This window comes from Komagataeibacter ossonobensis, assembly GCF_057359305.1.
On record NZ_JBXAYQ010000024.1, the window covers coordinates 1 to 49,332 of the forward strand.

A 49,332-nucleotide genomic window follows, 5' to 3' on the forward strand; every position below is an offset into this window, starting at 1 on the left:
AACCCGAGGTGGAATCGACAAACCTGACACCCAGACCGATCACGCAATCAGCATTCCTTACATAATCCGCAACACCTGGGGCAGATGCGTGGCCCCCATACGGACCCAGCCACAACGCCCCGGATTCCGGCAGCAGCGTGCGCGCGGTGGACAGGGCTGCATAGGGAATGCCGCGCTGCGTACACAGACGCAGCACAAGGTCGTGCAATCCGTACTGGCGCACCATGGCGTCCACCAGCACCACGGGCTGACGTGCCTGCGCAATGCGCTGCACCACCCACCCGACCGCCTGCGCCAGCAGGGCAGGATCCGATTTTACAACCGTCGGTGACGGCGGCGGCACGTCAACATCCACATAACAGATGTCGGAGGGGAACTGGATATAGACCGGGCGCTTGTGCGTCTGCACGGCGTGCAGCACGCGATCGGTTTCCGTCACGGCGGTTGCAGGCAGCAGGCGGGCGCTGGCAACCGTAAACTGCCGGTAGCAGGCCATGACGTTATCGTAATCGCCATCGGCCAGGGTGTGATGCACCAGGGCGCGCGACTGGATGGCATGCATGGGCGGCATGCCCGAAATCACCACCACCGGCACGCCTTCGGCGCACGCACCCGCCACGGCGGACAGCGCGGACAGGTCACCCACGCCATAGGTTACCAGCACGGCCCCGATACCCGCCATCCGCGCGTCGCCATCAGCCGCATAGGCGGCATTGAGTTCATTGCAGGTGCCAATGAACTCAATGCCGGGCGTGCGTTCGACCAGTTCAAGGAATTCGAGGTTATAATCCCCCGGGACGCCATAAATGCGCGAAACACCGATATGCCGGAGCCGGTCCAGCAGCATACTTCCGATTGATCCGCGCATGCCGTCACTTCCCTAACCTGTTGCCACCCGGCCTGAATTGGCCGGGCGGGATTCAATAGATATCAAAATCATTGTTTCCCGTGGATGAAAAGGCCATGCGCCGTTCGGTCAGGTTCAGAATCCATGAAGACATGTCCGACCGGGTCCGGGGGAACGGCAGGCGATGCACCATGGAGCGCATGCTGTAGAATTTGCGATACATGGTCTGGATGCGCTGTTCCATCTGGCCCGGCGTGCAGTTCTTGGGCCAGATATGGCAGACCTGCCCGGGCCAGCGGTCGATGTCCTCGGGGTCGATGATGCGGCCGGCCTTTTTCATGCGTTCGAACAGGGCCGTCCCCTTGGTGGGGGTCAGGATGTTGAAATAGGCCGCAGGCACCTTGTGCGCCTCAAGGAAGGACAGGGTCGCGTTATAGACATCGGGATGTTCATCATCATAACCGAAGATGAAGTTGAGCGAGTAGCTGATGTCACGCTTGCGCAGGTTGTCAAACATCTCGCCATAACGGCTGGCCTTGTTCCAGCCCTTCTTCATGCCCTGCAGCATTTCTTCATCAATGCTTTCGATGCCGATATTCACGTGCATCACGCCGCTGCGCTGGGCCAGGTCAAGGAAAGCGGTATCAAGGCACAGATTGGATGACCACAGCGTGGACCAGCGGATCTTCAGCGGTACCAGGCCCTCCATCAGTTCCATCGCGCGGCTTTTCTTGCCGCCAAAATTACTTTCCCCGAAAAAGAAGTGGCTGCCCTTGTCCTTGATCCGCTCCAGTTCGGCCACCATCTGGTCCACCGGCCGCCAGCGGTAGCGCCCGCCCAGATAGAAGCGTTCCGAACAGAAATCACACACGAACGGACACCCGCGTGAGGACTGCACCGCGAACGTGCGGAAAGGCCCGAATTTCTTCAGGTCCAGCAGTTCATAACGCGGCGACGGCAGGTCGTTGAGTTCCTTCAGGGGCGCTGCGCGATAGATCTTCTGCAGCCGGTCGGCGGCCGCGTCCTCCAGCATGGTTTTCCAGATCGGTTCGGCTTCCCCCACACCCACGGCGTCGCAGTGTTCGGCGGCTTCGTCGGCATAGAAGAAGGCGTGCGGGCCACCCATGATGACCTTGACCCCACGGCGGCGGAATTCAGCCGCGATGTCATAGGCGCGTGGAGAATGCAGCGTCCACGCCGACAGGGCGACCACATCCACCGGCACATCGAAGTCGATATCCTCAAGCTGTTCATCCAGCAGGGTGACCGTCCATTCCCGCGGGGTCAGGGCAGCAAGGTACGGCAGGGCGAGTGGCACCATCTGCCGTCGCTTGGTCTTGAAAATGGTCCGGTCGGTCTTGGACCGGTAATGCGATGGCTGGATAATCAGCAGCTTGAGATCTGTCTTGGACATGCTTCAGCTCTATGGACCCGGATGTGGTAAGGAATATCCTGATAAATAACTCTTTCTCATATCGTACGTTTTTTGTCCCACATGTCCACTGCACGAAATAAACAGCACATAATCATTCATCTTTGTATAGAATACACATATTTCACCTATCAAAAAATTGCATGATTATTTATTTTATAATTACTATTATTACTTTTTTATTATTTACATAATTTTTGATTATTATTTAAATCGTTATCTAAACTCTAATATTACACATATCTGGTTAAAGCCTGCTGCATATCTGCATTTCAGCCAAAAGAATGCCTGCAGCCTGCAATGTCTCGCGGTCCCACGTCATGGGAGCACAAGAAAACATCACAAGGCCGCACCCGCCACGTCCGTTCACGGCGCAGGCGACACGACATGCCCACGGGATGCTGCGGGCAATCCATCATTTCTGGCGGAAATACTGGCGGACCATGCGACATGGTCCAGTTGGTACGGCCTGCCGTGCCATGTTCCATGGCATCCGGCAGGCTGTACTGCAGTCTCATGCCACGCGGAATGGCATGTTCACCCAAAGACGCGCGGGCTTACGGTCCGGGCCAGTCCAGATCAGGTGAGGTCCCGGTCACGCCATCATGCTCCAGCATGTCGATAATGGCTGCGGCCGTTTCCTCTACCGAGCGATGGGTCACGTTTATGACCGGCCATTTATGTCGTGTGCACAGACGCCGCGCCCATTGCAGTTCTTCCTGCACGCTCTGCGGGTCGATATATGGCCTGACCGAGGTTGCGGACATGCCGGGGGTTGCAATCGAACGGCCGGGCAGCATCATCCCCACGCGTGAACGCCGGATTTCCAGCAAGGTATAAGGGTCAATCGTCAGCCCCACCACCAGGCCGGGAAAATCCTGCAATGCGGCCGGCAGCGGCGCATTTGGCACCAGCGGGATATTGGCCGCCCGTATCCCACGGTTGGCAAGGTAGAAGCAGGTCGGTGTCTTGGACGTGCGCGATACGCCCACCAGAACCACATCCGCCTTGGTCAGGTCCGTCGTTTTCTGTCCGTCATCATGGGAAATGACGTACTGCATCGCGTCGATACGCCGCCGGTATGTATCATCCATCACATACTGGCCGCCTGGGTGGCGTTCGGCCACGATCCCGGTCTGCTGTTCCAGGAAATGGATGGTGCCATCAAGGATGTTCTTGACCTGCACCCCCATGCGCGCACACCCCATGCGCAGCATGTTCTGCAGGTCCGGTGAGGTCAGCGAGGACAGCACCGGTCCCGGTTCATCCCCGATCCCGGCCAGCACGCGCGCAACCTGCACGCGCGTGCGGATCAGGTTCCAGTTACGTGGTGAAAACGCCGCCCCCTGAAACTGGGCACTGCAGGCGCGCATGACCGCCTCCAGCGCCTGCCCTGTCGCTTCGGAGACAAGATGCAGGATAACTTCGCCCATGGCCCTGCCTGACAGGACGCCCCACGCCGGGTGGGGCGTCCCTGATGGTTATGTTGCGTGCGAACGGCCTGCCTCAGGCAGCCTGCCCGGCTTTCTGCCGTGTGGCCAGCGCCGCCTGTGCCGCGGCAAGACGGGCCACCGGCACGCGGAAGGGCGAGCATGAGACGTAATCCAGCCCGACTTCATCAAAGAAGGCGATGGAATCCGGATCACCGCCATGTTCACCACAGATGCCCAGCTTCAGGTCCGGGCAGGTCTGCCGCCCGCGTTCCACACCCAGGCGGACCAGCGCGCCCACGCCATCACGGTCAATGGACACGAACGGGTCGCGCGGCAGCAGGCCGTTATCAACATAGTACGGCAGGAACGAACCCGCATCATCGCGCGACAGGCCGAATGTCGTCTGCGTCAGGTCATTCGTCCCGAACGAGAAGAAATCGGCATATTCCGCGATCTTGTCCGCCTGCAGCGCCGCGCGGGGCAATTCGATCATGGTGCCGATGTAGTAGTTGAGGTTCGTGCCCTCTTCCTTCAGCACGCGTGCGATCTCGTCTTCCGCGGCACGGCGGGTGGTGGCCAGTTCGGCCTGCGTCGCCACCAGCGGGATCATGATTTCAGGACGGATGGGCTTGCCCAGTTCCTTTTCCACCATAACCGCCGCCTGGATCAGCGCGCGCACCTGCATGGCATAGATTTCCGGGCTGGTCAGACCAAGGCGGCAGCCACGGTGGCCCAGCATCGGATTGGTTTCAGCCAGTGCGGCACAGCGCGCGCGCACATCATCCACGCTCTTGCCCAGTGCGTTCGCCACTTCGGCCATTTCAGCTTCGGCATGCGGCAGGAATTCATGCAGTGGCGGATCCAGCAGGCGCACCGTCACCGGCAGACCCGCCATGATACGGAACAGGCTGGCGAAATCATCACGCTGGAACGGCAGCAGGGCGGCAATCGCCTTCTGCCGCACGGCTTCATCATCAGCAATGATCATCTGGCGTACGAAACCGATCCGATCAGGACCGAAGAACATGTGTTCCGTACGGGCCAGGCCAATCCCCTCCGCCCCGAAGCGACGTGCGGTCCGCGCATCGTCCGGTGTTTCGGCATTGGCCCGCACGCCAAGACGGCGCACCGTGTCCGCCCAGCCCATGAGCGTATTGAAATCATCCGACAGCGTGGGTTCAATGGTCGGCACACGGCCAAGATAGACCGCCCCCGTCCCGCCATCGAGCGTGATCCATTCCCCCTGCGCCACGGTGTGCGACCCGACGGTCATGGTTCCTGCCGCGTAATCGACATGAATACTGCCCGCACCCGCCACGCACACGCGGCCCATGCCACGTGCGACAACGGCGGCGTGCGACGTCATGCCGCCACGGGTGGTCAGCACGCCACGGGCGGCGTGCATGCCATGCACGTCCTCGGGCGAGGTCTCGATCCGGACGAGGATCACGTCCTCCCCCTTTGCCGCGCGGGCTTCGCATTCCTCCGCCGTGAACACGACGGCACCGGCGGCGGCGCCAGGCGAGGCCGGAAGCCCACGGGTCAGCTGCACGCGTTCGGCCTTGGGGTCCAGCGTGGGATGCAGCAGCTGGTCAAGGGATGCGGCGGGAACGCGCTGGATGGCTTCTTCCTGCGTAATCAGCCCCTCGCGCGCCATGTCGATGGCAATCTTGAGTGCCGCCGCGGCCGTGCGCTTGCCGTTACGGGTCTGGAGAATGTACAGGACATTGCGCTGGACGGTGAATTCGATGTCCTGCATGTCCTTGTAATGGGTTTCCAGCACGGAACGCACACGCAGCAGCTCGGCATAGGCTTCGGGCAGCGTGGTTTCCATCGGGTGCTGACCGGCCTCGGCACGGGCGCAGGCCATGGGCTGCGGGGTACGGATGCCCGCCACCACGTCCTCGCCCTGCGCGTTGATCAGGTATTCACCATAGAAAATGTTTTCACCCGTCGACGGGTCGCGCGTGAAGCATACGCCGGTGGCGCAGTCATCGCCCATGTTGCCAAACACCATGGACTGCACATTGACCGCAGTCCCCCACGAGGCCGGGATTTCATGCAGCTTGCGGTACGTATTGGCGCGCGGGTTCATCCATGAGCCGAATACCGCGCCAATGGCGCCCCAAAGCTGGTCATGCGGGTTGGTGGGGAATTCGGTCCCGGCATGGGTGCTGATGATATGGCGGTAGTCCACCACGATGGCGCGCCACTGGTCAGCCGTGACGGCCGTATCGTCTTCCACGCGATTTGCGCGCTTGAACTGTTCAAGCACGTCCTCGAAATGATGATGCGGCACGCCCATCACGACCGAGCCGTACATCTGGATGAAACGGCGGTAGCTGTCCCATGCGAACCGCGCGTCACCGGAGGAGCGGGCAAGCCCTTCCACCGTTTCGTCATTCAGGCCCAGGTTCAGCACGGTATCCATCATGCCCGGCATGGACACGCGCGCGCCGGAACGGACCGAGACCAGCAGCGGCGCGTTAGCATCGCCAAAACGCAGGCCCATCGACTGCTCGACCCGGTTCAGGGCGGCGGCGACCTGCGCCTCCAGCGCGGCGGGATACTTCCGGCCATTTTCATAAAAGGCCGAACAGACTTCCGTTGTAATGGTAAAGCCCGGCGGTACGGGCAGGCCATTTGCAGCCATTTCCGCCAGGTTGGCACCCTTGCCGCCCAGAAGGTTGCGCATATCCGCGCGCCCCTCGTTCAGGCCATCTCCGAAGCTGTATACCCATTTGGTCATGTCTGTTCGTTCCTACGCGCGTCCGTCTGTCAGAAATGACGCCTGATCCGGAACAGGGTAAAAAAACAGGCGACCGCGCTATTAGTATTGTTTGTTGTTGGCAGGTCCGGGCATTGAAAATAACCGCCACGGGCAAGCGCGGGCAATCACTATTTTAGCGCACCGTATGATTGATGCCGACTGCCCCCGACATGGCGACAGGCATGACCAACAGGAAAAATTTTTCATAAATCTTTATTTTACAATGCATTATATGAAATTTTTTATCCCTGACGGGCGCAGAAGGGCATGACGAAGCGCCTTAAATATTATATTTAATGATATTAGTTATTATTTTTTTAAATTAATTTTTAGTCAATTCCATTCTGCCAAAGCATGTCCAGCAGTTGTGCAATGCAACAAAAGAATTGCGCAGCGCACAATAATAAAAACGTAATTACAAAAAATATGCTTAAAAATTTCAAAATTACTTTGAAACCATCTCAATTATGTTGACACCTGCGCCCTGTTTCCAGAAACATCCCCTGCGGCCACACAAAAAAACAAGAAGTCACGGTCAAAATGAAAAAAACCATATTCCTCCTCCTGCCCTTTGCGGGTCTCCTGTGGGTTCCGTTGTACAACCGGCATGACCCGGTGCTGTTCGGCTTCCCGTTTTTCTACTGGTACCAGTTTGCGTGGGTTCCGGTCACATCCGTCCTGATCTGGATGGCATGGAAAACGGACCGTCAGTCATGAACACAGCAATCCTGCCTGACAATGCCGCCATCAGCGTATTCGTCGTCTGTTTCGTTGCCACCATCATGCTGGGCAGCACGGTGCGGCTATGGCGACCACTGCTGAACCGCCGCAAGCGCACAGACAGTCATAGCGAAGGGGAAGAATGGGGACTGGGCGGGCGTGAATTCGGCGCCTGGGTCACATGGTTTCTGGTGGGCGGGGATTTCTACACCGCCTATACGGTCATTGCCGTACCGGCGCTGGTCTATTCCACCGGGGGGTTCGGTTTCTTCGCGCTGCCTTACACCATTATCGTCTATCCCTTCATTTTTGCCGTCATGCCCCGGCTGTGGACCATCGCGCGTGACGGTGGCCATGCCACGGCGGCGGATATCGTACGCGCGCGCTTTGGCAGCCGGACGCTGGAACTGATGGTGGCGGTCAGCGGGCTTGTCGCCGTGCTGCCCTATATCGCGCTGCAGCTGATCGGCATCCGCACGGTGATCGAGGCGCTTGGCTTCACCGGCACGCTGCCGCTGCTGATCGCATTTGTCTCCCTTGCCGCCTATACGTGGCTGGGTGGGCTGCATGCCCCCGCGCTGACCGCCTTCATCAAGGACGTGATGATCTATATCGCGGTGCTGGCGGCGGTCATCATCGTGCCGATCCACCTTGGCGGGTACGGGGCGATGTTCCATTCGACAGCCAGCCACCTGCCCGGCGTGCCGGACGGCCATATCGTGGCGCAGGGGCAGGTGGTGCCCTATGCAACACTTGCCCTGTCCTCGGCCTTTGCCGCCTTTCTGTATCCCCATACGCTGACCGGGATCCTGGCGGCGAAATCGGCCGATACGATCCGGCAGAATGCGGTTTTCCTGCCTGCCTATACCATTGTGCTGGGACTGATCGCGCTGCTGGGGCTTATGGCGCATGCGGCGGGGATCGTGACGACATCTTCATCCCAGGTGGTGCCGCAACTTTTCCTTGCGATTTTCCCGTCATGGTTCGCGGGGTTCTGTTTTGCCGCAATCGCCGTGGGAGCGCTGGTACCCGCATCCGTCATGGCGATCGGGGCGGCTAACCTGATCATGCATAACATCCTGCCCCACCGCAGCGACTCGGTAACCGGTTCGCGCGTGGCCGGATTCGCGGTCAAGGTTGGCGCGCTGGGCTGCGTAATCTTCCTGAACGCCAAATTCGCCATCGACCTGCAGCTGCTGGGCGGGGTCATCATCCTGCAGACCTTTCCCGCACTGATCATGGGGCTGCTGCCGCTGCGCCTGCCCGCCCCTGCGCTGGTTGCGGGGTGGGTAATCGGGTCGGTTACCGGGCTGGGGCTGTGCTGGATTGATGGGTTGAAGCCGGTGCATCCGGTCGCGTTTGCCGGTTTTTCGGCGTCCGTTTCAACCGGACTGCTGGCGCTGGGCATCAATATTGCCGTGACCCTGCTGCTGGGGGCCATGATCCGGCTGGCGCTGGGGGCTTCCCCATCCACCCTGCGCCCGGGCAGCATCCGGCGCTGAACCCTGCCCGACGTTCATGTGGTGTGGAACCGTCACATGAACGCATCCCTGGCATTTTCACAAAATTACGGCCCCTGTCATATGACCGGGGCCGTTTTCTGTATTGGCGGGCTGGATGCGCATGTCAGGCCATGCGTACCGGAAAGAATCCGGCGGGCCGAGACTGTTTGAAAGCAGCCCCGGAAATAAAGCCTTTCGGGCGTTGCCTTTTCCCATAAAAGGCAACGAATCCTGAAGCTTTTTGAAAAAAGCTTCATCAAAAACTTTTAAGATTGCATGGGTTTGCAGAGATGACTGTCCACATAGTCCTCTACATTGCCTGTGACACGATTTCAGCATGCCTGTTCATGGTATCCGCAATGTTCGCGCGGCCCTGACGGGCAATCTGCCGCAACAGGCACACCACGCCTGGTACACAGTTGCCGCACTGGGCACGACATCCCTTGGATTCATAAACTTCCTTAGGCCGGACAGCCCCATTACGCGCGGCTGTTTCCACATCTGTATCGGTCAGCATATTGCAGGAGCAGACAAACATTTATCTATCCCAATCGATGATGTGGACACACCATAATCACGAATGAGAACAAATCGCAATACACTTATTTCACGCTCTCTGAAGCAGCGAGCGCTTGCCGGTCTCCCACGCCGGATTCATATTCACATGTTACCATTATCATTACGTGCGATAATTTTGTAAGGGTTTGGACAAACCGGGCATCCTGTCCTGTCGCCTCCTTCCTGCGTGGCCGCAATATCGTGACAACAATGACTGCGAGACCGGAACCTGCAATCCGCCCTTCCCCTTGCAGGGAAACAAAGGGGGCAGCCATGGCCACGTCGTTGCACATGGCAGATGAAATCGACAGAATAAGCAGCAATATCAATCACCGGCATTGGCGTAGTCATTGCCAGATATCCATACCGGTACGGGGCGGTGGGCATGAAAATATATTCCGATCAGGAAACGCGCGACTTCCTGCCGTTTCCCCCCCTGGTCAACGCGCTGGCGCTCGCCATGCAGGAACTGGAACGGGGCCAGATCCAGTGTCCGGAACGGACAACCGTGCGCACCCATGACCATGCAGGCGCGCTGATGACCATGCCATCGGTTGGCCGCGATATCATGGTCACAAAACTGCTGACCCTGTTTGGCGGCAATCCCGCCCTTGGCCTGCCAACCATACAGGGCCAGGTCATCTGCGCCGAAGCCTGCACCGGGCGTTTCCTGTTCACACTTGACGGGCCAACCGTCACCATGCGTCGCACCGCCGCGGTCAGCATGCTGGGTATCCGTACGCTGGCGCGCGGCCCGGTCCGGCGCGTGCTGGTCATTGGCACCGGCACGCAGGCACTGGCCCACCTGCAGGCATTATGCGCCCTGTATCCCGGCATTACCGTTGCCATTCGCGGGCGCACGCTGCAACGGGCACGGGATTTCTGCCTGGAACACCAGACACCCGCCCTTACCCTGCGCCCTGAAAAAGCGCAGGAGGAACCGTTTGATGTCATAATCACCGTCACGGCCAGCACGTCGGTCATTTATAATGAACCCGCCCGCGCGGACTGTCTGGTCATTGGTGTAGGCGCCTACCGGACCGACATGGTTGAAATCGGACCGGAAACCATAGCAGGCAGCGCGCTGTACGTGGATGACGCCATCGGCGCACCGGTCGAGGCAGGCGACCTGTATCAGGCCGGTGTGGACTGGAACAATGTCCATCCCCTGTCCCGCGCACTGGATGACGGGCCGCCTGCTGATGGCAGACCCGTTTTTTTCAAATCCGTCGGATGTTCCGCATGGGATCTGGCAGCCTGCCGGGTGGCGCGCCTGCATGGGGCGGAATAACCCTGTACCGAGATCCGTTTCCCACCCTGCAGGAGGATAATGGCCATGAACCAGATAAACAGCCCTGCGCAGACAATCTATGTCGCGCATGAATATTACGATATCCGCGCGGAACTGGAAAAACGCCCTGGCAGTCCCCCCTGTGTGCAGGTACAGACATTCACGCAGCTGGAACAGATCATACCACAGGCAGAAATACTGGTAGTGTCCATGTTATGGCGCGACACCCTGCTGGAACGCGCGCCAAGGCTGAAACTGATACAGTCCATCAGTTCGGGGGTGGAGCAGTTTGATCTGGAACAGATCAGGGCACGCAACATCCATCTGTGCAATGCGCGCGGGGCGAATGCCGCCGCGGTTGCCGAACATGCACTTGCCCTGATGCTCAACCTGTCACGCCGGTTGTATGAGGCACGCGATAACCAGCACCGCACCCACTGGTCGGGCACCGGCATGGATGGCCGCCCCCGCCTGCAGGAACTGACCGGCAAAACGGTGCTGATCGTGGGCATGGGCACCATTGGCGACCGGCTGGCGCGGATCTGTCTGGCGCTGGGCATGCGCGTCTGTGGCATGCGCCACAGCACGCGGCCGCTGGATGTGCCCGGCGTTACACAGGTTATGGCCGATGACCTGCATGCCGCCATGGGTCAGGCCGATCATATCGTGCTGACCTGCCCCCTGACCCCACAGACCGAAGGGTTGATGAACCAGCGCGCCTTTGCCGCCATGAAGCGCGATGCCTGCCTTATCAACGTGGCGCGTGGGCGGGTCGTGGATGAAACCGCCCTAATCGCCGCCCTGCGCACGAACGCCATCGCGGGTGCTGCCCTCGACACCTATGCGGATGAACCGCTCCCCCCCACTTCCCCGCTGTGGCAATTGCCCAATCTGGTCATGACCAGCCATGTCGCGGGGGAAACGCAGTTCTATGAACACAATGTCGTGGATATTTTACTGGATAATATCAGGGCGCTGGAAACCGGCGGTCCGTTGCGTAACCAGATTGTATGAAAATATGAATCATTAAAGAAAATTGTGGTGAAGCTTTCTCAAGCTTCAAGGAATGCCGCCTTTTGGGAAAAGGCGGCACGCATAAATTTTTATTATTGTTCAGATACTTTCCCCGGCATGCTTTTTCAGCATGATCAGCGCAAGCAGATAGACAATCAGCCCCCCCACTGAAAACAACGCCCCACCCCAGCCCAGCGCGCCGTAACCGAACTGTCGTGCCAGCAGAAAACTGCCCCCCGCCGCCCCCACGGCATTGGCGATATTGAACGCGGAATGATTGAGGGAGGCCGCAAGCGTCTGCGCATCCCCGGCAAAATCCATCAGGCGTGTCTGCAACGCAGGCCCAAGCGCATTGACAAAGGTTGGCACCAGGAACACGTCAGCCATCAGCGCGATCTGGCTGTGCAGGATATAGGGAAATACCAGCATGGCCACGGCACTGCCTGCCAGCGCGATCAGTGCGGCAAGGTCAAGGTTGCGGTCCACCAGCCATGCGCCCGCATTGGCACCCGCCAGCATGCCCGCGCCCCATACCACCATATACACCATGGATTCCCATTCGGGCACGTGGGTCACATTCTGCAGCACACTGGTCAGGTAGGTATAGATCGTAAACATGCCGCCAAAGCCGATGGCCGCGGTCAGCAATGTCAGCAGCACCTGCGCATTGCCCATGGCGCTGACTTCCCGGAAGGGAGAATTCTGCCGGTTTGGCTGATCGGCGGGAATATAGCGCCACACCCCCAGGAACGTGACGAAACCAAGAATGGCGATCGTAAGATACGCCATACGCCAGCCCAGGTGATTGGCGGCGAATGTTGAAAACGGCGCACCGATCAGGGTCGCAATGGCAATACCCGACAGCACCCGCCCCACGGCCCAGCCCCGTCGCGCGCGTTCCACCATGGATGCGCCAACCAGTGCGGAAATCCCGAATAGTGCCCCATGCGGCAGGCCGGTAATGAAACGCGCGACCTCCACCAGTCCGGGCGTCGGCATGACAATGCTCAGGATATTCCCGAAACAGAACAGCAGCAGCAGCACCAGCAGCAGTTCACGCCGCGAAAGCCGCGCGCCCAGAATGGTGATGAGCGGCGCACCGATCACCACACCCAGCGCATAGGCGGTAATGACATAACCGGCATCAGCCACGGACAATCTGAGGGACCCGGCGAATTCCGGCAGCATGCCCATGATGGCGAATTCCCCCGTCCCCACGACAAATGTGCCAAATGTGAGGATGAAGAAAGCAGCGGTTTTCCCATGCGGGGGCGCGACCTGCGTGATCGCGCCCTTGGGCTGCGTGTTATCTGACATGACGTACCATCCAAAAAGGGCAATCAGGCGGCAGGCTGCGTGGCAGCACGGGCAATGGCAATGTCATCTTCCGTACTGGCGCCCGACACGCCGATCGCGCCCAGCACGACGCCATCCGCCCCCTTCAGCACGACACCGCCACCGAAGCTGGTCAGGCCACCATTGGTGTTTTCCAGGCTGTAGGCCGCACCATCGGGATGCGCGATCGTGCCGAATACGGCGCTGTCCATCTGGAACAGGACGGCCGTGCGGGCCTTCTTCTGGCTGACCTCGATCGCGCCAAGCGGACAGCCATCCATACGGATGAAGGCCATGGGCCACGCTGCCGCATCCACGATGGAAATACTGACGCTGACACCCAGATGTTCCGCCTCGGACCGGGCGGCGTCAAGTAGGGACATGGCACGGGAAAGCTGCACGGTAAAAACCCTCTGTCTTGCGAAGAATAAAGACAGGTTAGACACACGCCTGCGGAATGAAACATGCAAAGACGTGACCGCGCCATTTCTTCAACATTGTTGAACTGATACCTGTTCCACATACCGCATCATCATCCACCCCAGTTGCGCAAGACAGGTGCGGGACAGACGGGACGCCGGGCCGGTCAGGCCGATGCTGGCGCGGACTTCCCCCCGTTCACGCCATGGAATGGCGACACAGTTCCAGCCGGGGCGGCAGGCCCCGATATCAATCGCGTAGCCTTTTACCCTGACCGCCTCGATCCGGGTCAGGGTCCGGACATCCAGTGCGCCAACGCGGGTCGCCATAACCCGCTTGCGCAAGCCAGGCACAAACGCAAGGAACACCAGCCCCACCGCAGAACCTTCAAGCTGTTCATGCAGCGGCGGCCTGCCATCGGCTGTCCCGTCATGGCTTTCGAACACCTCCAGATAGGCCGCTTCGTCCCCACTGGGCACGGCCAGATAGACGGTCATGCCACTGTCCCGTGCAATCGCCTGCATGACGGGGCGCAACCGCGCACGCAGGACATTGTCGTCGCCCGCGATGCGCGCAAGGTTCAGGATACGCCCCCCCAGATGGTAGCGCACGTCCCCATGCCTGCGCTGCACATATCCCAGATGGTCAAGGGTCTGGAGGATGTTGTGCGCCGTCGTCTTGCCCAGTCCCGATATCGCGGCAATGTCCTGCAGCCTTGCGCAACCACCCTTCTGTGCAATGATTTCCAAGATGGCGGCTGAACGTTCGATGGACTGGATCAGTCGGGGTATTTTTTCCACGGGCGATATGTTTCCGGCTATATCAGGGATATCCTGCCCTGCCTGTGCATTGTGCCGCAGGTTTCGGACCAGAATGATCCCTACAGGATTTCATCACCCCCGAATAACCCGGAACGGAACAGAAACCTGTCGGGTTATCTTGCTCCCGGGTCTGGAAAAAAATATGCAGATCGTATATATCTTCTTCCATGCGCCTGACCCTGCATACAGATTACGCCCTGCGGACACTGATCTATCTGGGGATCCATACGGATCGCCTGACGTCCATCCGTGAAGTGGCGCAGGCCTATGGCATTTCGGAAAACCATCTGGTCAAGATCATACACAAGCTGGGTCAGGCCGGCTTTGTCGAAACCATCCGGGGCCGTAATGGCGGCCTGAAGCTGGGACGGCCGGCAAGCGCCATCGTGCTGGGGGACGTGGTGCGCCATACGGAAGAAGACATGGCGCTGGTCACATGCATGCACCCTGCGGAGGCAGACAGCAAGGCCACCAGCTGCATCCTGGCGGATGTCTGTCGCCTGCGGGGCGTACTGGGGGAAGCGCTGGGTTCCTTTATCGCCGTCATGGACCACTATACGCTTGCTGATGTCATAACGGATCAGGAACGCCAGCGCCTGGGTCGTCCCCTGCCCGTCTGATCCCATATGCCCGTTGGGGTTGTGGAATGAACTCCATTTTACAATTCCACGCCTGCCGGGGCCGATCACTGATCTAACCGCGGAAAACCGGCAGATTTCCCCTGTCCGGCGTATTCCGCAACCATGCGGGACAATGATTTTTTGCACGTTTCAAGGGTTGGTGATACCTGAAACGATTCTTGCACGCCTGCTGGTGAAATATATACTTCTTGACGAAACTCTGAGGAACCTACTGCCAATGGCTTACGCTACGACCAACCCTTATACTGGCGAGACGCTCGAGACGTTTCCCAATGCCACGGATCAGGAAGTCCAGACCGCACTGACCGAAGCATATGATGTTTTCAAGACCTGGCGGCATACATCCTTTGCCGAACGCGCGAAGGTCATGACGGCGGCAGGCCAGATCCTGCGCCGCGATATCGACAAATACGCCCGCCTGGCGACGCTGGAAATGGGCAAGACCTTTGCCGAGGCGAAGGCCGAGACCATCCTGTCGGCCGAAATCTTTGAATACTACGCAACGCATGCCGAACGCCTGCTGGCGCCAGAAAAACTGCCGGTCGCGGATCCGAAGGAAGGCGACGCCATCCTGATCCACCAGCCGCAGGGCATTGTCTTTGCGATCGAGCCGTGGAACTTCCCGTACTACCAGATCGCCCGCATCATCGCGCCGCAGCTTTCGGCCGGTAACACGGTGCTGCTCAAGCACGCTTCCAACGTGCCGCAGTGCGCGGCGGCTTTCGACAGCCTGATGGCGGAAGCCGGCCTGCCCAAGGGTGGGTTCCGCAACCTGTACGCCGCGCGCCACCACACGGAAATGATCCTGAGCGACCCGCGCGTCTGTGGTGTTGCCCTGACCGGTTCCGAAGGTGCGGGCACCATCATCGCAGGTGTCGCGGCCAAAGCGCTGAAGAAGTCCACCATGGAACTGGGTGGTTCCGACGCCTTCGTGGTGCTGGATGACGCCGATCTGGAAAAGACCGTCAAATGGGCCGTGTTCGGTCGTCACTGGAACGCTGGTCAGGTCTGTGTGTCCGCCAAGCGCCTGATTGTGGCCGATGCCATCTATGACAGGTTTGTCGAACTGTACAAGAAGGGCGTTGCCGAACTGAAGGCTGGCGACCCGATGGACCCGGCCACCACGCTGGCACCGCTGTCATCGCAGAAAGCGGCTGACGACCTGATGGCGCAGGTTGAAGAAGCCAAGAAGCATGGTGCGGTTGTTGAAACCATTGGCGCGCCGGTACCCGAAAAGGGTGCGTTCTTCCGTCCGCTGCTGATGACCAACCTGCACAAGGACAACGAAGCCCGTCACTGGGAATTCTTTGGCCCGGTCACCCAGCTGTACCGTGCGAAGGATGATGCGGACGCCGTCCGTATCGCCAATGACTCCCCCTACGGTCTGGGCGGCGCTGTCTTTACGCGAGACACCCAGCGCGGCGTGAAGGTGGCTGAACAGATCTATACCGGCATGGTGTACGTCAACCACCCGACCATGGTGAAGGCCGACCTGCCCTTCGGCGGTGTCGCCCGTTCGGGCTACGGCCGCGAACTGATCGGTCTTGGCATCAAGGAATTCGTCAATCACAAGCTGATTGATGTCGTGGATATCGACGCCCCGTTCTGATCGGGTCACTATCTCCAGACACGCGGCCTGTCATGAACACAGGCCGCGCCACTGGCTGACCCGCTGGGCAGCCGGTGGCCTGTCCGGCTTCCTTTCGCCAGACACCTTTTTACAATAAGAAATAATTATCCGTTCCAATTTTATGTAAACTGATCCAGTTACATAAAAACAGACGCTGCCAGCCCTATGAAATACATGGTTCATGCGCACTACAGGGTGGCGCCATGCATCCATGTATACGGCACAACAGGAGATCAGGCCGTCAGGACCAATCCTGTTGGGTCACACGATCTGTATGGGGCTGCCTGAATCAGTCAGACCAGAAAATAGTCTGAAATCATAAGAAAGTTTTTGGTGAAGCTTTTTTTAAAGGCTTTGAAGAATGTCGCCTCTAAAAAAAGGGGGCACCCAAAACTTTTATTTTTTATTAGCAATAATTTGTTTCCAAACAGATATACAGAAAACCCCGGCAGCCTTTACGCCATATCATGCAGCGTTATCAGGCCTGCCGGGATTTCGTATCCTGTTACGGCGTCTTGGGAAGCTGCTTGCGCATCTTTTCGACCTGGTCCGGTGTCACCCCATGGTCGCCGCTGCCGAACGTGGCAGTCACGTAATTGACCAGGGCCGCGACCTCGGTATTGCTCAACCGCTGCACATCGGAACCATGGTCAAAGCCGGGCATGTAGGCATGCAGGCCGCCCGCCGTCCGGTCCACACCGTTCAGGACCGTCATGATCAGGTCATCTGGATGTGCGGACCCCACAACCGAATTATGGAACAGCGACGGCGCGTAATGGTCACTGGTGCCCGCGCCGTTACCCCCATGACAGGCCGCACAGTTCGCATCATAAATATGCGGGCCGGTCATTTCATCAAGCTTGTCGATCCGGGTCAGATCGCCCGAACGGATATCCGGCACGTCAAGCGCCTGCCCGAATGCTTCACGTGGGCCATGCTCGGCCTCATCTTCCTTGGCCGGGACCTGAAGGATGTAGGCAGCAAGGGCATGCATGTCATCATCGGTCAGGTGGCTGGTGCTGTGTTCAACCGCCTCGCCCATCGGTCCCGCGGCCTGACTCAGACCGGCGACATGACCGGTCTTGAGATAGGTGACCAGGTCATCTTCACTCCAGTTGCCGATGCCACTTGTCTTGCTTGAGGTAATGTTGGGCGCATACCAGCCCAGAAGGGGCGCACCGGCAAGATAGCTGTCTTCCTTCTCGCTCAGCATCATGTTGCGTGGCGTATGGCAGGTTCCGCAATGTTCAAGGGCGTTGGCCAGATACTTGCCACGGCGCATCTTGTCATACGTGGCGGAATCCCCGGTTTCAGGCGCGACACTGCCCGCGACAAGGTTCCACACCGCCATGGTGATACGCAGGTTGGCGGGGAAGTTCAGTTCCGTTACCGGCGGCGTTACGGCCACCGGCTTCACCCCATGCATGAACCAGGCATACATGGCCTTCACGTCATCATCCGTCATGCCGGAATAGGATACATACGGCATTGCGGGATAAAGGCGGCTGCCATCACGGCGCAGGCCATGGCGCACGGCCTTTTCGAAATCCTCTTCCGTATATTTTCCGATGCCATGATCGGGGTCCGGCGTGATGTTGGTCGAAACGACGTCACCCATGGGCGTGGTGATGCGCAACCCCCCGGCAAAGGGCTTGCCCCCCGGCGCGGTATGACAGGCAACACAGTCACCGGCCGTCGCGATATATTCGCCACGCGCCATAAGATCCGCTGCAGGGGCGGCTGCCGGGGTCGCCGGGGGTGCCGCCGATGTTGCAGCCGGCGGGGGCGCAGCAGGATCATCCGCCCGCGCAGGCATTGCAGACAGCGAAGCAAGGGCCGTGCCCGTGACCAGAACCGACCACAGGATCTTGCGTTTAACGTCAGGCATGGGTCAGTTCTTTTTTAAGCGTATCGGCAACACGCAAGGCAAGTGCTGCGACCGTCAGGGTGATGTTGCCGGTTCCGACCGATGAGAAAACGGACGAACTCGCGATGAACAGGTTTTCGTGGTCATGTGTGCGACAGAAGCCGTCAACCACGGAATCCTTGGGGTCGGTGCCCATGATGGTGCTACCGGCGGGATGGTCCTGCGGGAAGTAACCCGGTGTCCACTGTTCATCCGTGCCATGCATGAGACCGATCAGGTCCTTGAACAGCCCACGGGTGTGTTCGCAGCTTTTCACCGTATATTCAGGCAGCTTGTAATAGACTTCCGGGTGGGGAATACCCAGCGCGTCCTTGTATGTGGCACTCAGGGTCAGCCGGTTGTCGGGATCGGCCAGCCCTTCGTTATGGCTGAACAGCCGCACGGTATGGGAAGCAAGATAGCGGATCTGCTCCTCCAGTTCCTTGCCGACATACCCCTTGGAAATGGCAAGCGCGGTTGCAAGGTCCACCTGGTTGTCATCAACCATGTGCACCAGGTACGCGCCACGTTCGTTACGCCAGTCACCATCACGGAAGTTATCGATCACGTTGGTTTCAAGCGGACCACGGCCGGGCCACAGCGCCTTGTCACCACTGATGAACGTGACCTGTACGCCGGTATGGTCCATCATGTTGCGGCCGACATGGCCGGAACTGTTGGCGATGCCGTTGGGGCTCTGTTCATCGGCCGAGTACAGCATGAGCTTCGCGGTTTCGATGCAGTGCGCCGCAATGACGAAATACTTGCCGGTCACACGGTGCGATCCCTTTTCAGGGTCGTAATAATGCACGGCGGTGACACGCTTGTTCGCGCTGTCACGTTCGATCCGGTACACCACCGCGTTGGGCACGAACTTCGCACCCGCCGCTTCGGCATGGTAGACGGAATAACTGCCGTTATACATCGCCCCGATGGGACAGATCGGCATGCAGTTGTTATGTCCCTCACAGGTCGGGCGGTTGTCATAGGGCCGCGTGTTGCGGGCCTGTGGTTCATGCACGACGCGATACGGGGTCTTGTCACGGATCAGGGTACGAAACTGCTCCGCGGCATAGGAAATGGGCAGCGCATCCATCGGATAGGGCTGCCTGCGCGGCGAACCAAGATCTTCCACCGCCGGATCCGGGCCACAGACGCCCATCATGACCTCGGCCTGGTAATAGAACGGCTCGAGGTCGTCATATTTCAGCGCCCAGTCACGGCCCTGTCCATAACGGGTCTTCAGTTCAAAGTCCGACGGCAGGTAACGCCACGCGCACCCGGCCCAGTGCCATGTCGTGCCACCCATCATGCGCAGGTAGACCTGCTGGTAGGCTTCGGCATCCGGTCCGGTCGTGTGCAGGTACTTGTTCGGCGTTATCTGGTTGGGTGGATGTTCGGCCCAGGGCACGCAGGGAAACGGCCCCTGATAGGAGGGCTTGTTTTCCAGGTTGCGGAAATTATCGACAAAATGCTGGCGGTCGACACGGGGGCCGGCTTCCAGCACGATGACGGAAATACCCGCGCGCGCCAGTTCATTGGCAATGGAACTGCCAGCGACGCCGGATCCGACGATCACGACGTCTGCGGAAAGGTCTTGTTCGGAAGGCATGGAGGATGCTCCGGATATCAGGTGGGTTCTACAACGAATTTCGAAGGCGAAAGGGCAGGTTCGCCAGTTGGAACGGCCACTTCCGGTGGGGTCTGGGTCCAGTAGAACGGCCCGCCCGCAGCGTAGGTCTTGGGATAGATGGCATCCTTGGTGATGTCGAACATCAGCGCGGATCGGTACACAACCACCTTTTCATCGGCAACACCACGGTACCATGCCGTCATGATGTCATGAATGACGTCCTTGAACGCGGCGTCGCTATGTTCGGCAGCTTTAGCCAGTTCGCGGGCGCTGTCGAATTTGCCGCCTGCCATCAGGTCATGCAGCTTCTGTATCTGGTCACGGCGTTCGGGCGTTGCCTTGATGATACGGGCATACAGCGCGCTGCTGATACGGTCATCCAGCACCTCGCGGTCGGTCAGGCGGCGCGAAAGCGCAAGGAACAGCGGTGCGACCGCATCCTGCGCCCCTGCATCAGGGGTGGCGGCAATGCCCCGGCCCGCGCCAAACACCACGGCGGCGGCCCCCATCGCACCCAGCAGCATGTCACGACGCGACATGCGCAATGCGCGGTTCATCCGTATGGCATTGGGGGTGGACAGGTGGATATTGGTGGGAAAACTGGGCTGTTCTGCAGCCATCTGGCGTCGCCTCTCATGCATGTTGGTCCAGCAGGAATGCCGGAAAACAGGCATGACCGTGCGGGATGCAATAATGCCATCACCGATACCGCCACTTACGCCGGGTCTGCAACCTTTTATACTCCCATATTAACGTATAGCAGATTCACGTTCAGCGAGTAAAAGCGGCAAAACCATTATACAGACATGTTTTGTAAAGACATCTGCCCTATTAATATGCCACGCATTGCAAAGTCGGTCACATATCATTTATGCCATCCCATGCAGGACGCCACCGGGGCGAAAACAATACCCGACAGAACATGACAAACATGCATATACCCTGCATCATTACTTGTCCGCGACAAGATAACCACATCCAGACGATATGAACTGCCATGTATTGCCATACCTGTATCATTTATTCATTCAGGAACCGGCAATATATGAAGCTTTTCAGGCAACGGGCGTTCATCTTCCGGAACAAGACCCCGCCCTGTCCCGATAATACAGGTCCGTGGCACGGATATTCCCTACCGGATACCCACACGCCCCCAGGGTCAATGACATTGCAAATCCCATTGCACTGCACATGATCTTCCCCGACTGTTGTCACACAACAGGCCGGAACGGGATTCATGCTGACACGCAGACTGATCATGACGGGCGCCCTGTCGGGCATGGCGGCCATGACAGCACGCCGGGCTTTCGCCGCCCCGTCACTGGCACCCCTGCCCTGCGTCATGGCGCATCGTGGCGCGTCCGCCCTGCGGCCCGAACACACGCTGGCCGCGTATGCCAAGGCAATCGCGGATGGCGCGGATTATATCGAACCCGACCTTGTGCCCACAAAGGACGGCGTGCTGGTCGCCCGTCATGAAAGCCATATTACCGGCACCACGGATGTGGCCAGCCACCCGGAATTCGCCATGCGCCGACGCACACAGACCATTGACGGCGTGAGCGAAACCGGATGGTTCACCACGGATTTCACACTGGCCGAACTCAAGACCCTGCGCGCGCGTGAACGTCTGCCCGACATACGCGCGGCCAACACGCGCTATGACGGGCATTTTGATATTCCGACCTTCGAGGAAATCATCGATTTCGTTGCAGCCGAAGCCGCAACCCGCGGACGCATGATCGGGCTGATCCCCGAAATCAAGAACGCCACGCATTTCCACCAGCTTGGCTTTGTACCGGAGGAGACGTTCCTGCACACCATCGCGGCGCACGAATATACCCGCTACTGCCCGCTGGAGGTCCAGTCCTTTGAAAGCAGCCCCCTGCGCCTGCTGCACGGTCGGGTGCAGGCGATCAACACGCAGGCGCGCCTGATGCTGCTGATGGGCGAACGCACCGAACATGTTCCCGATACGGTGGGTACCGCCAGTCCCGTCACCTTTGGCGATCTCATGACCGCTGAGGGTTTACGCCGCGTGCGGGATTATGCGGATGTGATCGGTCCATCCAATGCGGACATCATACCGCGTGACGCAACCGGCGCATGGCAGGCGCCAACATCGCTGATAGATGATGCGCACCGTGCGGGCCTGCTGGTGCATTCCTATACCTTCCGGCCCGAAAACCACTTCCTGCCCGCCCACCTGCGCAATGACGCAGGCGACACTGCGCGTAACCCGCAGGGATCAATCGCGGAAATCCGGCATTATCTGGATATGGGGCTGGATGGCTTCTTTACCGATGATCCCGCCATCGGCCGCCTTGCCCTGCGCGGCTAGGGCCACCCGTCAGGCACGAGCGGCAGGCCGCCCGCGCACAAGGCGGGTCGCGATGATCATGGCCGCCAGCGTCACTGCCCATGTGATGACCTGCACCCCCATGGGCCGGTCGGAATAACCCAGCAGCGCCTTGGCCGCACGCCCGACCATGCTGCCATCGGACAGCAGCCATGATGTATCCCATACCTCGTAGCCAAGCGCGGGGATCAGGTCATCCCCCGCCAGCAGGCCCGCCGCCTGGCTGGCCATGCCCGCCGCCAGAAAGGCAATCAGCAGTCCCGTCACACTGAACAGCCGGCTGAGTGGAATGACGATCAGCCCCCGGTACAACAGCCACGACAGCGCCGCCCCCGCCGCAATGCCCAGCGCGCCCCCGGTCAGCATGGCCACCGGTCCGGAATGGGTCGAGACCGCGATGCCGTAAAGGAACAGCACGACCTCCACCCCTTCGCGCAGCACGGCCACGGCGACAACGACGGACATGGCGGCCAGCGAGCGTTCACCGGATACGACCTCCGCCCCCAGCGTCTTCATCTCCCCCGCCATTTCGCGTCCGTGGCGGGTCATCCACACCGTATGCCAGCCCAGCATCAGCACCGCGATACACAGGATGGTGGCGGAAAACACGTCCTGCCCATTGCCCGACAGGGCCGCGGACAGGCTGCCCGCGAATACGGCCACGATCGCAGCCCCCGCCACACCCGCCGCAATGCCACCGGCAACCCAGCGCCCGCGCCCGGGAATGCCCTGTGTCGCCGCCAGCACGATACCCACGATCAGTCCCGCTTCCATGACTTCACGAAAGACGATCAGCAGACTTCCCAGCATTCTCAGGGCTCCTGTGTCACGGTGACGGTGCCCGTCGCCTGATCGGGGTGGTAGTCATCAAAGAATTTGTAGGTGCCGGGGTGTAATGGCCCCGCATGGACGGTGATCGTGCCGCCGGAGACCACGATCTTCTCGAATTTCAGGTCGTAGCTTTCGAATTCATCCGTCGTGTCATCATGGTTGTCCAGCATGATCAGGAAACGCTGCCCCGCCGGGACCGTGATGTGGTCAGGGGTGAAATGGTGGTCCTTTACCTCCAGGTGTACGGGATCCATCGCCCTTGCCGCCGGTGCAAGCATGAGTACCGCAAGCCCGGCACATGACAGAACGCTTAGATAACGCATACGGCACACTCCCATAACGCGCGCATGTTATGCGATTTATTATCACTGTCAATTACACCGCTACCCGAACGCCACCATGCAGGTTCCGGAAATACAGATCATGCATAAGAAATATGTGCGCCCTTAAAGATGCGTATCGTTGACATCTTTTTGGTGGGCTTTAAAGATGTGGATATTAAACATCTTTAAAGGATCCCGAACATGGCATCACCTCTGGATGACAGGACCCGCAGCATCATCAAGGCCTGCGTGCCCGCGCTGGAAGCACACGGCCTGGCGATCACGACGGAAATGTACCGCCGCCTGCTGGCCAATCCGGACATTCGTGACCTGTTCAACATTTCGCACCAGAAGGATGGGGAACAGCCAAGGGCGCTGGCGCTTGCGGTTCTGGCCTATGCCCGCAACATCGACAACCTTGGCGCCATGGCCGGTGCGGTCGAACGCATTGCGGAAAAGCATGTCGGGCTGAACATCCTGCCTGAACACTACCCCTATGTTGCCGATGCCCTGCTGGGCGCCATCGCCCACGTGCTGGGGGATGCGGCAACACCCGATATCATGGATGCGTGGGGCAAGGCCTACTGGTTCCTGGCTGAAATCCTGATCGGGCGGGAAGAACAGATTTACGTGGCCCATGCCGCGGCCCCCGGTGGCTGGGTTGGCTGGCGTCCCTTCCGTGTCAGTCGCCGCACGGTGGAAAGTGAGACCGTTACCTCCTTCGAACTGGCGCCCGTCGATAGCAAGCCCGTCATGCGCCATGTGCCGGGGCAGTATCTCAGCTTCCGCCTCGACGTGCCGGGATATGGCTCGGAACGACGTAATTACAGCATTTCCTCCGCCCCCGGTTCACATGCCTACCGCATCAGCGTCCGCCGTATCGACAATGGCGTGGTATCCGACTGGCTGCATGACAGCGTGCAAGAGGGCACGGTGCTGCAGGTTTCCGCACCGGCGGGTGATTTCACGCTGGGCAACCCGGCCCCCGCACCCATCGTATTCCTCAGCGCGGGCTCTGGCCTGACGCCATTCATTTCCATGCTGGGCGCGCTGGATGCGGCTGCGGCCACGGGCGTGCGTTACATCCACACCACCCGTACGCCCGCAACGGAAGCCTTTGGCCCCTATATCCGCGACCTTGCCGCAAAGGGCATGCTGCGCGCCGACCTATTCTACAGTCGCGCAACACCGCTGGCGGCGCAGGACACCACGGGCGTCACCACCCGTGCAGGTCGCATGACACAACCATGGCTTGGGCGGGAAATCGACCGGGCCGCAACCTATTATATCTGCGGTCCCGACGGCTTCATGCGTGATACCATCGCCACGCTGAAGGCAGGTGGCGTGCCCGAAAGTCAGATCCGTTTTGAATTCTTCGGTTCGGCGGCGGATGCGGCACTGGTGGGATAAGCATGGCGCACACCATCCATGTCAGGCGGGTTTACGACCCGCCCCGACCCGATGACGGCCACCGCGTGCTGGTGGACCGGCTGTGGCCCCGCGGGGTCAGCAGACAGCGCGCCGACCTGACGCTGTGGCTGAAGGACATTGCCCCCAGTACTGCCCTGCGACAATGGTTCGGCCATGACCCGTCCCGGTGGGACGGGTTCCAGGAACGCTATATCGCGGAACTGCGGGCCAATCCCCAACCGGTGCAGCAGTTGCTGGACATGGCGCGCGCTGGCCCCCTGACCCTGCTGTATGGCGCGCGTGACACGCAGCATAACGAGGCGGTTGTGCTGGCCGCCTGCCTGCATCGCCTGCTTGACCACGCAGCCTGAACGATCCCGCCATGTCCCGTTTCCACATGACAGAAGGCCTGTCTCCCGACCCGACCGGTCGCGGGAATATGCCTTTTTTTTCGTGTGCATATGCCCTGCCGTCACGTGATGGCAGGGGAACCAAAGCCGTGGACGCTCCTTAGCAGAACATTGGCATGCCCTGACCGGCACATCATTCCTGTTCCACTGGTCGTCCATCACGACGGTCCTGTCGGGCGGGGCCGCCTGCCAAATGGAAGGACCGCGTATCATGATTACCGTGCATCATCTGGACAATTCACGTTCACAACGGATCCTGTGGCTGCTGGAGGAACTGGAAATCCCCTACGAAATCCGGTTTTACAAACGCGACCCCAAGACCATGATGGCCCCCAAATCCCTGCGCACCATCCACCCGCTGGGCAAGGCCCCGGTCATAACGGATACGGATGGCAACGTAACGCTGGCGGAAAGCGGGGCGATCATCGAATACATCATTGATAAATACGGTAATGGCCGACTGGCGCCCGCGCGGGACACGCCGGAATACACCCGCTTCATATACTGGCTGCATTATGCGGAAGGCTCCGCCATGCCGCCGCTGCTGCTCAAGCTGATATTCGCGCTGCTGCCCAGGCGCGCGCCCATGCCGCTGCGTCCCTTCGCTTTCCTGATCGCCTGCGGGGCGCAGTCACGGTTCATCAATCCGCAGGTCAAGCTGCACATGGATTACTGGGAACGCAGCCTGTCTGAAAATGAATGGTTTGTGGGCAATGACCTTACCGCAGCCGACATCCAGATGAGCTTCCCGCTTGAGACCGCCGCCGCACGCGCCGGGGCCACCGATAACCGGCCCCATGTGGGGTCATTCCTGCGCCGCATCCATGACCGTCCCGCCTACCAGCGCGCCCTGCTGCGGGGCGGGAAATATGCCTATGCCGATGCCGGGAGCAGTCCCGCGTCCTGACATGCCCAAGGCGGCATGATACGAATTGGTGGAGGGACTGTCTGAAACAGACAGATCATTGCAGCAGCTGAGATCAAAAGCGGCGTGCCCGGAAACTTTTATTATTTTATCAATGATTTGTTGCAAAACGGTCTTTCAGCGCCGGTTGGGCCATGGTTTACGCTCCGTGCGCGTTCGTATTAAGTGCGCGGGCATTCCATCCGCCTGAGGTTCCATGATTCGCCTAGACAACATCACCAAGCATAATGGCCAGCGTCTGGTCTTCATCGAAGCCTCGGCTGCCCTGCAGAAGGGGGAGAAGATCGGTCTGGTCGGGCCCAACGGGGCGGGCAAGACTACCCTGTTCCGCATGATTACGGGACAGGACGAACCTGATGAGGGCAATATCCTGATCGATCGCGGGGCCACCATCGGCTTTTTCAGTCAGGACGTGGGCGAAATGGCCGGACGCAGCGCGGTGGCCGAAGTCATGGATGGCGCGGGCGCGGTGTCCGAAATCGCGGCCGAACTGTCGGCGCTGGAAGCCGCCATGGCCGATCCCGAACAGATGGACCAGCTTGACAGCATCCTTGAACGCTTTGGCGAGGTGCAGGCCCGTTTTGAAGAACTGGGCGGTTACGCGCTGGACAGCAAGGCGCGCGAAGTGCTGCACGGCCTTGGTTTCAGTCAGGAGATGATGGATGGTGACGTGGGGCGGCTTTCGGGCGGGTGGAAAATGCGCGTGGCCCTTGCGCGCATCCTGCTCATGCGCCCCGATGTCATGCTGCTGGATGAGCCGAGCAACCATCTCGACCTTGAAAGCCTGATCTGGCTGGAACAGTTTCTGGCGGGCTATGATGGCGCGCTGCTCATGACATCGCATGACCGGGCTTTCATGAACCGCGTCATCAACAAGGTGATCGAGATTGATGGCGGCAGCCTGACCAGCTTTTCCGGTGATTACGAATTTTATGAACAGCAGCGCGCCCAGAACGAAAAGCAGCAGCAGGCCCAGTTCGACCGCCAGCAGGCGGCGCTGGCCAAGGAAATCAGTTTCATCGAACGCTTCAAGGCCCGCGCCTCCCACGCGGCACAGGTACAGAGCCGTGTAAAGAAACTGGAAAAGATTGACCGCGTTGAACCACCCAAGCGGCGGCAGGCGCTAAGTTTCGATTTTCCGCCCGCACCCCGGTCGGGCGAGGACGTGGTCAAGCTGCGTGGCGTGGACAAGCAGTATGGCGAACGCGTCATCTACCACGACCTTGACCTGCTGGTGCGGCGCAAGGAGCGGTGCTGCATCCTTGGCGTCAACGGCGCGGGCAAGTCCACACTGCTCAAGCTGGTGACGGGCACGACACAGCCCGATGCGGGCACGGTCACACTGGGGGGCAGCGTGAAAATGGGCTATTTCGCCCAGCACGCCATGGACCTGCTGGATGAAAGCCGCACGGTGTTCGAGACACTGGATGATGCCTTTCCACTGGCCAGTCAGGGATCACTGCGCGCCCTTGCGGGCAGCTTCGGCTTTTCGGGCGATGAGGTGGAGAAAAGCTGCCGCGTGCTGTCGGGCGGGGAAAAGGCCCGGCTGGTCATGGCGCTGATGCTGTTTGACCCACCCAATTTCCTGGTGCTGGATGAACCGACCAACCATCTGGATATCGCAACCAAGGAAATGCTCATCAACGCGCTGGCCCAGTACGAGGGTACGATGCTGTTCGTATCGCATGACCGGCATTTCCTGTCCGCGCTGTCCAACCGGGTACTGGAACTGACACCGGACGGTATCCACCAGTATGATGGCGGTTACAGCGAATATGTCGCCCGCACCGGACAGGAAGCGCCGGGACTGCATGCCTGATCGCGGGCACGTCACTTGAAAATACCACAGGGGGGTATAAATCAGGGTTAATACGCGAAGGAGTGCCGCCGTGTCCCAGACCCTGAGTTTCCCCGTGGGCGGCATGTCATGCGCCGCATGCGCCGCGCGTATTGAAAAAATCCTGAACCGTCAGAACGGCGTACACGCCAGCGTCAATTTTGCCACCGGGCGCGTGCAGGTGGTGCTGGACACGCCTGCCGCCACGATCAGTGCGGTTGTCGCGGCCATACGCAAGGCCGGTTTTACGGTGGATGAAAGCAGCATCGACCTATCGATCACCGGCATGTCCTGCGCGGCGTGTGCCGCGCGGATTGAAAAGATCCTCAACCGCCTGCCCCTGACACAGGCCAACGTGAACCTGGCCACCGAACGGGCGCATATCGTATTCGTGCCCGGTCTTGCGGATGCCGACACCTTCATCGCCCGCATTGAAAAAGCCGGTTTTGGCGCAGCATTGGTCAATGACAGCGCGCCGGATGACACGCATGCCCGCCGCATTGCCGCATGGCGTGCGGAACGCGCCCATTTCGTGCTGCTGCTGATCCTGTCGCTACCATTTTTTGTGCAGATGGTGCTGATGCCATTTGGCGCCATGTACATGATGCCCGGCTGGCTGCAGCTTGTACTGGCGGGGGTAGTGCAGTTCTATGGCGCACGCCATCTGTACCAGCGCGCATGGAATGCCGTGCGGGGGGGGGGCGCGAATATGGACGTGCTGGTGGTGATGGGGACCAGCATTGCATATTTTTTCAGCGCCACTGCCGTAATCGCCCACCTGCACCAGCCTTTGTATTTCGAGGCCAGTGTCGCGATCATCACCCTGATCTCCCTCGGCAGGCTTATGGAAGCGCGCGCACGTGACCGGACCAGTGCCGGGCTGGAAAGCCTGCTGAAGCTGCAGCCGCGGCTTGCGCATGTTCTGGTCAATGGTGCGATGGTGGACCGCCCCGTGGCGAATGTGCGCGTGGACGACATATTCGTGGTGCGCCCCGGTGAAAGCATTCCGGTTGACGGGCAGGTGCGTGAAGGCACATCCGAAGTCAACGAAGCCATGCTGACGGGTGAAAGCCTGCCGGTGCTGAAGCAGGCGGGCGCGCGGGTCTTTGGTGGCACCATCAATACCAATGGCGTGCTGCGGGCGACAGCCACCGGCGTGGGGCATGACACCGCGCTGGCGCATATCGTGAAAATGGTGGAACAGGCGCAGGGGTCAAAGGCGCACGTGCAGCGACTGGTGGACCGGATATCGAATATCTTCGTGCCCTCGGTCATTGCCATTGCACTGGTTACGTTCGTGATCGGCTGGCTGGTGACGGGCAATGCGACATGGAGCCTGGTTTCCGCCGTGTCGGTGCTGGTCATCGCCTGCCCGTGCTCGCTGGGGCTTGCAACGCCTACGGCCATCATGGTGGGGACGGGACTGGGTGCGCGCTGTGGCATCCTGTTCCGCAATGCGGATGCGCTGGAACGCGCGCAGAAGCTGACCACCATCATCATGGACAAGACCGGCACCCTGACCGAAGGCCGGCCCACCGTCAGTGACGTGGTGCCCGCGCCGGGGATGGATGCCAGCAGGCTGCTTGCGGTTGCCTGCGCACTGGAACAGGATTCCGAACATCCGCTGGCCCGCGCCATTGTCGATCACGCCACGGCGGCGGGCCTGTCACCACTGCCGGCAGGCGATTTCCGCGCGGTGCCCGGCATGGGGGTAACGGCCATGGTTGACGGTGCACCGGCATGCCTTGGTTCCCCCCGTTTCGTGGCGGATCATGGCGTTGCATCTGATGACACCATGACCGCCCGGCTGGAACAGGAAGGCAAAACCGTCATCGCCGTCGCGGCCAATGGACAGTCGATTGGCCATATTGCCCTGATGGATCGTCTGCGCCCCGACGCCATACGCACCGTAAGTGCGCTGAAGGCCGCTGGCATCCGGGTCATGATGCTGACGGGCGACAACCCGCGCAGTGCGGCCATGGTCGCGAAACAGGCGGGCGTGGATGATTTCATGGCCGGTGTCCTGCCGGGTGACAAGGCACAGGCGGTCACGGCCTGCCACGATCAGGGCGGCGTGGTCGGCATGGTGGGGGACGGGATTAATGATGCCCCGGCGCTGGCTGCCGCCGATGTCGGTTTCGCCATTGGCGCGGGGGCGGCCATTGCGCTGGACACGGCCGATATCGTGTTGATGAAAAGTGAGCTGACCAGCGTGCTGGACGCCATTTCCCTGTCGCGCGCCACGCTGTCCAAGATCCGTCAGAACCTGTTTTTCGCCTTCATCTACAATATTCTTGGCCTGCCGCTGGCGGCGTTCGGGCTGCTCAACCCGATCGTGGCGGGGGCCGCCATGGCCATGAGTTCGGTATCGGTCGTCAGCAATTCCCTGCTGCTCAATCGCTGGAAGCCGGGCGGGCGGATATGACGCACTCCCACAGCGTAGGCACATGGAATGGCTTGTGATAGCCATATAAACGCGACAGGACAAAACAGCGAAGGCACGCATGGCAAAGCATGACGAACGGATGACACAACCGGCAGGCTACGCGCATTGCGCCCCATCCACTGACAAAAAAGTGGAACAGCCGCACAAGAAGGCCCTGGTCAACCGTGTCCGCCGGATTGAGGGACAGGTGGGTGGCGTGCTGAACATGATCGAGGATGACCGGTACTGTGTCGATATCCTGACCCAGATTTCAGCGGTGAAATCGGCACTGGATGGTGTCGCCATCCAGATCCTGTCCACCCATGCCAAGGGCTGCGTGCGCCAGTCGGTCATGGATGATGGCGGGGACGAGGCGATCGAGGAAATGCTGGGCATCGTGCGCAAGCTGATCCGCTGATAAAAAACCGACAAATGAAAATCAAAGTTTTTGGGCACCGCCTTTTTCAACAAGGCGGCGTTCTTTGAAGCTTTTTTCAAAAAGCTTCACCAAAAACTTCTTTGTATTTCGCACCATGTCGCATGGGCGGCTTTGTGGGATACGCCCTGCGCCTGCATGCGCAAAACAGGCATCTGTCCCGTAACACCTGCGCCAATACGTGGAAAAACACTTTCCTTTATGCCCCCCATGGGTATTATGCAGACACGTTCTGTTATACGACTTGCCTGTGCTTGGGAGCCCTGAATGATCAGGACACATGGCCGGATCTGGATTGGCCTGCTGGCCTGGCTGCTGATGCAGACCGGGCTGCTGGTCGCATCCTTTCCCGCTACCGCACAGGCGCAAGACGCGATGGTGCCCTGCACCAACGCCATCGCCCCCCATTGCATGACACCGGCACAACTGACCCGGATGGCGCACATGCACCATAAGGAAGGTCAGTGTTGCCACGTCCATGTCAGTTCAACCGACATGCCCGCCCCCCTGTCCGCCCTGCTGCCCCCGCAGCCGGGGGCCGGCACACAGTCCTATTCGCCACCGCCGCAGGCCCGCCTGGCGGGCGGTGACTGGCTGCGCCCCATGCGGCCCCCCAAATCCCGGAACATGCACGCGCCATCAGGCGTATGATGTACCCGCCATCCCATCGGGATGGTGGGATGTGACTGCCCTGTTTCCGGAATTTTTCCCATGTTCAATGCCTCTCGCACGCGGGACGGCCTGACACGTCGCCGTTTCGTCACGGGTATGGGGGCGGGTGGGCTGCTTGCCGCCCTGCCCGCTTCCGCCACCCCCGTCACACCGGGTATGGTCCCTGCCGCATCCAGTGCGACATGGAACCTGCGCGTCGGCCGCAGGCGTATCGAAATCGACCGCAAGGTCCTGCACGCCCCCTGTATCGGGGGGGATGTACCCGGCCCCATCCTGCGCTGGCGGGAGGGAGACAATGTAACCCTGAACGTCACCAATACGCTGCGGGATGAGGATACCTCCATCCACTGGCATGGCATCCGCCTGCCTGCCAGCATGGATGGCGTGCCGGGACTGAGCTTTACCGGCATCCCGCCCGGTGAGACCTTTACCTACCACTTTCCCGTCCGGCAGAGCGGAACCTACTGGTACCACAGCCATTCAGGCATGCAGGAAGCACAGGGGCTGTACGGCGCCATCGTCATCGACCCGCACCGTCCCGATCCGAATGCATGCGCGCGGGATTATGTCATCGTGCTGTCCGAATGGACCGACGTGTCACCCATGGACATGATCAGCAACCTCAAGATGCAGGATGATTACTATGTCTTCCGCCAGCGCACGCTGGCGTCCCTGCCGCGTGAGGCCCGTGCGGCGGGTGGGGTCGGTGCGGCGCTGAAGGACCGGCTGCAATGGTCGCGCATGCGCATGGCCGCAACGGATATTTCCGATGTCACGGGCATTATCTACACCTACCTGTTGAATGGCCACGCACCCGACATGAACTGGAGCGGCCTGTTCCGCCCAGGGGAGCGGGTGCGGCTGCGCTTTGTCAACGCTGCCTCCATGACGTTTTTCGACATCCGCATACCCGGTCTAGAAATGCTGATGGTGCAGGCGGATGGCAATGATGTCGAACCCGTGCCGGTAGATGAATTCCGGATCGGCGTGGCCGAAACCTATGACGTGATCGTCCGCCCGCGCGACAGCCGGGCCTATACGATCTTTGCCCAGAGCGAGGACCGCACCGGTTATGCCCGTGGCACGCTAGCCCCGCAGCCCGGCATGGCCGGTCCCATTCCCCCCATGGACCCGCGTCCGGTGCGCACCATGATCGACATGGGAATGGGCGACATGAAAACGGGCGAAGACATGAAGGGCATGAACATGTCCGGCATGACGAAAAAAAATGCCCCAATGAACGGCATGGACATGCCCGACATGGACCATGGGGACATGGGACATATGGACATGGACCACATGGACCACATGGACCACATGGACCACATGGACCACATGGACCATGCCATGCCCGCCGCGCCGGTCATGGAAGTGGATGATCCGGGTCCGCCACCCGTCAATGTCGAAAACCAGAATGTCGCGAAAATGCCGGTGGACCGTCTGGGCAGCCCCGGTGACGGGCTGGAACATAATGGCCGCCGCGTGCTGAATTACCGGCAGCTACGCGCCACCCGTCCCGGCACCGACCCCCGCCCGCCATCGCGTGAGATCATCCTGCACCTGACCGGCAACATGGAACGCTACATATGGGGGTTCAATGGCCGAAAGTTCTCTGAATCCGGCCCGATCCGCCTGAAGCTGGGCGAACGGGTGCGCTTTACGCTCATAAACGACACGATGATGGAACATCCCGTTCACCTGCATGGCATGTGGAGCGAACTGGAAAACGGTCAGGGTGACTACCGCCCGTACAAACACACCATCATCTCTCAACCGGGATCCCGGTTGAGCTATCTTGTCACGGTCGATGCGCCGGGCATGTGGGCCTATCACTGTCATCTGATGCTGCATATGGAACTGGGCATGTTCCGCACGGTGATCGTGGCATGAGGGGCGCGCTTCTGCTGGCGGCCCCTATCGTGGCCGCCATGACCGTGCCTGCGCTGGCGCAGGTTCCTTCCACCACCACACCCGCGGCAACGCAGGCGACAAAACCGACCTACCATGCGGCTGATACCCCATCGTCAACACCGGTCGTGTATCTGGGCAACATGAAGCCGGTCATGGATCATGCCAGCTATTTCCATGGCATTCTGGATGAATTCGAGGGGCGTTACGCCCCCGGTGGTTCGGATTTCCGCTGGGATGGTGAGGCATGGTACGGCACGGATTATAACCGGGTCTGGCTCAAGACCGAGGGTACGCTGGAGCATGGCCGCCTGCATGACGGGGACCATGAACTGTTGTACAGCCGCGCGATCTCACCTTATTTCAATGTACAGGCCGGCGTGCGCGCGGATATTGACGACGGGCCGACACGCACATGGGGTGCGCTGGGGGTACAGGGACTGGCGCTGTATGAATTCGAATTCCAGGCCACTGCCTATGTTAGCGACCGCGGGCGGTTCGCCACCCGTATCGAAGGGTCTTATGACTTCCTGCTGACCAACCGGCTGATCCTGCAGCCGCAGGCGGAATTCAACCTTTATACCAAATCCGATCCAGCACGACAGGTTGGCGCGGGCCTGTCGGATGTCGATGCGGGACTGCGCCTGCGGTATGAGGTATGGCGTAAATTCGCGCCATATGTCGCGGTATCCTATGCCGGATATCTGACGCAGGCCCGCCGGATCGTGCATGACCAGCGCGGGGAGACAGGGGCATTACGCTTTACCTTTGGCATTCGAAGCTGGTTCTGATTCATGACGGGATCCACCTAACGTGACAAAGGCAATTGTCGCGGCGTATACCGGACCTTATATCTTGACTCACGGATGCATACCGTAATGGCGGAAACCCATGCCTTCCGTCGTATATCGGAATGCAGCCATGGACCCTTCGTGGTCGTGCAAAACCGTACCCATGATTTTTTCCTGATGGAGGATTGGGAAAATGCCTATCTGTAAATCTGCCAGAACAGGCGCGTTCTGCGCGCTGACGGCCATGCTGATTGGTGGCGGCCTGGCCACACGCCTGGCACAGGCCCAGACGCTTACGGTCATTGATGCCAGCGGGCACAAGGTGGGCGTGATCGTACCCCGACAGGTGGAAGCCCCACCCATGTTTGATGCGATCGACCAGATGATGGACCGCGAATTTGCCGAAATGGAAGCACGGCAGCAGCGGATGATGCGCCTGATTGACCAGACCATGCCCAACCCGGCAGCCGCCCTGCCCACCCCGGCCCTTGATACCCGTGACGATCACGAACAGGCCAGCGTGTACCAGAGCGTCACGACCATATCATGGGGCAGCAACGGCACCCCATGCAGTCAGACCGTGACCAGCACCAGCAATGGCCATGCCGCCCCCGTCGTTCAGGTCGCGACCCGTGGCGATGCCGCCTGTGCTGCAAAAATGGCCCCGGCCACCAACCGACAGGCCCCAGCCACACGGACACAGGACCTGACCCCGGCCGTGGATACAGCCCCTGTCCCCGCACAGCGGGCCATGCCGCATCCTTTCTGAGGGTACCTGTATCCCATCCCCCGCCCGTGCCCTACCGGCATGGGTGGATCGGGGGATTTATTTGCCCGGACAACCAATCGATAAAAATAAAAGTTTTGGGTGAAGCTTTTTTCCAAACACTTCAGGAAACGCTGCCTTGTTGAAGAAAGGCAGCATTCAAGAACTTTTATTACTTTTTATCACCGAATTGTTTTCAGAACGGCTTCCAAAAACCATGCAGGGATACGATTATCCAGCGCATGGTTTTCGGGCGCAGCGGATATGGACGCATCCTGTCCGTCGTCCATAACCGTATCATGGCCGCATTTATTTACTGAAAAGATGGCCGATGCGATCCCATACATACTTCGCCATTATTTCATGCCCGGCCTGATTGGGATGCGTCGTATCGGGATCCCATGTTTCATGGTCAAGCACGTTGGCAAGGGGCTGCCCGGCAGCAAAAGGGTCGATGGTGATGTCAGCGCCGATGGCACCCTTCGTTATGGCATCATGCACGGCGGCACGGGGGGAACCTCCGGTCTGGGCCTCGTCAATGATGGCGACGGTATAACCCGCCGCCTTCAGGCGACTGACAATCTGCGTCAGGTTCTGCACCGTGTCGGCAGCGGGAATATGGTAGGCAGGCAGGTGATCATTATAGCCGCCAAAGACAACGGCCACCTTGCGCGCGGCGCCCCGGGCCACGGTCTCGGCAGCGGGCAGCATGTCGAGCATCTGCCGCGTCGTCGCCCCTGATACCGCGAAATCATAACTCTGGTAACGCGCGAAGCGCTGCATGAGATACGGCCAGTTACGGCCATCATGCACGCGAAAACCTTCGGTGCGGCTGTCACCGATAGCGACAAAAACGTCACGCAACTGCGGCATGTAATTCCCTACTGCTGCAGCAGACGCGGCAAAGGCCTGTGTCTCCCCCGCCGCCGGGGCGTGGTCGGCTATGACAATACCGGTCCATTGCCCTGTATTGCGCCCCTGCACGAACCATGATCCGCCATCGGCATTGTAGCCGATATACCCGCCCGACAGCGTACCGCCGGGCAGCATGCCCGGCAGGGTGACGTGCGCATTGCCCGCCTGCAGCGTGTAGCCACCAGGACCTGCGGCCACGCCAGACGCCGCGGGCGAACTGGTAATGACCATGTCCGTGCGCAGGTCGGGGCTGCGCGTGTCGGCAACATGGACAAACCCGTCAAGGGTATAGCTGCCCATGAAGGCCTTGAATTCTTTCCCGCTGCCCGCCTGCCCCAGCAGGACCGGCACGGGCACGGCCGCATTACCCGAATTGGACGAGGCATAGGTCCCCGTGGTCCCGAAGAAGAAGCCATCGCCCGCAACCTTCAGCCCGTCTGGCAGCACGAAGCCGCCAGAACCGTTTTCCTCACCCCATGACAGGGTATCGATCCCCCCGACCCTGACCGCGCCGATATGGACGGCATGGCGGTCTGGCGTTGCCGTAATGTGGTTGCCATGCCCGGACTGGTCATACACCCGCACCACATTGGCGAACGTACCGGGATCGCGGGCGGATAGCGCGCGTTGCAGGGCTGCGGTATCCAGTCGGCCATCGCCACCAATGGCCAGCGTGATGGTCACCATCCGGCCTGCCGACATCGTCTCGATATCAAGGGCAGGCCCGGTATAGCCACTGACCAGCCGCATCGGCCCACCGGCAAAGACGGTGTGGGAACCGAATGCATCGCCCGGCAGGCGGACCGCAACATTTTCCCACCGGGCATCACCCGGCGCCACCGACACCGCGTGCCATACCCGACCTGATGCCTGCCACAGGTCCCCTGCAGCATAGCCCCGGCGGCTGTCATCATCACGTCGGGGCGCGCGATCCAGCCCGGTGCCCGCATGGTCGGCTGCGGGGATACACACCGTATCTCCACCCGCCAGCCCACATCCTGCCGCCTGCGCCTGTGCCAGAAGCGATGGCGCGGCGATGGCCGCAAGGAGGGCTGCAACCTGTCTGCGCGTTTTCATCTCATACTGTTCCCGAAAGGTGATGGGACCGTACAGGTGCCCGGCATTGAAGGATAATGGCGTTACTGGCCATCAAGGGTGTAGTGCGCCATCCACATGCCGCTGGTCTCCGACCAGCTGCCCGCGCGACTGTAACCACCTTCCAGCCCCACGCGCAGCCGGTGGTCCACCTGATAGACAAGCCGCCCGCGCACGTTGCCCGCAAGGCCGCTTGCCCCCCCGTCACCATAATAGCTTGGCGGATTTTCATCGCCCTTTGCCTGCAACGCATTGCTGGTCGGGAAATAGGGCGCACTATTGCTGTGATAATACTGGTATCCCGCTTCCCCACGCAGGAACCACGTCCAGCGCCTGTCATGTCCCGACCATTCGACCGGCACCATGGCACCGTAATACTGCTGTGGCGAGAAGTATCCACCCTGTCCCCAGGTAAAGAAGTAGGCATTGCGCTTATACCCGAAATACATAAGGTCAAGGCCGACACGCAGCCACTGCCGGTCATGCCACTGCCATACGGTGGCGCTGCCGCCCGCGCCGGCCTCGGTCTCGGTATTGCCAATGACGTTGGTCCCGCTGAGATAGGCGAAACCGCCGCCTGCATACGCATTCCACCCCGGCGCGGACCATTCCAGCGCGCCATGGCCGAACAGGCGCGTCACCCCGCCCCACAGCTTGCCCGTGCCCGGGTCGCGTTCCCCCGCATAGGACAGTTCACTATCCGTCACCATGCGCCGCCCGCCACTTATGCGCAGGCCAAGGTTACGGGTCAGGCGCGGGGCGAATTCCAGCCCGCCCACCACATTGGTGATGGGGAAGCCAAGCGGGGAAGACCCCACATCGGCCGAAAACCAGTGGTTGACGTAATTCAGGCTCAGCCCCACGCCCTGCGTGTAGTAATGATGATAGCCCCACGGCTGCGCGCCATTGACCGCGACCGTCCCGAACTGGTGGGCGGAATAGGCGTTATCCAGCGGATCCCCCGTGAACAGCAGTGTTGGCGTCACGGAAAAGGACAGCCGGTGTTCCCATGATTCAAACGGCAGGGTGGCGGTGATGGGAATGGCGAATTCCGTCAGCTGTCCCAGCCCCGCAACCCCCGTACGGCTGCGCACGAAGGTATTGGCGTCGAACTGCGGCGAAATGGAATCACGCAGGTAGACGATCTGCCGGTCCATCGCCTCGGGGCTGTCATCCTCGGGGATGTAATGGTAGCTCGCCGGCAGGGTCGCGCCATGCAGGTCAAGGTATTCGCTGTCGATATACGGCCAGCGGTAATCGGGCAAGAAGCTTTCATGCCCGCCGCATTCGCCTTCCCCATCAAGGCTGCACTGGGCATGCCGGGCATGTTCCACATCCACCAGCTGCGCGCGCGAATTGCCCTCGATCCGTTCAATGTCGGAACGGACTTCCCAACTCATCGGACCATTGGGGTCTTCATGGGCCAGTTGTGTGGCATAGCCCTTTGCCTGCGCCAGCTGGTGGGCACCACCGGCGTCACGCGCGGCGGCGGCCAGCGCATAAATATTGTTGGGCTTCAGCCGCAATGCGATCTCGTCCTCCTCCAGCGCGCGCGCAGCCATGTTCCGGGTCTGGTACACACGCCCCATGGCCAGATGGGCCTCGGCGGAATCCGGGTGGCCGCGCAGCACGGGGGCGAGCACCTGTGCCGCCTGCGCTGTCTGACCATAACGGTCGAAATTATCAGCGGTCATGACCGCAAGGCCAATGGCGATCTGGTCGCGCGCACGCATCTGCTCGAACGTGATATCGGCGGGATGCGCCTTTGCCATGTTGTCAAAGGCATCAAGGCAACGCGTCGTGTCAAAGGACGAACGCATGCGCAGGTACATCCCCGCATAGGCCAGCATCTGGGCGGCATGCGGCGGCTGCGTCAGGCTTTCCTCACGCGCCAGCGCCTGGGCCGCATCCTGCGGCGCATGCCGCGCCAGCAGGGCGGCGGCAATGCGCATGCCGCGCTCACCCGTCGGGTCAGGCCGGTCAGCCAACGCCACAAGGGCGGCATTGTCCGCGGCAGGCGGATGGTTGAGTTCGGCTATGCGCCGGTCAAGCGCCAGCAGTTCGGCCACGCTGTCCATGCCCGGCGTGCGGCCAGTTTTGGGCAGGCGTTCCAGCAGCGCGCTGGCGGCCGCCATGTCATGGCGGCCCATGGCGTAGATGATGCCTGCCTGCAGCGCTTCGGCCGACGCGTTGCGCGGCGTGGTCATGTCATCCATCAGGGCCTGCGCCGCCGCATGGTCACCCGTGTCGTCAAGCGCATGCGCCAGCTTGAGCCGTACCCACGGGTCACCGGGTTCGAGTGCGTGCGCGCGACGCAGCAGGGCGATGCGGCTGTCACTGTCAGTTGCCCGGTCAGCCTGTGCGGACAGCGCGGCAACCGCCAGCCGCAGCGCCAGCACCGGATTCAGCGGGTCAAGGCGGGCAATGATCGCATCCACTTCCGTGCCGTCACCCGTCTGCACTTCCAGCATGCCAAGGTTGAACAGCGCCTCGGCATTGCGTGGCGCGCGGCTTACGACCTCGCGGTACAGCCGTTCGGCCTCGGCCATGTTCCCCTGCCTGCGCTCAAGCAGCGCCTGCAGCGACAGCACCGTCAGCGTATTGCCCGGCCGGCGGCCCAGGGTCGCAAGGTCGGTGCGCGCCGCGTCATAATCCCCGGTATTGATGGCATGCACGATGCGCGCCACCAGCGGGTCCATGCCCGTGCCGCCAGATTCCAGCGCCTTCAGCGCCGCGCGCCAGTGCGGGGCGGTTTCGGGGTCGGCCTGGATGGCCTGCATGAAATACTGCCGCGCCAGCACCTGTTGCTGGCGGGCCTGCGCCACCAGTCCCAGCCCGCCCAACGCATCGGGATCATGCGGGTTGAGGACCACGGCGTGATGGAATGCCGCTGCCGCCGCATCAAGGTTGTGGCGCGCCAGCAGCGCGTAACCCTGCTGGTGGAAGTTCGCGGCGTCAACGGCGTCCTGCGTTTCCTGCGCCTTTTTCAGGCGCACGGTGAACTCCGTATCATCGGGATGCAGGGCCAGCCATTCATTATAAAGCGGAATGCTCTGCCCGGTCACCGGTTCCCACAGCAACGCATCACGCCATGCCGCGACCGCGTCATTGCGGATCTGGGCCGATACGTTGGATTTCGCAAGCATGCGCAGCCCGTTCAGACCTTCCTCCCGCGAAGTGACACGGTAGGTCAGGATACGATCAAGGCACAGCCGTGCATCAATATCGCGCGGATTACGCGCCACCCATGCCGTAAGCTTGGTGCGGGCTTCCTGATACCCAAGGATGGTCGCCCCCATCACGCGGTAATATTCCAGCGCAAGGTCGGGTGGCGGGTCGCCATTCTTGAACAGCGCCTTGTACTTGAACATCGCGGGCATCATCTTGCCCGATGCCGCCAGTGCGCGCGCTTCGGCCAGGGCCTTCGGGTCCACCGGTCCGGCCTGGATCTGCGCCTTCAGGTCGGCCACCAGGCCGGGCGCATCGCCCTTGCGCTGCAGGCGTTCCAGCGTGCGCGTGGCCTGGGCGGTGCTGCCCTCGGCCATCTGCAGCCGTCCCTGCAGGAACAGGGCTTCATTATTGTCCGGTTCAATGGACAGCGAGCGCTGGATCGTCTCATGCGCCTTGGACAGATTGTGCTGGCCCAGCCAGTAGTACCCCTGGTTGAGCAGCAGTTCGAGCACCGCCGCCGCATGCGCAAGATGCGCGCTGTTCGCCACTACAGCGGATGTAGCCTGCGGGCTGGAAGCGGTGACAGGCTGCTGTGTGGGCGCAATCGCGGTCGTGTTGTCCGCCGGATCTGCCGCCGGGGCGGCTACCGGTGCGGCGCTACCGCCCGCCACCGCCATACCCTGCGCTGCGGCATGGCCACCCGACAGGATAAGGCCCGCCATCACGGCGCAGGCCATGCGCAGGCCGCTTTCACGTAAGCATAGATGGCCCAGCATGTCACCGCGCACCATTACCCACGCAGCGGGCGCACGACGCCACGCCACGCCATCACGCAGATTACGTCCACGTGGTCGTGTCAGGTCATGATTAATGGACACGAGACACATGGGAAATATAGGCGAGAATTGCCGCAAGCAGCAGGCAGCCACCCACCAGCAGGCCCGCGCCACGGTTGCGCGCGGCGATGCTGGCGCGGTCCTCATAATCAAGACCGGTCCGCTCGACAAAGACGTAGCTCAGCAGGCTGACCACCATGACCAGCGCCAGCACGCCCGCCATCATGGCCCCATGTACCTGGAAGAACAGCAGATAGTTCGCCACGACAATACCCGGCCAGTGCCACAGATAGACGGAATACGAAATCACCCCCAGCGGTGAAAGCGGCACAAGACACCACTGCCCCACCTTCGTGTCAGGCAGCATGATGATGATCGCAACCGCGACACACGGGAACACCGTCATGTAAGACGGGCAGGCAAAACGCAGTGGATAGAACAGTCCCGATCCCACAATGACCGCAAGGGCTGCAGCATAGACAAGATTGGTAACCCCACGCGACAGCTGCGGGCGGGGAAACATCCAGATCATCGTGCCAAGCGAGAACTGCCACAGCCGGTCGAAGATGTTGTAATAGGCCTGGCTATCGCCCTTGTACCACGCCAGCGCGCAATATGCCGCCGAAGCGGTGAAAATGGCCGACAGCACCAGCCTGCGGTGGTGCGTCAGCGGCATCAGCAGCGCCATGACGAAGATGATGGCGTAGAACTGCATTTCCAGCGACAGCGACCATGTATGCAGGAACGGGTAAGCGATGGCCTGTCCCTGGAAATACCCGACATGCCCCGACGCCCAGATATTGGACAGGTACACCAGCGCATACGCGCCGTTGAGCGCGATATCGGCGCGGTCGCTCTGCAATACCCACCACAGCATTCCTGCCGAGACCGCCGCGATCATGCACAGCAGGGCTGGCAGCAGGCGGTACAGCCGGCGGCATACAAAGCGCACAGGCTGGAACGGGTGCTGCATGAGCGCCGAACGTCCCATGAAATAGCCCGAGATCACTACGAAAATATCGACGCCGATAAACCCGCCCTGCAACCACCCGGCATGGAACAGCACCACAAGGGCAATGGCCAGCCCACGCAGGCCGTCAATGTCGCGCCGACGGTTCTTGGGAAAGAAATCGTTTTCCAGAATGGTGCGCCAGCGACTGGGCGCGGGCTGTAGGGGGGTAAGTTGCAGCATCAATATTTTCCACGGCTTGCGCCAGTCTCGGGCAAAGCGGCGGGCGCCCGGCATCCCGGGCCGCCCACCATGTCAGGATGGGCTTACTGCGCGGCCGCCGGCGGCGCGTCCTTCAGCTTCTCAAGTTCGGGTAGCGTCGCCTGCACGATCGCATCGCCCCAGACCTTGTAGCTTTCGGGAGTGGCATGAATGCCGTCGATCGTGTTCACGCTGCCCTGCTTGAGCAGTGCCGTGCCGTCAACATACGTGCACGGTGCAACCTCCCCCTTGAGGAATGTCGCCATTTCCGTCGCACGCTGGTCGGTCTTGCCGTAACGCGGGCTGAACTGGCCCCATGTCGGGCCGACCCAGATGCACGCCGTCTTGCCAATGGCGTAGGTCAGCGTCTTGACCTGTTCGTCCACCCAGTCCTTGGACACCGCGTTCTGGCCGTACGCTGCCATCGTATCGCCCAGGATCACCATGACCACGTTGGGGTGCCATTTCTCGATCAGCGAGTTGATCGGCGGAGGGGAGGCAGGCTTCATGTTGGGCGCGCCGATCGGTGCGTCCCCCACGCGTTCGGCGGCGCCACAGCCATTGTTGGGGTTGGGCACGACCCAGTCGGCGGCGGTGGATGAGCACACGCCGTACGTCACGACCTTCGCCCCCTGCTTGGTGAATTCATCGGGCAGAACCGACAGAAGCGAGTCCTTGAAGGTAACATGACTGTCGCCAATGATCAGCAGGGTCAGGCCTGCAAGAAGAGCATTCATCTATTTCTTTCTCCATACCAGAATTATTTTGCCTGTATACCGGGCACACCCGCCCCTTACGGTATGCGCGGCTGGCTTCCCGCCGTCACGGTGAGAGCAGTCGACATCGCAGATGATGGGGAAGATTGTATATGACCTATCACAAATCCCCCGTCAGGTCGTCATGCTCGATCCGCTTGCGCGACCAGCCACGCAGCCACGCCCACACCCCGAGGGCCGCAAGGCCCGCGCCAGCCAGACCGGTCAGGTAAAGCACGGTGGGATGACGGCCCAGATACCAGTCAAGGCGCATCCACAGCGGCAGCGAGCCGACAGTATAAAGCGGTGCCGTGCGGTAGCTGGTGAACTGATCGCCATTCTTGAGCACAAGGTCACCCTGCAGCGCGGGCAGGTCCGTCTTGTTGCGCAGACTGAGTACCATGTCATGAATGCGTTCGGGCGTATCACCCATGAAGGCCACGACCGAGCGCTGGCTGTCATAGGGCGACTGCGCCGCCAGCAGCACGCCCGCTTCCACGATGGGGGCATTCAGATTGGCCGTCACCCCATCCTTCAGTCCCGTATGGTCACGGTCCTGGAACAGGTACCAGATCCCCTGCAGCCCCGTGCGCTGGCCCACCGTGATATGCTGGTCGTGGATCACGTACGGCGAGCGGGCCAGCAGCCCGGTCGCCGCACCCAGCTGCGCCGCGGTGCCAAGCACGACAATGTCCCCCTTTGGCGGGGCCTGTTCCACTTCATCCGCCTTCATGATCTCCACGCCCGCCGCCGGATACCACGTCGATGCGCCAAAGAAGCCCATGAGGTCGAGGAACGCGCCGGCCGTGCCCATATCGGGATGGGTGGGCAGGACAACGGTGGTTTCCGACAGGTCGGCCATGCGCGAGAACGGGAAGGCCGCCTCGGCAAAGTAGGACAGGTTGGGCAACTGGGCAAAATGGTGACCGCGCCGGAAGTCCAGCGTGGAATCCGAATCCACGCTCATGCGGATATCGCCCGGCGTGCGGCGGCATGCACCACGGTCGATGGGACGGGCGTCAAAGTTGAACTGCAACTGGTTCTGCCCGAACAGAAGCCATGGCGGCAGCGCCGTGACATGACCAACCGCCCCTGCATGCTGGTTGACCAGACGTTCGGACCATTTCTGCCACAGGCCCGGCGGGGAGAGCGTATAGCTCTGCAGGTAGTTATTGTTGACGCTGACATCGACGCGCGATGTCTCAAGGTCAACCACGGGGCCACCAGGCGCGCGGACCCACATGTTCATAAGGAACGGCCGCCCGCGCCATGTGTACAGATCAGGCGGCAGATGGAACGGCAGCGTCATGCCCGCGGGCGTGAAACCGCCGCCCTGCAGGTCCGCCGCCCCCACCAGTTCGCCAAAGCGTACGGGGCGGTCCGTCGGCACGAAGGCTGGCGCATCATAGGGATGGCGTGTCTCGAGATTGACATCACTGACCACTTTCGAGGCAACACCACCCAGCGTATCGGGCGAGAACACGACCGCGCGCGCCGCGGCTTCCACTTCCTGCGCGTTACGCCCCGTCACAACCAGCACCGTGCCCCAGCGGTCATTGGGATTGACGATTTCCGCCACCATCGGCCCGGTGGGTCGTGCGCCCGTGGCATCGACAGCCAGGTTTTCGCCCACTTCCACCGCATTGCCCGAGGCCGGGATGGTGGTGGAGACAGGGAAGGACAGCTGCCGGAAATCGGCCACCTTGCCAAACCACGACGCGATCAGCCCTGCCGCCTTGAGCGCCCCCCTGTCCCCCATTGCAGGCAGCACGACAGGCACGCGCAGCGTTGAACGCAGGTTGGGATCGAAGAAGGGGGCGGGCAGGCGCGAAAGCTTGCGTTCTGGCGCAATGCGCACCGTTGTCAGCGTAATGCGTGACATGTCGGAAATACGCGCCCACAGGATCTCGTTGAACAGGTCGTTGCAGTCACGCCGGTATTCACCGGCAAAACGGAAATTGAGCTTGTTGTCGCCCGTGAAATACAGCGGGTCTATATCGAAGGTCAGTGGCCCGAACTGTGGATGCTGCGGATCCACCTTGATGGTGCCCACATACTGTTCGTTCATCGTGACCGTCACCGCACTCGCCTCGGGCAGCAGCGAGGGCGACAGCGCGCCCGACAGCGTCAACTGCGCATGCGTCACCACCCGGTTGGCCGGCACGACCACGTCCAGGCCCTGCAGCGGGGAATACCCGCGCAGCGTCAGCGGGCCGGTCGTGGCGCCAAGACTGCGGAAAGAGATGGTGCGCGTCACCTCCGTATCGCTGATGCGCTCGGCGGCGAGGGGATCAATCGCCGGTGCCTCGTCAGGGACATTACCGGTATTGCTGTCCCCGAACGGGGCTTCCGCCGTGACACCGGTCTGGTCCATGACGGGCGTCATGGCCGGGGGTGCCGCCTCCTGGGCCATGGCAACCGGCACCAGGGCCGTAAAAGCGACAAATAGCGCGGCAGATGCGGTAGCGCCATCACGAACGCTACGGGGAACAGGTTTCAGCACGAGGCTTTGTTTCTCCAGTTTTTCTTCCGCGGCGGGAAGGTCCTCCTCCCCCCCGTCCGACATGGGACGCGGCGCCTCGGGCCCGCGCCGCTTCAGCAGGCCGCCAATGCTGCGGAACACCATCGCAAGGCTGTGCAGCGGGCGGTCGGGGGCGAAATCCGCCCAGTTGGCCCAGGCGTCATTGCGACCAAAGACCATGTTGACGATCTGCTGCTCATCATGCAGGTCGCGCCGGATCCACTGCAGGCGCAGCATGCCCTGCCCCACCCCGACCGCCCGCGCGGGAACGTTGACATGGATCCCATCGCGCGCATTGTCGTAATGAACCGTGAGTTCGGTCCCTTCCATTTCCGCCGTGGCCCATGCCCCATTCACGGCCAGACCGCCGAGCGAGATGTCATATGTATGCGCATCAAACCTGCGGCCCTGTGCATCGGTGACCGCAACGGGCAACCTGACCGTGACGCGTGGCGCGTTGCGTGTCTGCCGCGTTTCCCGCCCCACCGCGATCGACGCCAGGACGATGATCATGCTTATGACCACCCATACCGTGTTCAGCACGAAGGACTGCAGCGCCAGCCGGTCATGAAACTGCCAGAAGATGCCAAATATCCCGCGCGCGAAAGCCACGAACAGCACCACGGCAAGGATGACGTTGGGATAGACTGCGTCCCAGTCGAAATAGCTGCGTGCAAGCAGCCCGCCCTTGTCCGTCACGTTAAACTTCCCCTTGTGCGGCTGCAGCAGGGTGACGATGGTGATGCGGATGAGGAACAGCGCGAGCGAGGTTTCGTAAATCTCGCTCCAGAAGGAATAGCGCCACCGTGACTCGATCCGCGACAAGGTCATGACCGAATGGAAGATGTGCGGAAGCGCATAGACACTGATGGCCAGGGGTGACGCCGCAATGATGTTCTGCCCCAGGAACAGGAAGGCCAGTGGCGACACCAGGAACGTCACCCTGGGTATGGCAAACAGGAAATGCGACATGGCCGACAGGTAGCAAAGTCGCTGTTCCCACCGCAGGCCACCGCCCAGCAGGGGATTGTCCACCCGCATGATCTGGATCATGCCGCGCGCCCAGCGTACGCGCTGGCCGATGTGCAGGATCAGCCGTTCGGTGGACAGGCCAGCCGCCAGCGGTTCGCGCAGATAGGCCGTCCCCCACCCCTTGCGCTGCATCTTCAGCGCGGTATGCGCGTCCTCGGTTACGGTTTCCGTGGCGAAGCCGCCAATGCCCATGACCGCTTCACGCCGGATGATGGCACACGAACCGCAGAAGAATGTCGCGTCCCAGAAATCGTTGCCGTCCTGCACCAGTCCATAGAACATGTTGCCTTCGGGCGGCACGTGCATCCCGCTGACCAGGTTCCGCTGGAACGGGTCCGGGGCATAGAAATGGTGCGGTGTCTGCAGCAGGGCAAGATTGGGGTCAGCCATCATCCAGCCGATGGTCCGCTTGAGAAACCCGCGCGTCGGCACGTGGTCGCAGTCGAAAATCACGGCGTAGGGGCTGTGCGTTACTTTCAGCGCGTGATTGAGATTGCCGGCCTTGGCATGGTTGTTTTCGGAACGGATGATATAGCCCGCCCCCGCCGCAAGCGCGAAATCACGGAACGCCTTACGCCGTCCGTCATCAAGGATGTAGACATTGAGCTTGTCCTCGGGCCAGTCGAGGTCAAGCGCGCCAAGCACCGTCGAGCGGACAAGGGAAAGCTCCTCGTTATAAGATGGAACAAACACATCCACGCTCGGCCATAGTGCCGGATCGGCGGGTAACGGGTACTCCTTGCGGCGCAATGGCCATGCCATCTGGAAATAGCTCAGACACAGCGTCACCAGGGCATAGGTTTCCGCCAGCAGCAGCAGTACGGCCAGCCCCGTCTGCAGCCAGTTGCCGAACTGCACCGTCGTGGTCAGCCGCCATACGATGTAACGCAGCGATACCAGCAGGGACAGCATCATGAGGAAAATGGTGATACCCCGCCCCGGCCGACGGTTGAGTATCAGCAGGACGGTAACGGTACCAATGGAAATGAAGCCCTGCATTGCAGGGTCAACCGCCACCGAGCCGACAAAAGCCATGATGACCACGCCCAGCACGACCGGTACCCAGACCGGAACACGGTCCAGTCCGGTACGTGCCAGCAGTCTGGCAATTTTACCAGTCATGAACCCCGCCCTGTATGCATCGCCTGCTACGTCACTGCCTTATAATAGGAATATCTGGTATTTTGCCGCCCGCAGCCATGCGGTGGCGTCAATGGACTGGCACTGGCGTCATTTTAACCGGGACATGACCAGCCGTTTATGAAAAAACAAATACTCTGTATTTCTGATCCAGAAGAAAATCCTGGCGATCCGACTCCCCTATCATGCAACACCGCGACACTGCATTTACAATGCTGCCAGTTCGCTGCATGGGCTTATATCCGAACAATGCGAACGGTGTTAATTTTGCATTAACCTTCTGTCAAGAGAAAAACCAGAGATCAAAAAACATCATTTTCACCATGCCCATATCCGGATCATTACCCCGAGCATGGAAAATCTATTTATATTTTTTCTTTAGGTGGAATACTTATCTAGATTTTTGTTTCGTTATCAGTGTTATAGGTCAGGCACCCGTTCCCATGGCGCCCATCATGACGCACCTGGGGCTGCTTGACGTCCCATGGATAGGAATTTATGTGAACACCGTTCATTACCATCAACATACAATGTTTACGGATGCCAGCATGAATGCCGACCGGACAGTCCCGATGCAGCATGCCCGTTTTCCCATATGGGACCGCATGCAAAAAGGACGGTCATGAAAACCACGCCGCCTGTCCTGCGCAACGGCAGTTACCACAAGGGACATGTTGCAGAGGACCTGCTGCGCACGGCCCGAAACCTGCTGGATCGGGAAACGGCGGAAAGCGTATCTGTACGGCGCCTGACGCGCGAAGTGGGCGTGACGCCCGCCAATTTCTATAATCACTTCAGCAGCATTCATGACCTGCTGTTGCAAATCGCCGCTGATTCATTCGTACAATGCACACGACAGCTACGCTATTTTCAGCGCAATACCGTAACGCGCGCGGATGCGCTAAAGGCTGCGCTGGTGGAATATGCCAGCTTTGCCCAGCGCCACCCGCAGACATTCCGGATCATGTTCGGCTTCGTGCCCAACGCCATTTCCCACAAGACCTACCATAACGCCGCGATACAGGCATTCGCGGCATTGCTGGAGCTTGTATATGGCCAGGAAATGCTCCACCTCCATGACATTGAAGGCACCCGGAAACGCGCACGTATCGGATATGGCCTGTGTGCAATGGGTCATGGACTGGCGATGATGCTATCGGATGGCCAGCTGCTGTTTGACAAGGAACCGGGTCAGGAACGCCGGAAAATGATCGAGGATATTGTCGATGCCTTCATTCACAACGAATTGCATGAAGCCCTGACCCGGCCAGCAAGGCTGACCTAAAAAATTGGCATTATGGGCCATGGCTGTAATAAATTAAGGAATGGATCAATCAGGGGATCCAATCAGATGAAATTTTACATCCGAGATATACCTTTTTGCTGCCATATTTCTGCGGTCATAAGCCCGCTGGTTCTGTCCCGATCATGTCAACCATCAGCCGCCTGCCCCATTCATATGGATTGATTCGCCAAATCCGCCCACGCCCATAAGGATGACTTCCCATTTCGAGAGCCTACCATAAAGGAAACGTTGCCGAAGACTTGCGGATCGCCACCGTCAGGATACTGGAAACCGAACGGCTGGAAGATCTGTCGGTGCGTCGTCTT

36 protein-coding genes are annotated in these 49,332 nt (G+C 60.4%); 18 read left to right on the plus strand and 18 right to left on the minus strand.

Going from position 1 to position 49,332, the window contains the following annotated elements:
• The 4 genes from AC1RQ9_RS12680 to ppdK all read right to left on the minus strand — a co-directional run.
• Positions 1–868, minus strand: an 868-nt coding sequence (locus AC1RQ9_RS12680) for a thiamine pyrophosphate-binding protein (RefSeq protein WP_485987230.1), incomplete at its 3' end; no start/stop codon positions are given.
• Positions 869–920: 52 nt separating this feature from the next.
• Positions 921–2,261, minus strand: a complete 1,341-nt coding sequence (locus AC1RQ9_RS12685; protein WP_485987231.1) for a B12-binding domain-containing radical SAM protein — start codon at positions 2,259–2,261, stop codon at positions 921–923.
• A 575-nt stretch (positions 2,262–2,836) separates the two neighbouring features.
• Positions 2,837–3,712, minus strand: coding sequence for a pyruvate, water dikinase regulatory protein (locus AC1RQ9_RS12690; RefSeq protein ID WP_193732579.1), 876 nt, complete (start codon positions 3,710–3,712; stop codon positions 2,837–2,839).
• A 73-nt stretch (positions 3,713–3,785) separates the two neighbouring features.
• A complete protein-coding gene (ppdK, locus tag AC1RQ9_RS12695; protein WP_193732580.1) occupies positions 3,786–6,461 on the minus strand; it encodes a pyruvate, phosphate dikinase in 2,676 nt (891 codons plus the stop codon).
• A gap of 561 nt (positions 6,462–7,022) precedes the next feature.
• Here ppdK and AC1RQ9_RS12700 point away from each other — a divergent pair.
• Both AC1RQ9_RS12700 and AC1RQ9_RS12705 read left to right on the plus strand, forming a co-directional pair.
• On the plus strand, positions 7,023–7,199 hold the full coding sequence (locus AC1RQ9_RS12700) for a DUF3311 domain-containing protein (protein WP_010506883.1): 177 nt from the start codon (positions 7,023–7,025) through the stop codon (positions 7,197–7,199).
• Complete coding sequence (locus tag AC1RQ9_RS12705; protein WP_485987232.1) at positions 7,196–8,704, plus strand: sodium:solute symporter family protein; 1,509 nt, start codon at positions 7,196–7,198, stop codon at positions 8,702–8,704. The genes AC1RQ9_RS12700 and AC1RQ9_RS12705 overlap by 4 nt, the downstream gene beginning before the upstream one ends.
• 310 nt (positions 8,705–9,014) lie before the next feature.
• On the opposite strand, the gene AC1RQ9_RS12710 is transcribed toward AC1RQ9_RS12705, so the two are convergent.
• Positions 9,015–9,242: a (2Fe-2S)-binding protein gene (locus AC1RQ9_RS12710; RefSeq protein ID WP_193732583.1), complete on the minus strand. Its 228-nt coding sequence runs from the start codon at positions 9,240–9,242 to the stop codon at positions 9,015–9,017.
• A gap of 405 nt (positions 9,243–9,647) precedes the next feature.
• Here AC1RQ9_RS12710 and AC1RQ9_RS12715 point away from each other — a divergent pair, with 405 nt between their 5' ends.
• Both AC1RQ9_RS12715 and AC1RQ9_RS12720 read left to right on the plus strand, forming a co-directional pair.
• Complete coding sequence (locus tag AC1RQ9_RS12715; protein WP_485987233.1) at positions 9,648–10,553, plus strand: delta(1)-pyrroline-2-carboxylate reductase family protein; 906 nt, start codon at positions 9,648–9,650, stop codon at positions 10,551–10,553.
• A 45-nt stretch (positions 10,554–10,598) separates the two neighbouring features.
• Positions 10,599–11,567 (plus strand): D-2-hydroxyacid dehydrogenase, encoded by a 969-nt coding sequence (locus AC1RQ9_RS12720; RefSeq protein WP_485987234.1) that lies wholly within the window; start codon positions 10,599–10,601, stop codon positions 11,565–11,567.
• A 99-nt stretch (positions 11,568–11,666) separates the two neighbouring features.
• Here the strand turns inward: AC1RQ9_RS12720 and AC1RQ9_RS12725 are convergent, their stop codons facing one another.
• The 3 genes from AC1RQ9_RS12725 to AC1RQ9_RS12735 form a co-directional block, all read right to left on the minus strand.
• Entirely contained in the window at positions 11,667–12,884 is a 1,218-nt protein-coding gene (locus tag AC1RQ9_RS12725) for an MFS transporter (protein WP_485987235.1), read from the minus strand.
• Positions 12,885–12,907: 23 nt separating this feature from the next.
• Positions 12,908–13,303 (minus strand): GlcG/HbpS family heme-binding protein, encoded by a 396-nt coding sequence (locus tag AC1RQ9_RS12730; protein WP_485987236.1) that lies wholly within the window; start codon positions 13,301–13,303, stop codon positions 12,908–12,910.
• Positions 13,304–13,393: 90 nt separating this feature from the next.
• Positions 13,394–14,122: an IclR family transcriptional regulator gene (locus AC1RQ9_RS12735; RefSeq protein ID WP_485987237.1), complete on the minus strand. Its 729-nt coding sequence runs from the start codon at positions 14,120–14,122 to the stop codon at positions 13,394–13,396.
• Between the two features lie 188 nt (positions 14,123–14,310).
• Between AC1RQ9_RS12735 and AC1RQ9_RS12740 the strand changes: the two genes are divergently transcribed.
• A complete protein-coding gene (locus AC1RQ9_RS12740) occupies positions 14,311–14,763 on the plus strand; it encodes an Rrf2 family transcriptional regulator (protein WP_193732589.1) in 453 nt (150 codons plus the stop codon).
• A 238-nt stretch (positions 14,764–15,001) separates the two neighbouring features.
• Positions 15,002–16,393 carry an NAD-dependent succinate-semialdehyde dehydrogenase gene (locus AC1RQ9_RS12745; RefSeq protein WP_485987238.1) on the plus strand — a complete coding sequence of 464 codons (1,392 nt, stop codon included), beginning with the start codon at positions 15,002–15,004 and terminating at the stop codon, positions 16,391–16,393.
• A gap of 526 nt (positions 16,394–16,919) precedes the next feature.
• Here the strand turns inward: AC1RQ9_RS12745 and AC1RQ9_RS12750 are convergent.
• The 3 genes from AC1RQ9_RS12750 to AC1RQ9_RS12760 are packed head-to-tail and all read right to left on the minus strand — an operon-like array spanning position 16,920 to position 20,573.
• The gene (locus AC1RQ9_RS12750; protein WP_485987240.1) at positions 16,920–18,302 is read right to left on the minus strand and encodes a c-type cytochrome; all 1,383 of its coding nucleotides are present in this window, start codon (positions 18,300–18,302) and stop codon (positions 16,920–16,922) included.
• A complete protein-coding gene (locus AC1RQ9_RS12755; protein WP_485987242.1) occupies positions 18,295–19,932 on the minus strand; it encodes a GMC family oxidoreductase in 1,638 nt (545 codons plus the stop codon). The genes AC1RQ9_RS12750 and AC1RQ9_RS12755 overlap by 8 nt, the downstream gene beginning before the upstream one ends.
• A gap of 17 nt (positions 19,933–19,949) precedes the next feature.
• Entirely contained in the window at positions 19,950–20,573 is a 624-nt protein-coding gene (locus AC1RQ9_RS12760) for a sorbitol dehydrogenase family protein (protein ID WP_485987243.1), read from the minus strand.
• A 617-nt stretch (positions 20,574–21,190) separates the two neighbouring features.
• Here AC1RQ9_RS12760 and AC1RQ9_RS12765 point away from each other — a divergent pair.
• Positions 21,191–22,294: a glycerophosphodiester phosphodiesterase family protein gene (locus AC1RQ9_RS12765; RefSeq protein ID WP_485987245.1), complete on the plus strand. Its 1,104-nt coding sequence runs from the start codon at positions 21,191–21,193 to the stop codon at positions 22,292–22,294.
• Between the two features lie 9 nt (positions 22,295–22,303).
• On the opposite strand, the gene AC1RQ9_RS12770 is transcribed toward AC1RQ9_RS12765, so the two are convergent.
• A complete protein-coding gene (locus tag AC1RQ9_RS12770; protein ID WP_193732595.1) occupies positions 22,304–23,122 on the minus strand; it encodes an FTR1 family iron permease in 819 nt (272 codons plus the stop codon).
• A gap of 2 nt (positions 23,123–23,124) precedes the next feature.
• Entirely contained in the window at positions 23,125–23,421 is a 297-nt protein-coding gene (locus AC1RQ9_RS12775) for a cupredoxin domain-containing protein (RefSeq protein WP_485987268.1), read from the minus strand.
• Positions 23,422–23,667: 246 nt separating this feature from the next.
• Between AC1RQ9_RS12775 and hmpA the strand changes: the two genes are divergently transcribed.
• From hmpA to AC1RQ9_RS12825, 10 genes are all read left to right on the plus strand, one after another.
• Positions 23,668–24,876, plus strand: a complete 1,209-nt coding sequence (gene hmpA / locus AC1RQ9_RS12780) for an NO-inducible flavohemoprotein (protein WP_485987246.1) — start codon at positions 23,668–23,670, stop codon at positions 24,874–24,876.
• Positions 24,877–24,878: 2 nt separating this feature from the next.
• Complete coding sequence (locus tag AC1RQ9_RS12785; protein WP_485987247.1) at positions 24,879–25,247, plus strand: DUF488 domain-containing protein; 369 nt, start codon at positions 24,879–24,881, stop codon at positions 25,245–25,247.
• A gap of 250 nt (positions 25,248–25,497) precedes the next feature.
• Complete coding sequence (locus AC1RQ9_RS12790) at positions 25,498–26,193, plus strand: glutathione S-transferase family protein (protein WP_485987248.1); 696 nt, start codon at positions 25,498–25,500, stop codon at positions 26,191–26,193.
• A gap of 214 nt (positions 26,194–26,407) precedes the next feature.
• Positions 26,408–28,030, plus strand: a complete 1,623-nt coding sequence (locus AC1RQ9_RS12795) for an ABC-F family ATP-binding cassette domain-containing protein (RefSeq protein ID WP_485987249.1) — start codon at positions 26,408–26,410, stop codon at positions 28,028–28,030.
• 70 nt (positions 28,031–28,100) lie between these two features.
• Complete coding sequence (locus AC1RQ9_RS12800; protein ID WP_485987250.1) at positions 28,101–30,473, plus strand: heavy metal translocating P-type ATPase; 2,373 nt, start codon at positions 28,101–28,103, stop codon at positions 30,471–30,473.
• A gap of 79 nt (positions 30,474–30,552) precedes the next feature.
• Positions 30,553–30,891: a metal-sensitive transcriptional regulator gene (locus tag AC1RQ9_RS12805; RefSeq protein WP_485987252.1), complete on the plus strand. Its 339-nt coding sequence runs from the start codon at positions 30,553–30,555 to the stop codon at positions 30,889–30,891.
• A gap of 285 nt (positions 30,892–31,176) precedes the next feature.
• Positions 31,177–31,560: a hypothetical protein gene (locus tag AC1RQ9_RS12810; RefSeq protein WP_485987254.1), complete on the plus strand. Its 384-nt coding sequence runs from the start codon at positions 31,177–31,179 to the stop codon at positions 31,558–31,560.
• Between the two features lie 60 nt (positions 31,561–31,620).
• Positions 31,621–33,471, plus strand: coding sequence for a copper resistance system multicopper oxidase (locus tag AC1RQ9_RS12815; RefSeq protein WP_485987256.1), 1,851 nt, complete (start codon positions 31,621–31,623; stop codon positions 33,469–33,471).
• The gene (locus tag AC1RQ9_RS12820) at positions 33,468–34,280 is read left to right on the plus strand and encodes a copper resistance protein B (protein WP_485987257.1); all 813 of its coding nucleotides are present in this window, start codon (positions 33,468–33,470) and stop codon (positions 34,278–34,280) included. Before AC1RQ9_RS12815 ends, AC1RQ9_RS12820 begins: the two co-directional genes overlap by 4 nt.
• A 193-nt stretch (positions 34,281–34,473) precedes the next feature.
• Positions 34,474–35,049, plus strand: a complete 576-nt coding sequence (locus AC1RQ9_RS12825) for a hypothetical protein (RefSeq protein WP_485987259.1) — start codon at positions 34,474–34,476, stop codon at positions 35,047–35,049.
• A 306-nt stretch (positions 35,050–35,355) separates the two neighbouring features.
• Here the strand turns inward: AC1RQ9_RS12825 and AC1RQ9_RS12830 are convergent, their stop codons facing one another.
• The 5 genes from AC1RQ9_RS12830 to bcsA all read right to left on the minus strand — a co-directional run bounded on the left by AC1RQ9_RS12830 (position 35,356) and on the right by bcsA (position 47,703).
• Positions 35,356–37,038, minus strand: a complete 1,683-nt coding sequence (locus AC1RQ9_RS12830; RefSeq protein ID WP_485987260.1) for an SGNH/GDSL hydrolase family protein — start codon at positions 37,036–37,038, stop codon at positions 35,356–35,358.
• 62 nt (positions 37,039–37,100) lie between these two features.
• Positions 37,101–41,105, minus strand: a complete 4,005-nt coding sequence (locus AC1RQ9_RS12835; protein ID WP_485987262.1) for a cellulose biosynthesis protein BcsC — start codon at positions 41,103–41,105, stop codon at positions 37,101–37,103.
• On the minus strand, positions 41,095–42,255 hold the full coding sequence (locus tag AC1RQ9_RS12840; protein WP_485987263.1) for an acyltransferase family protein: 1,161 nt from the start codon (positions 42,253–42,255) through the stop codon (positions 41,095–41,097). Before AC1RQ9_RS12840 ends, AC1RQ9_RS12835 begins: the two co-directional genes overlap by 11 nt.
• A gap of 83 nt (positions 42,256–42,338) precedes the next feature.
• Positions 42,339–43,010: an SGNH/GDSL hydrolase family protein gene (locus AC1RQ9_RS12845; protein WP_193732608.1), complete on the minus strand. Its 672-nt coding sequence runs from the start codon at positions 43,008–43,010 to the stop codon at positions 42,339–42,341.
• 139 nt (positions 43,011–43,149) lie between these two features.
• A complete protein-coding gene (gene bcsA / locus AC1RQ9_RS12850; protein ID WP_485987265.1) occupies positions 43,150–47,703 on the minus strand; it encodes a UDP-forming cellulose synthase catalytic subunit in 4,554 nt (1,517 codons plus the stop codon).
• A 640-nt stretch (positions 47,704–48,343) separates the two neighbouring features.
• Here bcsA and AC1RQ9_RS12855 point away from each other — a divergent pair.
• The gene (locus AC1RQ9_RS12855; protein WP_485987267.1) at positions 48,344–49,006 is read left to right on the plus strand and encodes a TetR/AcrR family transcriptional regulator; all 663 of its coding nucleotides are present in this window, start codon (positions 48,344–48,346) and stop codon (positions 49,004–49,006) included.
• The last annotated feature ends 326 nt before the right edge of the window (positions 49,007–49,332 follow it).

Excerpts from the sequence above, each read along its gene's own strand:
- AC1RQ9_RS12845 (WP_193732608.1), bottom strand. The coding sequence starts at position 43,010 with ATGAATGCTCTTCTTGCAGGCCTGACCCTGCTGATCATTGGCGACAGT.
- AC1RQ9_RS12745 (WP_485987238.1), top strand. The coding sequence starts at position 15,002 with ATGGCTTACGCTACGACCAACCCTTATACTGGCGAGACGCTCGAGACG.
- AC1RQ9_RS12710 (WP_193732583.1), bottom strand. The coding sequence starts at position 9,242 with ATGTTTGTCTGCTCCTGCAATATGCTGACCGATACAGATGTGGAAACA.
- AC1RQ9_RS12760 (WP_485987243.1), bottom strand. The coding sequence starts at position 20,573 with ATGGCTGCAGAACAGCCCAGTTTTCCCACCAATATCCACCTGTCCACC.
- AC1RQ9_RS12820 (WP_485987257.1), top strand. The coding sequence starts at position 33,468 with ATGAGGGGCGCGCTTCTGCTGGCGGCCCCTATCGTGGCCGCCATGACC.
- AC1RQ9_RS12840 (WP_485987263.1), bottom strand. The coding sequence starts at position 42,255 with ATGCTGCAACTTACCCCCCTACAGCCCGCGCCCAGTCGCTGGCGCACC.
- AC1RQ9_RS12810 (WP_485987254.1), top strand. The coding sequence starts at position 31,177 with ATGATCAGGACACATGGCCGGATCTGGATTGGCCTGCTGGCCTGGCTG.
- AC1RQ9_RS12705 (WP_485987232.1), top strand. The coding sequence starts at position 7,196 with ATGAACACAGCAATCCTGCCTGACAATGCCGCCATCAGCGTATTCGTC.
- AC1RQ9_RS12715 (WP_485987233.1), top strand. The coding sequence starts at position 9,648 with ATGAAAATATATTCCGATCAGGAAACGCGCGACTTCCTGCCGTTTCCC.
- AC1RQ9_RS12775 (WP_485987268.1), bottom strand. The coding sequence starts at position 23,421 with ATGCTTGCACCGGCGGCAAGGGCGATGGATCCCGTACACCTGGAGGTA.
- AC1RQ9_RS12795 (WP_485987249.1), top strand. The coding sequence starts at position 26,408 with ATGATTCGCCTAGACAACATCACCAAGCATAATGGCCAGCGTCTGGTC.
- AC1RQ9_RS12700 (WP_010506883.1), top strand. The coding sequence starts at position 7,023 with ATGAAAAAAACCATATTCCTCCTCCTGCCCTTTGCGGGTCTCCTGTGG.
- AC1RQ9_RS12815 (WP_485987256.1), top strand. The coding sequence starts at position 31,621 with ATGTTCAATGCCTCTCGCACGCGGGACGGCCTGACACGTCGCCGTTTC.
- AC1RQ9_RS12830 (WP_485987260.1), bottom strand. The coding sequence starts at position 37,038 with ATGAAAACGCGCAGACAGGTTGCAGCCCTCCTTGCGGCCATCGCCGCG.
- AC1RQ9_RS12785 (WP_485987247.1), top strand. The coding sequence starts at position 24,879 with ATGGCGCACACCATCCATGTCAGGCGGGTTTACGACCCGCCCCGACCC.
- AC1RQ9_RS12765 (WP_485987245.1), top strand. The coding sequence starts at position 21,191 with ATGCTGACACGCAGACTGATCATGACGGGCGCCCTGTCGGGCATGGCG.
- AC1RQ9_RS12725 (WP_485987235.1), bottom strand. The coding sequence starts at position 12,884 with ATGTCAGATAACACGCAGCCCAAGGGCGCGATCACGCAGGTCGCGCCC.
- AC1RQ9_RS12720 (WP_485987234.1), top strand. The coding sequence starts at position 10,599 with ATGAACCAGATAAACAGCCCTGCGCAGACAATCTATGTCGCGCATGAA.
- AC1RQ9_RS12825 (WP_485987259.1), top strand. The coding sequence starts at position 34,474 with ATGCCTATCTGTAAATCTGCCAGAACAGGCGCGTTCTGCGCGCTGACG.
- AC1RQ9_RS12855 (WP_485987267.1), top strand. The coding sequence starts at position 48,344 with ATGAAAACCACGCCGCCTGTCCTGCGCAACGGCAGTTACCACAAGGGA.
- ppdK (WP_193732580.1), bottom strand. The coding sequence starts at position 6,461 with ATGACCAAATGGGTATACAGCTTCGGAGATGGCCTGAACGAGGGGCGC.
- hmpA (WP_485987246.1), top strand. The coding sequence starts at position 23,668 with ATGGCATCACCTCTGGATGACAGGACCCGCAGCATCATCAAGGCCTGC.
- AC1RQ9_RS12690 (WP_193732579.1), bottom strand. The coding sequence starts at position 3,712 with ATGGGCGAAGTTATCCTGCATCTTGTCTCCGAAGCGACAGGGCAGGCG.
- AC1RQ9_RS12790 (WP_485987248.1), top strand. The coding sequence starts at position 25,498 with ATGATTACCGTGCATCATCTGGACAATTCACGTTCACAACGGATCCTG.
- AC1RQ9_RS12755 (WP_485987242.1), bottom strand. The coding sequence starts at position 19,932 with ATGCCTTCCGAACAAGACCTTTCCGCAGACGTCGTGATCGTCGGATCC.
- AC1RQ9_RS12685 (WP_485987231.1), bottom strand. The coding sequence starts at position 2,261 with ATGTCCAAGACAGATCTCAAGCTGCTGATTATCCAGCCATCGCATTAC.
- AC1RQ9_RS12770 (WP_193732595.1), bottom strand. The coding sequence starts at position 23,122 with ATGCTGGGAAGTCTGCTGATCGTCTTTCGTGAAGTCATGGAAGCGGGA.
- bcsA (WP_485987265.1), bottom strand. The coding sequence starts at position 47,703 with ATGACTGGTAAAATTGCCAGACTGCTGGCACGTACCGGACTGGACCGT.
- AC1RQ9_RS12740 (WP_193732589.1), top strand. The coding sequence starts at position 14,311 with ATGCGCCTGACCCTGCATACAGATTACGCCCTGCGGACACTGATCTAT.
- AC1RQ9_RS12750 (WP_485987240.1), bottom strand. The coding sequence starts at position 18,302 with ATGCCTGACGTTAAACGCAAGATCCTGTGGTCGGTTCTGGTCACGGGC.
- AC1RQ9_RS12805 (WP_485987252.1), top strand. The coding sequence starts at position 30,553 with ATGGCAAAGCATGACGAACGGATGACACAACCGGCAGGCTACGCGCAT.